The organism is Streptomyces sp. CA-179760 (assembly GCF_050937045.1).
GTDB lineage: Bacteria > Actinomycetota > Actinomycetes > Streptomycetales > Streptomycetaceae > Streptomyces.
The window spans coordinates 1,540,026-1,596,812 of the sequence record NZ_JBNJLZ010000001.1 but is presented as its reverse complement, the minus strand read 5'-3'; the positions used below and the strand labels follow the sequence as shown (position 1 = coordinate 1,596,812).

50 protein-coding genes and 3 pseudogenes (2 of these 53 running past the window's edge) are annotated in these 56,787 nt (G+C 72.4%); 12 read left to right on the top strand and 41 right to left on the bottom strand.

All coding sequences use genetic code 11. The features are described from left to right. From ACQEV8_RS06985 to ACQEV8_RS06970, 4 genes are all read right to left on the bottom strand, one after another. On the bottom strand, positions 1–1,180 hold the 5' portion of the coding sequence (locus ACQEV8_RS06985) for an alkaline phosphatase D family protein (protein ID WP_432958247.1). It extends 395 nt beyond the left edge of the window; only the first 1,180 of its 1,575 coding nucleotides appear in the window; its start codon is at positions 1,178–1,180; the stop codon falls past the left edge of the window. Between the two features lie 138 nt (positions 1,181–1,318). After that, on the bottom strand, positions 1,319–2,758 hold the full coding sequence (locus tag ACQEV8_RS06980) for a PLP-dependent aminotransferase family protein (RefSeq protein ID WP_432958246.1): 1,440 nt from the start codon (positions 2,756–2,758) through the stop codon (positions 1,319–1,321). Between the two features lie 48 nt (positions 2,759–2,806). Further along, positions 2,807–3,637 carry an alpha/beta fold hydrolase gene (locus ACQEV8_RS06975; RefSeq protein WP_432958244.1) on the bottom strand — a complete coding sequence of 277 codons (831 nt, stop codon included), beginning with the start codon at positions 3,635–3,637 and terminating at the stop codon, positions 2,807–2,809. 107 nt (positions 3,638–3,744) lie between these two features. Then, positions 3,745–4,398: an NADPH-dependent F420 reductase gene (locus tag ACQEV8_RS06970; protein WP_432958242.1), complete on the bottom strand. Its 654-nt coding sequence runs from the start codon at positions 4,396–4,398 to the stop codon at positions 3,745–3,747. Between the two features lie 110 nt (positions 4,399–4,508). Between ACQEV8_RS06970 and sigJ the strand changes: the two genes are divergently transcribed. Both sigJ and ACQEV8_RS06960 read left to right on the top strand, forming a co-directional pair. Beyond that, positions 4,509–5,396 carry an RNA polymerase sigma factor SigJ gene (gene sigJ / locus ACQEV8_RS06965; RefSeq protein WP_432958240.1) on the top strand — a complete coding sequence of 296 codons (888 nt, stop codon included), beginning with the start codon at positions 4,509–4,511 and terminating at the stop codon, positions 5,394–5,396. A 169-nt stretch (positions 5,397–5,565) separates the two neighbouring features. Then, positions 5,566–6,327 carry a GntR family transcriptional regulator gene (locus ACQEV8_RS06960; RefSeq protein ID WP_432958238.1) on the top strand — a complete coding sequence of 254 codons (762 nt, stop codon included), beginning with the start codon at positions 5,566–5,568 and terminating at the stop codon, positions 6,325–6,327. 100 nt (positions 6,328–6,427) lie between these two features. Here the strand turns inward: ACQEV8_RS06960 and ACQEV8_RS06955 are convergent. From ACQEV8_RS06955 to ACQEV8_RS06945, 3 genes and pseudogenes are all read right to left on the bottom strand, one after another. Beyond that, positions 6,428–7,578: pseudogene (locus tag ACQEV8_RS06955) on the bottom strand (ROK family transcriptional regulator). 88 nt (positions 7,579–7,666) lie between these two features. Then, entirely contained in the window at positions 7,667–8,329 is a 663-nt protein-coding gene (locus tag ACQEV8_RS06950) for a response regulator (protein ID WP_193482153.1), read from the bottom strand. Between the two features lie 14 nt (positions 8,330–8,343). After that, positions 8,344–9,513, bottom strand: a complete 1,170-nt coding sequence (locus ACQEV8_RS06945; protein WP_432972499.1) for a sensor histidine kinase — start codon at positions 9,511–9,513, stop codon at positions 8,344–8,346. A gap of 108 nt (positions 9,514–9,621) precedes the next feature. Between ACQEV8_RS06945 and ACQEV8_RS06940 the strand changes: the two genes are divergently transcribed. The 3 genes from ACQEV8_RS06940 to ACQEV8_RS06930 are packed head-to-tail and all read left to right on the top strand — an operon-like array spanning position 9,622 to position 11,758. Next, positions 9,622–10,542, top strand: coding sequence for an ABC transporter ATP-binding protein (locus ACQEV8_RS06940; protein WP_432958236.1), 921 nt, complete (start codon positions 9,622–9,624; stop codon positions 10,540–10,542). A 3-nt stretch (positions 10,543–10,545) separates the two neighbouring features. After that, positions 10,546–11,271 (top strand): ABC transporter permease, encoded by a 726-nt coding sequence (locus ACQEV8_RS06935; protein ID WP_432958235.1) that lies wholly within the window; start codon positions 10,546–10,548, stop codon positions 11,269–11,271. 55 nt (positions 11,272–11,326) lie between these two features. Further along, positions 11,327–11,758, top strand: coding sequence for a hypothetical protein (locus tag ACQEV8_RS06930; protein ID WP_432958233.1), 432 nt, complete (start codon positions 11,327–11,329; stop codon positions 11,756–11,758). A gap of 4 nt (positions 11,759–11,762) precedes the next feature. Here the strand turns inward: ACQEV8_RS06930 and mug are convergent, their stop codons facing one another. From mug to ACQEV8_RS06895, 7 genes are all read right to left on the bottom strand, one after another. Beyond that, on the bottom strand, positions 11,763–12,308 hold the full coding sequence (gene mug, locus ACQEV8_RS06925; RefSeq protein WP_432958231.1) for a G/U mismatch-specific DNA glycosylase: 546 nt from the start codon (positions 12,306–12,308) through the stop codon (positions 11,763–11,765). A gap of 8 nt (positions 12,309–12,316) precedes the next feature. Beyond that, complete coding sequence (gene purB, locus ACQEV8_RS06920) at positions 12,317–13,759, bottom strand: adenylosuccinate lyase (protein WP_432958229.1); 1,443 nt, start codon at positions 13,757–13,759, stop codon at positions 12,317–12,319. Between the two features lie 58 nt (positions 13,760–13,817). Continuing rightward, on the bottom strand, positions 13,818–14,192 hold the full coding sequence (locus ACQEV8_RS06915) for a DUF4326 domain-containing protein (protein ID WP_432958228.1): 375 nt from the start codon (positions 14,190–14,192) through the stop codon (positions 13,818–13,820). Between the two features lie 6 nt (positions 14,193–14,198). After that, complete coding sequence (locus ACQEV8_RS06910; RefSeq protein ID WP_432958226.1) at positions 14,199–14,972, bottom strand: SGNH/GDSL hydrolase family protein; 774 nt, start codon at positions 14,970–14,972, stop codon at positions 14,199–14,201. Positions 14,973–15,032: 60 nt separating this feature from the next. After that, complete coding sequence (locus tag ACQEV8_RS06905) at positions 15,033–16,046, bottom strand: hemolysin family protein (RefSeq protein ID WP_432958225.1); 1,014 nt, start codon at positions 16,044–16,046, stop codon at positions 15,033–15,035. Then, positions 16,043–17,392 carry a hemolysin family protein gene (locus tag ACQEV8_RS06900; protein WP_432958223.1) on the bottom strand — a complete coding sequence of 450 codons (1,350 nt, stop codon included), beginning with the start codon at positions 17,390–17,392 and terminating at the stop codon, positions 16,043–16,045. Before ACQEV8_RS06900 ends, ACQEV8_RS06905 begins: the two co-directional genes overlap by 4 nt. A gap of 156 nt (positions 17,393–17,548) precedes the next feature. Continuing rightward, positions 17,549–18,430 carry an MBL fold metallo-hydrolase gene (locus ACQEV8_RS06895; protein WP_432958221.1) on the bottom strand — a complete coding sequence of 294 codons (882 nt, stop codon included), beginning with the start codon at positions 18,428–18,430 and terminating at the stop codon, positions 17,549–17,551. Between the two features lie 104 nt (positions 18,431–18,534). Between ACQEV8_RS06895 and ACQEV8_RS06890 the strand changes: the two genes are divergently transcribed. Genes ACQEV8_RS06890 through ACQEV8_RS06880 form a run of 3 tightly spaced genes read left to right on the top strand, consistent with a single transcriptional unit; the run spans position 18,535 to position 20,738 of the window. Next, on the top strand, positions 18,535–18,744 hold the full coding sequence (locus tag ACQEV8_RS06890; RefSeq protein ID WP_432958220.1) for a hypothetical protein: 210 nt from the start codon (positions 18,535–18,537) through the stop codon (positions 18,742–18,744). Next, positions 18,731–20,122, top strand: coding sequence for an amidase (locus ACQEV8_RS06885; protein ID WP_432958219.1), 1,392 nt, complete (start codon positions 18,731–18,733; stop codon positions 20,120–20,122). The genes ACQEV8_RS06890 and ACQEV8_RS06885 overlap by 14 nt, the downstream gene beginning before the upstream one ends. A 58-nt stretch (positions 20,123–20,180) precedes the next feature. Next, positions 20,181–20,738, top strand: coding sequence for a TetR/AcrR family transcriptional regulator (locus ACQEV8_RS06880; protein WP_432972496.1), 558 nt, complete (start codon positions 20,181–20,183; stop codon positions 20,736–20,738). Here ACQEV8_RS06880 and ACQEV8_RS06875 read toward each other — a convergent pair. Next, positions 20,735–21,160: a GNAT family N-acetyltransferase gene (locus ACQEV8_RS06875; protein WP_432958217.1), complete on the bottom strand. Its 426-nt coding sequence runs from the start codon at positions 21,158–21,160 to the stop codon at positions 20,735–20,737. The genes ACQEV8_RS06880 and ACQEV8_RS06875 overlap by 4 nt on opposite strands. A gap of 159 nt (positions 21,161–21,319) precedes the next feature. Here ACQEV8_RS06875 and ACQEV8_RS06870 point away from each other — a divergent pair, with 159 nt between their 5' ends. Next, positions 21,320–21,982 (top strand): phosphatase PAP2 family protein, encoded by a 663-nt coding sequence (locus ACQEV8_RS06870; RefSeq protein WP_432958215.1) that lies wholly within the window; start codon positions 21,320–21,322, stop codon positions 21,980–21,982. Between the two features lie 13 nt (positions 21,983–21,995). On the opposite strand, the pseudogene ACQEV8_RS06865 reads toward ACQEV8_RS06870, so the two are convergent. From ACQEV8_RS06865 to ACQEV8_RS06765, 21 genes and pseudogenes are all read right to left on the bottom strand, one after another. Continuing rightward, a pseudogene (locus ACQEV8_RS06865) lies at positions 21,996–23,320 on the bottom strand (glutamate-1-semialdehyde 2,1-aminomutase). Positions 23,321–23,327: 7 nt separating this feature from the next. Then, positions 23,328–23,879, bottom strand: a complete 552-nt coding sequence (gene rfbC, locus ACQEV8_RS06860; protein ID WP_432958213.1) for a dTDP-4-dehydrorhamnose 3,5-epimerase — start codon at positions 23,877–23,879, stop codon at positions 23,328–23,330. Then, complete coding sequence (locus ACQEV8_RS06855; protein ID WP_432958211.1) at positions 23,876–25,087, bottom strand: polysaccharide pyruvyl transferase family protein; 1,212 nt, start codon at positions 25,085–25,087, stop codon at positions 23,876–23,878. Before ACQEV8_RS06855 ends, rfbC begins: the two co-directional genes overlap by 4 nt. Further along, positions 25,084–26,031 carry a glycosyltransferase family 2 protein gene (locus tag ACQEV8_RS06850; protein WP_432958209.1) on the bottom strand — a complete coding sequence of 316 codons (948 nt, stop codon included), beginning with the start codon at positions 26,029–26,031 and terminating at the stop codon, positions 25,084–25,086. Before ACQEV8_RS06850 ends, ACQEV8_RS06855 begins: the two co-directional genes overlap by 4 nt. Beyond that, entirely contained in the window at positions 26,028–27,329 is a 1,302-nt protein-coding gene (locus ACQEV8_RS06845; RefSeq protein WP_432972493.1) for a hypothetical protein, read from the bottom strand. The genes ACQEV8_RS06850 and ACQEV8_RS06845 overlap by 4 nt, the downstream gene beginning before the upstream one ends. 5 nt (positions 27,330–27,334) lie before the next feature. Continuing rightward, positions 27,335–28,618, bottom strand: a complete 1,284-nt coding sequence (locus tag ACQEV8_RS06840; RefSeq protein WP_432958207.1) for a DUF4910 domain-containing protein — start codon at positions 28,616–28,618, stop codon at positions 27,335–27,337. Next, the gene (locus tag ACQEV8_RS06835) at positions 28,606–29,631 is read right to left on the bottom strand and encodes an NAD-dependent epimerase/dehydratase family protein (RefSeq protein WP_432958206.1); all 1,026 of its coding nucleotides are present in this window, start codon (positions 29,629–29,631) and stop codon (positions 28,606–28,608) included. The genes ACQEV8_RS06840 and ACQEV8_RS06835 overlap by 13 nt, the downstream gene beginning before the upstream one ends. 5 nt (positions 29,632–29,636) lie before the next feature. Continuing rightward, complete coding sequence (locus tag ACQEV8_RS06830; protein WP_432958204.1) at positions 29,637–30,284, bottom strand: PIG-L deacetylase family protein; 648 nt, start codon at positions 30,282–30,284, stop codon at positions 29,637–29,639. Beyond that, the gene (locus ACQEV8_RS06825) at positions 30,281–31,075 is read right to left on the bottom strand and encodes a glucose-1-phosphate cytidylyltransferase (protein ID WP_432958202.1); all 795 of its coding nucleotides are present in this window, start codon (positions 31,073–31,075) and stop codon (positions 30,281–30,283) included. The genes ACQEV8_RS06830 and ACQEV8_RS06825 overlap by 4 nt, the downstream gene beginning before the upstream one ends. Continuing rightward, positions 31,072–32,340 (bottom strand): class I SAM-dependent methyltransferase, encoded by a 1,269-nt coding sequence (locus ACQEV8_RS06820; protein ID WP_432958201.1) that lies wholly within the window; start codon positions 32,338–32,340, stop codon positions 31,072–31,074. Before ACQEV8_RS06820 ends, ACQEV8_RS06825 begins: the two co-directional genes overlap by 4 nt. Further along, positions 32,337–33,569, bottom strand: coding sequence for a glycosyltransferase (locus ACQEV8_RS06815; protein WP_432958199.1), 1,233 nt, complete (start codon positions 33,567–33,569; stop codon positions 32,337–32,339). Before ACQEV8_RS06815 ends, ACQEV8_RS06820 begins: the two co-directional genes overlap by 4 nt. Positions 33,570–33,571: 2 nt before the next feature. Next, the gene (locus ACQEV8_RS06810; protein ID WP_432958197.1) at positions 33,572–34,804 is read right to left on the bottom strand and encodes an O-antigen ligase domain-containing protein; all 1,233 of its coding nucleotides are present in this window, start codon (positions 34,802–34,804) and stop codon (positions 33,572–33,574) included. A gap of 1 nt (position 34,805) precedes the next feature. Next, the gene (locus ACQEV8_RS06805; RefSeq protein WP_432958195.1) at positions 34,806–36,344 is read right to left on the bottom strand and encodes a right-handed parallel beta-helix repeat-containing protein; all 1,539 of its coding nucleotides are present in this window, start codon (positions 36,342–36,344) and stop codon (positions 34,806–34,808) included. A gap of 7 nt (positions 36,345–36,351) precedes the next feature. After that, positions 36,352–38,307 carry an alginate lyase family protein gene (locus tag ACQEV8_RS06800; RefSeq protein ID WP_432958193.1) on the bottom strand — a complete coding sequence of 652 codons (1,956 nt, stop codon included), beginning with the start codon at positions 38,305–38,307 and terminating at the stop codon, positions 36,352–36,354. After that, positions 38,304–40,475 (bottom strand): bi-domain-containing oxidoreductase, encoded by a 2,172-nt coding sequence (locus ACQEV8_RS06795; RefSeq protein ID WP_432958191.1) that lies wholly within the window; start codon positions 40,473–40,475, stop codon positions 38,304–38,306. The genes ACQEV8_RS06800 and ACQEV8_RS06795 overlap by 4 nt, the downstream gene beginning before the upstream one ends. Beyond that, a complete protein-coding gene (asnB, locus tag ACQEV8_RS06790; RefSeq protein ID WP_432958189.1) occupies positions 40,472–42,388 on the bottom strand; it encodes an asparagine synthase (glutamine-hydrolyzing) in 1,917 nt (638 codons plus the stop codon). Before asnB ends, ACQEV8_RS06795 begins: the two co-directional genes overlap by 4 nt. A 3-nt stretch (positions 42,389–42,391) precedes the next feature. Further along, positions 42,392–43,951, bottom strand: coding sequence for a Wzz/FepE/Etk N-terminal domain-containing protein (locus ACQEV8_RS06785; RefSeq protein WP_432958187.1), 1,560 nt, complete (start codon positions 43,949–43,951; stop codon positions 42,392–42,394). Next, positions 43,948–45,311: pseudogene (locus tag ACQEV8_RS06780) on the bottom strand (Wzz/FepE/Etk N-terminal domain-containing protein). The gene ACQEV8_RS06785 and the pseudogene ACQEV8_RS06780 overlap by 4 nt, the downstream one beginning before the upstream one ends. A gap of 10 nt (positions 45,312–45,321) precedes the next feature. Further along, a complete protein-coding gene (locus ACQEV8_RS06775; RefSeq protein ID WP_432958185.1) occupies positions 45,322–46,587 on the bottom strand; it encodes a glycosyltransferase family 4 protein in 1,266 nt (421 codons plus the stop codon). Next, positions 46,577–47,902 (bottom strand): nucleotide sugar dehydrogenase, encoded by a 1,326-nt coding sequence (locus tag ACQEV8_RS06770; protein WP_432958184.1) that lies wholly within the window; start codon positions 47,900–47,902, stop codon positions 46,577–46,579. Before ACQEV8_RS06770 ends, ACQEV8_RS06775 begins: the two co-directional genes overlap by 11 nt. Positions 47,903–47,975: 73 nt before the next feature. Next, positions 47,976–49,454, bottom strand: coding sequence for a sugar transferase (locus tag ACQEV8_RS06765; protein ID WP_432958182.1), 1,479 nt, complete (start codon positions 49,452–49,454; stop codon positions 47,976–47,978). Between the two features lie 375 nt (positions 49,455–49,829). Between ACQEV8_RS06765 and ACQEV8_RS06760 the strand changes: the two genes are divergently transcribed. Next, positions 49,830–50,390 carry a dihydrofolate reductase family protein gene (locus ACQEV8_RS06760; protein ID WP_432958180.1) on the top strand — a complete coding sequence of 187 codons (561 nt, stop codon included), beginning with the start codon at positions 49,830–49,832 and terminating at the stop codon, positions 50,388–50,390. Positions 50,391–50,419: 29 nt separating this feature from the next. Here ACQEV8_RS06760 and ACQEV8_RS06755 read toward each other — a convergent pair whose 3' ends face one another. The 3 genes from ACQEV8_RS06755 to ACQEV8_RS06745 are packed head-to-tail and all read right to left on the bottom strand — an operon-like array spanning position 50,420 to position 54,767. After that, entirely contained in the window at positions 50,420–51,310 is an 891-nt protein-coding gene (locus tag ACQEV8_RS06755; RefSeq protein ID WP_432958178.1) for an LLM class F420-dependent oxidoreductase, read from the bottom strand. 46 nt (positions 51,311–51,356) lie between these two features. Beyond that, positions 51,357–53,924 carry an ABC transporter permease gene (locus ACQEV8_RS06750; RefSeq protein WP_432958176.1) on the bottom strand — a complete coding sequence of 856 codons (2,568 nt, stop codon included), beginning with the start codon at positions 53,922–53,924 and terminating at the stop codon, positions 51,357–51,359. A 3-nt stretch (positions 53,925–53,927) separates the two neighbouring features. Then, entirely contained in the window at positions 53,928–54,767 is an 840-nt protein-coding gene (locus ACQEV8_RS06745) for an ABC transporter ATP-binding protein (protein ID WP_432958174.1), read from the bottom strand. A 136-nt stretch (positions 54,768–54,903) separates the two neighbouring features. Between ACQEV8_RS06745 and ACQEV8_RS06740 the strand changes: the two genes are divergently transcribed. Then, a complete protein-coding gene (locus ACQEV8_RS06740; protein ID WP_423569803.1) occupies positions 54,904–55,143 on the top strand; it encodes a toxin-antitoxin system HicB family antitoxin in 240 nt (79 codons plus the stop codon). A gap of 4 nt (positions 55,144–55,147) precedes the next feature. Further along, on the top strand, positions 55,148–55,522 hold the full coding sequence (locus ACQEV8_RS06735; RefSeq protein WP_382587725.1) for a fic family toxin-antitoxin system, toxin component: 375 nt from the start codon (positions 55,148–55,150) through the stop codon (positions 55,520–55,522). Between the two features lie 8 nt (positions 55,523–55,530). Here the strand turns inward: ACQEV8_RS06735 and ACQEV8_RS06730 are convergent, their stop codons facing one another. Next, positions 55,531–56,205, bottom strand: a complete 675-nt coding sequence (locus tag ACQEV8_RS06730) for a class I SAM-dependent methyltransferase (RefSeq protein WP_432958172.1) — start codon at positions 56,203–56,205, stop codon at positions 55,531–55,533. 266 nt (positions 56,206–56,471) lie between these two features. Then, a protein-coding gene (locus ACQEV8_RS06725; protein ID WP_432958170.1) for an endonuclease/exonuclease/phosphatase family protein crosses the window boundary here: on the bottom strand, positions 56,472–56,787 show its final stretch. It continues 614 nt past the right edge of the window; the window shows 316 of its 930 coding nt (coding positions 615–930); its start codon lies beyond the right edge, outside the window; its stop codon occupies positions 56,472–56,474.

Below are 56,787 nucleotides of genomic sequence, written 5' to 3'. Positions count from 1 at the left end.
CCAGCGGCTTGCCGGGGTCGCCCTGCGCGACCGCCTCGATGTTCGGCTTGCCGTCACCGGTGTCCGGGACGACCAGGCCGATCGGCATGTCCGAGGCGATCACCTTCCACACCGCGCGGGAGCGGGACAGCTCGCGTTTGAGCCACTCCAGCTGCTCGCGGCCGAGGATGCCCTGCGCGTCGGTGGGCTGGTCGTCCGGCGAGTTGGCGTTGCGATAGGTGCGCATGTCCAGGACGAAGACGTCCAGCAGCGGGCCGTGGTGCTGCACGCGGTGGACCCGGCCGCTCGGGCGGCGCAGTGTCGAGATCGGGAAGTACTCCGAGAACGCCTGGCGGGCACGGGAGGCGAGCACGTCCACGTTCTTCTCGGTGTACCGGGTGTCGCCGAGGATCTCACCCGGGTACCAGTTGTTGGTGACCTCGTGGTCGTCCCACTGGATGATGGACGGGACCCGGGCGTTGAAGGCGCGCAGGTTCTCGTCCAGGAGGTTGTAGCGGAAGTTGCCGCGGAACTCGGCCAGGGTCTCGGCGACCTTCGCCTTCTCCTCGGTGGTGATGTTCCGCCAGGTCCGCCCGTCGGGCAGGGCCACGGTCTCGGTGAGCGGGCCGTCGGCGTAGATGTTGTCGCCGCTGCAGAGGAAGAAGTCCGGGTCCAGGGCGCCCATCGCCTCGTAGATCCGGTAGCCGCCGAGTTCCGGGTTGATGCCCCAGCCCTGCCCGGCCAGGTCGCCGGACCAGACGAACCGCACACCGTCGCGGCGCTTGGCGGACGCGGTGCGGAAGCTGCCGGTGACCGGCTCGCCGGTGCGGCGCGGGTCGTCCGGGTCGGCGAGCAGCACCCGGTAGTGGATCTGCTCGCCGGACGGCAGTCCGCGCAGCGGGGTCGTGCCGGTGAAGTCCGTGCCCGGGCCCAGCAGCGGGCCGTGCCATCTGCGCGCATTGCGGAACGACTCGGTCACCGATGTCTCGACGATCATCCGGGCGGGCCGGTCGGACCGCACCCACACCAGCCCGGAGTCGCAGGTCACGTCTCCCGCCTGCACGCCCCACCCCGCCTTCGGGCGCCCGGACCGGGCGAAGGCCGGCGCCGCTCCGAGCGCGGTGGGCAGGGACAGGGCCGCCGACGCGGCGAGGGAGCCCCGCAGGACGCTACGGCGCCCGGGGAACGGACGGTGTGACATGGATACGCCTCCAGGGACGGGATCCGGCCAGTGTGCAGAGCCACAACTACTGGCACGCCGCAGCGCACACACGAACCCCAAGTGAACAACTGACCCCATGGGCGGGGGAACCGGCACGCACGGGCGAGCCCGGAGGAGTCACCCGGTGGCCGCCCGCGCCATCAGGCGTACGCCCTCGGCGATCCGGGCGGGCGGCACATGGGCGTAGCCCAGGACGAGCCGCACCTTCTTCGTCTCGGCGCCCCCGGTCCGCGGGTGGGTGCAGGACGACAGCGGGCGGACCGCCACCCCGGCCTCCGCCACGCGCGCGAGGAACCGCTCTTCGGGGCCGTACCGCTCCGGCAGCGTGGCGATCACATGCAGGCCCGCGGCGATCCCGGACACCTCCGAGCCGGGGAAGTGCTCCTCCAGGGCGGCGACCAGCGCGTCACGCCGCTCGCGGTAGGCGCGCTGGCAGCGGCGCAGCTGGCGGTCGTAGTCGCCGCGTTCCAGGAACCGGGCGAACAGGGCCTGGTCGAGGGCCGGGTGGCCGAGGTCCATGGTGCGCTTGCGTTCGACGATCTCCTCCGCCCAGGACTCGGGCACCAGCAGCCAGCCCAGCCGCAGCCCCGGCGCGAGGGACTTGCTGACGGAGCCCGTGTAGGCGACATGGTCCGGGTCCAGGCCCTGGAGCGCGCCGACGGGGGCGCGGTCGTAGCGGAAGTCGCCGTCGTAGTCGTCCTCCAGGACTATGCCGTCCACCTCGCGTGCCCAGTTCAGCAGCCCGGCGCGGCGGTCGGCCGAGTAGGCGATGCCGGTGGGGAACTGGTGGGCCGGAGTCGTCACCACGGCCCGTACGCCCGACGCCCGCAGCGGCTCCAGGACGATCCCGTCGCCGTCCACGGGCAGCGGCACGGCGGTGACCCCGGCCGAGGCGTACAGCGCGTCGTGCTGGGGACTGCCGGGGTCCTCCACTCCGACGGTGCGCACCCCGCGCGCGTGCAGCGCGAAGCCGAGCAGGGTCGTCGCCTGGGCGACCCCGGAGACCACCACGATCCGCTCCGGGTCGGCCACCACGCCCCGCCGCCGGGCGAGCAGTGCGGCCAGCGCGGTGCGCAGCCGGGGCAGCCCGCGCGGATCGGGGTACCCCAGGTCCTGGTGCGGCAGTTCCGCCAGGACGTCGCGCTGCGCGGCGGCCCACGCCGAGCGCGGGAACAGCGACAGGTCCGGCGTGCCGGGCACGAAGTCCGCGCGGGCACCCGGGGAGCGCGGGGCGAGGTCCTGCGCCCGCGGCCGGGCGGCCCGTACGGCCGCGCCCACCCAGGTCCCGGCTCCCCGGCCGCTGCGCAGATAGCCCTCGGCCGTCAGCTGCTCGTACGCCTCCGTGACCAGCCCTCGCGACACCCCCAGGTCCGCCGCGAGATCCCGGCTGGACGGCAGCCGCGTGCCCGGCGCGAGCCGGCCCGAGCGGACCGCCTCGCGCAGCGCCGCCTGGAGGGACCGGCCCCGCGTGCGTGCCGGTGCCGCGGCGGCGGGGAGCAGCAGCTCCCAGGCCGCGGACGCGGCACCGGTGCCCGGGGCGCTCTGCGGTGGCCTCATGAAGCGAGACCTTAGAGGCTCCTCGCCGCGCGCGAGCCTCGGTACGGGTCAGCGGCTGCCGTCGAGGACGACCCTGGCTACCAGGGCCGGGTCGTCGTTCATCGGGACGTGGCCGCAGCCCGGCAGCCGTACCAGCCGGGCCCCGGGGATGACACCCTTGGCCCGCACGCCCTGGCGGGGGATGAGGAGCCGGTCCCGGCTGCCCCAGGCCACGGTGACCGGCGTGCCCACGATGTCGTCGCTGAACTGCACCGTCCTGCCGGAGCGGAGCGTCTCGGAGAACCCCTGCGCCCGGGCCAGGGCCAGCGTCTCGGCGACCACGGCCTCGGGCGCACGGCGGCCCGGGCGGGCGTAGATGGTGCTCGTCAGCAGCGTGCGGCCGATCGCCGGGCGGGCCAGCCGTTCGACGAGGGGCAGGGGCATCCGCTGGGCGATCTGCCGCATCGTCATCAGCACGGCGAAGGCGTAGCGGCGCTCGGCCTCGTTCCAGAATCCGGCGGGGGACAGCGCGGTGACGGAGCGGACGAGCCGGGCCCGGGCCAGGTCCAGGGCCAGCAGACCGCCCAGCGAGTTGCCCGCCACATGCGGCCGTTCGATCTCCAGCGCCTCGCACAGCGCCACGAGGACGGTGTTCATCGTCGGCAGGTCGTGCGCCATACCGTCCGGCAGCGCCGGCGACTCGCCGCACCCGGGCAGGTCCACGGCGATCACATCGCGCTCGGCCGCCAGCGCGGGGATCACCGGGTCCCACACCTGCCGGTGGTGGCCGATGCCGTGCAGCAGGAGCAACGGGTCGCCGCTGCCCCGGCGCGTGTAGGACAGGGTGACGTTCTGCTCGCCGCGCGCGGAGGCGACTTTGAAGGAGACGGTGGCGGACATGGGGTGCTCCTCGGCTGTACTCGCTGACGGACGCTGTAGACAGCTTGTCAGCAATTGCTACCGGCGGGTAGCCCCGAGTCGTCGCCGCCTTCACGGCCCCGGGCCGCTCAACGGGCCCGGCGCAGCTCCAGGTTGAAGTCGGCGTGCCCGAACTTCTGCATCAGGCCGACCCACAGCGGCAGCCACATCTCCACGGCGCGCGCCGCCCGGATGCCACCGAGGTCGAGCACCCGCTCCCGCGGCCAGCCGAACTCCCCGAGCAGGGCCGTCACCTGCTCCTTGGCGCCCGCGTCGTCCCCGCAGACGAAGACGTTGTGTTCGCCCGGAACCAGCCCCGGTTCCACCATCACCCGGCAGTTGACGGTGTTGAGCGTCTTCACCACGCGCGCGTGCGGAAAGGCCCGCTGGATCTGCTCGCCCACGCTGTCCGACTCGGCGGGGGACAGCCGCAGCTCGCCCTCCTCGAACGCCAGCGGGTTGGAGACGTCCACGAGGACCTTCCCGCCGAGGTTCTCCGCCCCCGCCGCCTCCAGCGCGGCCAGGGCCACCCGCCCGCCCACCGCGTTCACCACGACCTCACCGAACGCCGCCGCCTCCGCGAACGTCCCCGCCGCCGCCCCGGCACCCGCGGCCGCGGCCCACTCCAGAGCCACCGGGTTGTCCCTCGTACGCGAGCCGAGCCGCACCTCGTGCCCCAGTTCCACCAGCCGGCCGCCGAGGGTGCGCCCGACGTCGCCCGTGCCCAGAACCGCGTACCGCATCGCCACCTCCGGGAACCCCGCCGGCGATCACCGGCGTCCTGTCGCCCATTCTGTCCGGGAAGGTGTGATTCCGCCTGGACAGGGCCGTACCGGTCGGCTGGGATGGAGCCGTGACCACCGAGACCGCGACCGACCTCTTCGAAGCGCACCGCCCCGTCCTGCTGGGCGTCGCCTACCGCATGCTGGGCCGCGTGGCCGACGCGGAGGACGTGGTCCAGGAGGCCTGGCTGCGGTGGTCGGGCAGCGACCGCGGTGACGTGCGCGAACCGCGCGGCTACCTCGTACGGATCACGACCCGCCTCGCCATCGACCGGCTGCGCCAGATCAAGTCGCGCGGGGAGACGTATGTGGGCCCATGGCTGCCCGAGCCGTACGTCACCGACTTCGGCGACACCGTGCCGGACACCGCCGAGCGTGCCGTGCTCGCCGACTCCGTCTCCCTCGCCGTCCTCGTCGTGCTGGAGTCGCTGTCGCCGCTGGAGCGCGCCGTGTTCGTGCTGCGCGAGGCCTTCGGCTTCCCGTACGCCGACATCGCCGCCATGCTCGACCGCGGCGAACCGGCGGTGCGCCAGCTGGCCGGACGGGCCCGCAAGCACGTCGAGGAGCGCCGGCCCCGCTACGAGGTCGACCCCGCCCAGCGCCGCGACCTCACCGAACGGTTCCTCGCCGCGGCGGCCGACGGCGACCTCGAAGGGCTGATGGCGCTGCTCGCCCCGGACGTCCGTCTCGTCGGCGACAGCGGCGGCAAGGCGCGGGCGCCGCTGCGGGTCCTCCGGACGGCGGACAAGGTGGGCCGCTTCCTCGTCGGCGCCGCGCGGAAGGGCGACGTCCCGGACTTCTCCGTGCGTTTCCTGGAGCTCAACGGCGGCCCGGCCATGCTGGTCCTGTCCGGCGACAAGCCCGACTCCGTCTTCCAGCTCGACGTCGCCGACGGGCGGGTCCAAGCGGTCTACATCGTGCGCAACCCCGACAAGCTCCGGTCGCTGGCCGCCGAGTAGCCGCCGCACCCGTGGCCCCCGCAGGCCTCGCGCGAACGCCCCGTGAACGTTCCCGGCCATTGGTCTTGACCAAGTATCAGGGCCGTCCTATGGTCGCAGAGAAGTGAAACAACCTTTAAAAAACAAGGGCGCTAAAACGCTGCCGACCACGGCGATCGCGGAGGACAGGGTGGGGACCACGCAGCTGGAATCGGTGCCGGAACCGAAGTACTGGCATCTCAAGACCGTGCTCAGTGAAGCGCTCGACTCGGAATTCTCGGTGGGGGAGATCCTGCCCAACGAGCGGGACCTCGCGGCCCGCTTCGGCGTCGCCCGCGCCACGCTCCGCCAGGCCTTGGAGCAGCTCGAACTGGAAGGCAGGCTGCAGCGCCGCCGAGGTGTCGGTACGACCGTGGCGCCGCCGCGCATGGGCGTCTCCCTCGGTACGGGCCCGCACACCTGGCCCGGTGGCTCCGAGGACGCCTGGCAGCCCGTCGACTGCGTGGCGGCGGTGCCGTCGGCGGCTGTCGCCGAGGCGCTGGGCACCGGGCGTGACGAGGCCGTCCATGTCGTGCGCCGCTCCCGTGTCTCGAACGGCCGGCCGGTGGCCGCCGAACTGCTCCACATTCCGCGGTCGTCGGTGCCCGAGCTCTCCGGTATCGACGCTCCGTCCGGAGCGGCGCGCGCGCGTGCGGTGCTGCGGGAGTTGCAGCGGCTGGAGCTGGGGCGGCAGGAGAACGCGGTGGAGCTCGGCTCTGCCGGCGCCGATGATGCGAAGGAGCTGGATCGGCTGCCGGGGGCGCCCGTCCTTGTCGTCACGACTCGTTTTGTGTCCGAGGGGCGTACGGCTGCGCTTTCGGTCGCGACGTATCGCGCTGACACGTGCCGGTTGACCTTCGGTGATTCGGGTGGGGTGGAGATTCATGACGGGCCTGAGCAGCGGGCGTCCTGAACCTTTGCGCCGTGGGGGTGTGGTGAGCCGGGGGCTGCGGGTTCGTTGTGGTTGCTCGCGCCCACGCGGCGAAGCCGCATATCGACACAGTCCCGCGCCCCTAAAAAAGCGGGCCTTGTTCCACCGCGAAAAGTTGTTCCTCCACATGGTCAAGGGCCAGGCGTAGCGCGCCGGTCGCCACTGCCGCGTCTCCGAGGCGGGAGAGGGTGACCTGAGGGGGGCGGAGGCAGTAGCGGGACAGTTCCTGGCGGAGGGGGTCCAGGACGCCGTCCAGGCCCGCTGCCCAGCCGCCGATGACGACCAGTTCCGGGTCCAGGGCGAGGACGAGGGCCGCCACGTCGTGGACCAGGCGCTGGATGAAGCGGTCGACGGCCGCGCGGGCCCGCTGGTCGCCCTCGCGGGCCTGCCCGAAGACCTCGGCGACCGCCTGCTCGTCGAGCGGGTGCAGGGGTTCGTCGGTGGTGGAGAGCAGGGTCTCCGGAGTGACCTCCCGGCCCAGCAGATGCAGTGCGCCGATCTCGCCGGCCGCCCCGCCGTAGCCCCGGTGCAGCCGCCCCCGATCAGCGAACCGGCGCCCGGGCTGAGCCCCGCGAGCACGAACACCACGTCGTCCGACTCGGTGGCCGCGCCCTTCCAGTGCTCGGCGACGGCAGCCGTGTTGGCGTCGTTCTCGACCAGGACCGGGCACTTGAAGGACCGGCTCAGCCGCTCGCCCAGCCGCAGCCCCGTCCACCCCGGCAGCGCGGTGCCCAGCCGCACCGTGCCGTCCGCCTCGACGATCCCGGGCGTCGCCACGCCCACGGCCCGCAGCGAGCCCCGTGCGACACCGGCCCGCCGCAGCAGCTCGGCGACCGCCCCGCGCAGCCGCTCCAGCCGCTCGTCGGCCCCCGCCGTCTCGGCCACGTCCTTGGCCTGGGAGCCGATCACCCGGCCGTCCAGATCGGCCAGCAGCGCGGCCACTCGGTGTGGTCCGATCTCCAGCCCCAGCAGATGCCCGGCCTCCGCCCGGAACCGGAACCGCCGCGCCGGGCGCCCCTGCCGCCGGGCGGCACCCTCCTCGGCCGCCTTCTCGACGACGAGCCCGGCCTCGATGAGCCCCTCGACGACGCCCTCGACGGTCGGCCGGGACAGCCCCGTCACCCGGGTGATCTCGGTCAGTGTCGCGCAGTCCGTGGCACGCAGCGCGTGCAGCACCACCGCGGAGTTGATCCTTCGCAGCAGCGAGGGATCCCCGCCGGTCAGCCGCCCCACCGTCCGTCCTCCCAGGTCGCGCGCGTGTTGGCCGGATCGTACTCGGCGTGGCGCGCTCCGGCGAGGGTCCGGCACCGGCCCTCACCGATCAGCCCGGCGCCACGAACCCCGACTCGTACGCGGCGATCACCGCCTGGGTCCGATCCCGCGCTCCCAGCTTGGCCAGCACCGCGCTGACGTGCGACTTCACGGTCTCCGTCCCGACGACCAGCCGGGCGGCGATCTCCGCGTTGGACAACCCCCGCGCCATCAGCCGCAGCACCTCGGCCTCGCGCTCGGTGAGCTGGGCCCGCTCCATCACGGCCCGCGCCGCGCGGTTCCCGCCGTCGTCGCCGTACTCGGCGGCGAGCCGGCGCACCGAGGCAGGGAAGAGCAGCGACTCGCCCTCGGCGATCAGCCTGACCGCGTGCACGATCTCGGCCGGCCTGGCCCGCTTGAGCAGAAAACCGTCGGCCCCGGCCCGCAGCGCCTCGTACACGTACTCGTCGTTCTCGAAGGTCGTCACCACCAGGATCCGCGGCGGTTCGTCGACCGTCCGCAACAGCGCCCGGGTGGCCTCGATACCGTCCAGCAGCGGCATCCGCACATCCATGGCGACCACGTCGGGCCGCAGCTGCCGCACGAGCGGGATCACCGCCGCCCCGTCCGCGGCCTCCCCGACGACCTCGATGTCGGGCTGTGCCTCCAGCACGGCCCGCAGTCCCGCGCGTACGAGGGGTTCGTCGTCGACGAGGAGAACGGTGACCGGCATCCGGTCAGCGTAGATCAACTCAACGGCAGTTCGACATGGACCTGCCAGTCGCCTTCGTCGGGGCCGGTCCTGGCCCGTCCGCCGAGCAGGGCGGCGCGCTCCCGTATGCCGCGCAGGCCGCTGCCGCGTCCGGGGCCGGGTACCGGCGCCGCCAGCGGGTTGCGTATCTCGAGGGCGAGGGTGTCGCCGGCGGCACGGACGCGGACCCGCACCGGCACCGCACCCGCGTGCCGCAGCACATTGGTCAGAGACTCCTGGAGGATCCGGTAGCCCTCCCGGGACACCGGCCCGGGCACGGTGTCCACGGGGCCGGTCACTTCGGCGTCGACCTTCGCGCCGGAGGCGCGCGCGGACTCCAGCAGACGGTCGGCGTCCACGAGGGTCGGCCTGCCGTTCACCGGCTTCCCCGATGCGCGCAGGATCCCGAGCACGCGCTCCAGGTCCTCCAGGGCGGCCCGGCCTGCCTCCTCGATGGCGCCCAGGGCCCGGTCGGTGAAGGCGGGATCGCCCGCCGCGCGCGCGGCCCCCGCCTGCACGACGGCGACCGTCAGCGCGTGTCCGATGGAGTCGTGCAACTCGCGGGCGATACGCGTGCGTTCCAGGAGCTGTTCGGTGCGTTCCTCGAGCGCGGTGAGCCGCTCGGCGGGTGAAGGGCCGAGGAGCCGCACGGCGAGCACGGTGACGAGGTGGCCCGACCACACCACGATCACGCCGAGCAGGAGCACCGGCACGGGTGCGAGCAGGGCGTGCCACCAGGAGTGGCCCTCGACGGCTATGAACCCGTCAGTGGCGGGCCCGTGACGGAGCCCCGTCGTCAGCAGGTCGACGCCGAGGAGGGGCAACTGGACGGAGGCCTGGGCCATGATCCAGCCGAGGCACAGCCGCGCCTCCAGCCACACCACCGTCCGCCCGCGGTCGGCCCACGTGACCGACGGGGTGGTCACGATCTCCGCGCGCTCGCCGTCCTGCCCATGGCCGGTCAGCAGCAGTCTGGCCTGGAACCCCTCCACGACCCGCGTGACGGGCACGAGGCCCGCGAGCCCGAGCAGGGCCGCGGCCGTGGCCTGGGTCCACCACGCCTCCGCGATGAACAGCCACATCGACGGCCACACGATGGTCATCACCATGTGCAGCCAACGCGTGTACGTCACCGCCCGTGTGAACGGGCGCAGCATGCGGACCATTGCGTCATCGTGCCAGCCGCCACTGACGACGAACCTCCCCCGCACGGGGGAGACGATCTCCACCACCGGGGGAGGCCCGCGCCCCGGACGAAGAGTCACGCTGCTGCCATGACCAGCATCGACGTCCAGAACCTCACCAAGGAGTTCGGCACCCGGCGTGCCGTGGACGACCTCACGTTCCGCGTGCTGCCCGGCCGTGTCACCGGCTTCCTCGGTCCCAACGGCGCGGGCAAGTCCACCACCATGCGGCTGGTGCTCGGCCTCGACCGGCCCACCGCCGGTTCGGCGGCCATCGGCGGCCGTGCCTACCCGGCCCTGCGCGAACCCCTGCGCCACGTGGGCGCCCTGCTCGACGCGCACGCCGCGCACGGCTCCCGTACCGCCCGCGACCATCTCCGTGTCCTTGCGGCGAGCAACCGCATACCGGACCGGCGCGTCGACGAGGTACTGGAGGAGACCGGCCTGGCGTCGGTGGCCCGGCGCCGGGTACGGACGTACTCCCTGGGCATGCGGCAGCGACTCGGCATCGCCGCCGCCCTGCTGGGAGACCCCGAGGTGGTCATGCTCGACGAGCCGTCCAACGGTCTCGATCCCGAAGGCATCGTGTGGATCAGGCAGTTGCTGCGCCGGCTCGCGGGGGAGGGCCGCACGGTCCTCGTCTCCAGCCATCTCATGAACGAGACCGCGTCCTTCGCCGACCACCTCGTCGTCCTCGGCCGGGGCCGGCTGCTGGCCGACACCCCGATGCGGGACTTCATCCACGCACGCGTGCAGCCGTGCGTCCGGATCCGCACGAGCGATCCCGCCGCCCTGCGGAGCGCCCTGGCCCGGCACGGTCACGAGGCCGAGGAGCACGCGGACGGCCACTGGACCGTGCACCACGCACACGTGGACGACATCGGTCGCATCGCCTCCGCCGCGGGTGTACCGGTCCTGGAACTCGCGGCCGAGGAGGGCACCTTGGAGCAGGCCTACTTCGACCTCACGTCCGCCGAGACCGAGTTCACCGCACAGCCCCAGGAGGCCTGAACCATGGAACTCACACCCGTACTCCGCTCCGAATGGCTGAAGATCCGCACGCTCCGCTCGCTGCCGGGAGCCCTGCTGGCGCTCTTCGCCGCGACCACGGCGTTCTCCGCGATCGCCGGTGTCTCCGATACGTCGGACCCCGGGTTCGACCCGTTGTTCACGGCCTTGTCAGGTGTCGTACCGGGCCAGATCGCGGCCATCGCCTTCGGCGCCATGGCCGTGTCGGCGGAGTTCCACCCGGGGGCGCTCCGGCTCTCGCTGGCCGCGGTTCCCCAGCGCGGCCGGTGGTTCGCGGCCAAGGCGGCCGTCATCGCCGTACCGGCCCTGCTGGTGGGGCTGGTGGCGGCTCTCGCCGCTCTCCTCGTGGCGCGGGCGGGGCTCGGGCCGGCAGCCGACGGTCTCGGGGCCGGCGAGCAGGTGCGCGCCGTCGTGGGCTGCGGCGTCTATCTCATGCTGATGGCCCTGTTCGCCGCCGGGCTGGCCGCCCTGCTGCGCAGTGGTGTGGCCACCCTGTCGCTGTTGATCCCGTTCATCCTCGTCGTGGGGTTCGTGATCAGCGACGCGACGGGCACCGTCGCCGACTTCCTGCCCGACAAGGCGGGGCAGGTGGTCCTGAGGGAGACCTACGACGGCGCCCTCGGTCCGTGGTCGGGGCTCGCGGTGACCGCCCTCTGGACGGCCGCCGTGCTGCTGGCGGGAGCGTGGAGCGTGCGCCGCCGGGACGCCTGACCGGCAAGGGGTTGATGCCGCGCCAAGTGTCAGTGGGTGCGGGTTTACTGGACCCATGAACATCGCACGGCACATCGCCCTCGTCGACGAGCTGTGCTACCGCCCCTTTCCGGCGGAGCACGGCCCGTCGGACGTCGGCACGTCAGGGCCCGGCTACCACGTCGCGGTGTTAGAGAGCGGGCCCTACGGCGATCCGGCGACCCGGGCGGTGACGGTCGACCAGTTCGAGAAGGACCGGGACGCCGTCTACGAGCTTCTCGCCTCGCGCTGGGGGGACACGCCTGCGTACAACCTGCAGACCGTCCTGCTGCGAACCGAGCACGAGGAAATACCCCGGCCGTGGGCCGACCTCGGCGCATGCGCCGGTGTGGCCTACCTCTGGGAGGTGGAGGGCTCCGGCCGCTGGGTCGCCGTCGCGGTCGCCGACCGCGACGGCGCACAGGAAGCGCACCTGCTGGCCCTGGTCACGGAGGCGGACCCGCCGTAGGGGGTCAGCTCCCGGCGGCTTCCCGCAGCCGTGCGAACTCCTCCGCCATGGTCTCGGCCGTCCAGTGCGCGTTCAGCCCGCTCGGGTTGGGCAGCACCCACACGCGCGTGTTCCCGAACGTCCGCGACTGCGGCCCGACCTGAGCCTTCCGGTCGTCGAACGCGGCGCGGTACGCGGTCACACCCACCACCGCCAGCCAGCCCGGCCGCAGCCGCTGCGCCTTCAGGGTGAGCAGCCGCCCGCCCTCCCGGTACTCCTCGGCGCTCAGCTCGTCGGCCCGGGCGGTCGGCCGCTCCACTACGTTGGTGATGCCGAGCCCGTACGACAGCAACTCCCGCTGTTCGGAAGGCTTCAGCTGCCGGGGCGTGAAGCCCGACCGGTGCATTACCGGCCAGAAGCGGTTGCCCGGGCGGGCGAAGTGATGGCCCGTCGCGGCCGTCATCAGACCGGGGTTGATCCCGCAGAACAGCACCCGCAGACCGTCCGCGACCACGTCGGGCACGACACGGTCGCGGGCGGCCTCCAGCTCCTCGGGCGTGAAGCGCGCCATGCGGCGCGTCAGAGAATCGCGCCGGGCGTGTAGCCCGCGGCCCGGGGGTGCTGCTTCACGATCTCCTCGACCCGGGCGACCACGGTGGCGACCTGGTCGCCCGCGGCACCCGTGAAGGACAGCTTGTCGGCCATCAGCGCGTCGAGCTGGGCGCGGTCGAGCGGAATGCGCGCGTCGGCGGCGAGCTTGTCGAGCAGCTCGTTGCGCTCGGCGCCCTGCTCGCGCATCGCCAGCGCGGAGGCGACGGCGTTCTCCTTGATCGCCTCGTGCGCGAGCTCCCGGCCCACGCCCGCGCGCACGGCGCCCATCAGCACCTTGGTGGTGGCGAGGAACGGCAGGTACCGGTCCAGCTCCCGGGCCACGACCGCCGGGAACGCGCCGAACTCGTCGAGCACCGTCAGGAACGTCTCCAGCAGACCGTCCAGCGCGAAGAACGCGTCCGGCAGCGCGACCCGGCGCACCACCGAGCAGGACACGTCGCCCTCGTTCCACTGGTCGCCCGCCAGCTCGCCTGTCATCGAGGCGTAGCCGCGCAGGATCACCATCAGGCCGTTGACACGCTCGCAGGAGCGGGTGTTCATCTTGTGCGGCATCGCCGAGGAGCCGACCTGGCCCGGCTTGAAGCCCTCGGTGACCAACTCGTGCCCGGCCATCAGCCGGACCGTCTTCGCCAGCGACGACGGCGCCGCCGCCAGCTGCACCAGCGTCGTGACGACCTCGTAGTCCAGGGAGCGCGGATAGACCTGGCCGACCGACGTGAACGCCTGCGAGAAGCCCAGGTGGGTGGCGATCCGCTGTTCCAGCTCCGCGAGCTTCGCGGCGTCCCCGCCCAGCAGGTCCAGCATGTCCTGCGCGGTGCCGACCGGGCCCTTGATGCCGCGCAGCGGGTAGCGGCCCAGCAGCTCCTCGACGCGGCCGTAGGCCACGAGCAGTTCGTCGGTGGCGGTCGCGAAGCGCTTGCCGAGGGTGGTGGCCTGCGCCGCGACGTTGTGCGAGCGGCCGGCCATGACCAGCTCGCCGTACTCGCCGGCCAGCTTGCCCAGACGCGCCAGGACGGCGACCGTGCGGTCGCGCATCAGCTCCAGCGAGAGCCGGACCTGCAGCTGCTCGACGTTCTCGGTGAGGTCACGGGAGGTCATGCCCTTGTGCACGTGCTCGTGCCCGGCGAGGTCGTTGAACTCCTCGATCCGCGCCTTCACGTCGTGCCGTGTGACCTTCTCGCGTTCGGCGATGGAGGCCAGGTCGACGGTGTCGAGGACACGCTCGTAGTCGGCGAGCGCCGCGTCCGGCACCTCGATCCCGAGGTCCTTCTGGGCGCGCAGCACGGCGAGCCAGAGCTGCCGCTCCAGCTTCACCTTGTGCTCGGGGGACCAGAGCGTGGCGAGCTCGGCGGAGGCGTACCGTCCGGCGAGGACGTTCGGGATGCGGGGCTTGGCGGGAGCGGAAGTCACGTGGACGGATTCTACTGGCGATTCGTGCAGGCCAGCGCACCGGCCCTTTCGTCGGAACCTACGAGAACCTACGAGAACCTGCGAGAACCTGCCTACGAGAGGCGCTCGGCGGCCTCGGCCGGCACTCCGCGTGGCACCGCTCCGGCGCACACCAGCAGGCCGGCGTCCTGCCGCGCAGCTCGGGCACCAGTACGAGCAGATCCGGCCGCTCCCGCGGGTACGCCCGGTATTCCGCCATGACCTCGGCGCGCGTGCCGTCCCGCTTCCTCGTCGGGGTGTCGCAGGCGAAGGGGTTGTACAGCGGGTGCCGGGGCACGTCCCAGCCTCCGAGGGTCCAGCGGCGGCCGACGTAGACCACGTCCGCGGGCGCGTACTCCAGCCGGGGGCCGAAGTCGTGCAGCCGGCCCTTCAGGTTGATCACCCGCGTGTCCATGAGCGCCTACAGCTCGTAGGGCAGCAGCTCCGGGCGCTTGGGCGGGAGGCCGTCGCCCGAGGAGCGGCCCGTCAGACGGCGGCCTATCCAGGGCAGCAGGTACTGCCGGGCGAACCGCACGTCCGCCGAGCGGCGCATGACCCAGCCCGGGGGCAGCGTCGTCGGCATCGGCGTGCGCCACTCGGTGTCCTCGGGCTCGTAGCCGAGCGTCTGCCACACGGCCTCGGCGACCCGGCGGTGGCCCTCGGCCGTCAGGTGCAGCCGGTCCACGTCCCACAGCCGGGGGTCACCGAGCGAGGGGGCGCCGTAGAGGTCGACGACGAGCGCGCCGTGCCGGACGGCGAGCTCGTCGACGCAGGCGAACAACTCCTCCATGCGCGGCCGGAACCGCTCCAGGACGGGACCACGGCGGCCCGGGCTGCGCATCAGCACGAGCTGCTTGCACGCCGGGGCCAGCCGCTCCACGGCCTCCTCCAGGAGGGCGCGCACCCGGCCCATGTCGCACTTGGGCCGCAGTGTGTCGTTGAGCCCGCCGACCAGGGTGATCACATCGGGCTCCATGGCCGCCGCCACGGCCACCTGCTCGTCGACGATCTGCTGGATCAGCTTGCCGCGCACCGCGAGATTGGCGTAGCGGAAGCCGGGTGTGCCGGCCGCCATCCGTGCGGCGAGCAGGTCGGCCCAGCCGCGGTAGGTACCGTCGGGCAGCAGGTCCGACATGCCCTCGGTGAAGGAGTCGCCGACCGCGACGAGGCTGCTGTGGGTGGGATTCGTGTGCATGGCGACGGAAATGATATCCCGTGCACATACCCAGCAGTCGGTCGGCCGGTGAGAGCCCCCTCACGTGCGCTGGCCGAACAGCTCCCGCAGTACGTCTTCCATGGTCACGAGGCCGGCCAGCCGCCCGTCCTCACCGAGGACCGCCGCGAGATGCGTACGGCTGCCGCGCATCGCGGTGAGGACGTCGTCCAGCGGTGTGTGCTCCCGCACGCGTGCGATGGGCCGCATGTCCCGCAGCCGGAACGGCACCTCGCGCCCGACGGCGTCCAGGGCGTCCTTCACATGCAGATAGCCGACGATCCGCCGTCCCTCGTCCACCACCGGGAAGCGGGAGAAACCGGATTCCGCCGTCAGCTGCTCCAGCTCGTCCGGGGTGACGCCCACGCTCGCGTACACCACCCTCTCCAGCGGCAGCACCACGTCGCGCACCGGGCGGCGGCCCAGTTCCAGTGCGTCGTGCAGCCGCTCCTGGGCGCGGTCGTCGATGAGGCCGGCCTCGCTGGAGTCCTTCACGATCTGCGCTATCTGGGCGTCCGAGTAGGAGGCGGCGACTTCCTCCCGGGCCTCTACGCGCAGCAGCTTCAGGAGGGTGTTGGCGAAGGCGTTGATCGTGAAGATCACCGGGCGCAGTGCCCGGGACAGCGCCACCAGGGGCGGGCCGAGCGCCAGCGCGCTGCGCACCGGCTCGGCGAGCGCGATGTTCTTCGGCACCATCTCGCCGAGCAGCATGTGCAGATACGTGGCCAGGGACAGCGCGATCACGAAGGACACCGCGTGCCCCGCGCCCTCGGGCAGGCCCACCGCGTGGAACACCGGCTCCAGCAGGTGCGCGATCGCCGGCTCGGCCACCACACCCAGCACCAGCGTGCACAGCGTGATGCCGAGCTGCGCGGCCGCCATCAGCGCCGACACGTGCTCCAGGCCCCACAGCACGCTCTTGGCGCGCCGGTCGCCCCGGTCGGCGTGGGGCTCGATCTGGCTGCGGCGCACCGAGATCAGCGCGAACTCGGCGCCGACGAAGAAGGCGTTGACGACGAGCGTCGCCAGACCGATGAGCAGTTGTACCGCGGTCACAGCTCCGCTCCTTTCTCGTCCTTCTCGTCGGGCTTCTCGTCGTCGAGCGGCGCCCGCAGCCGGACGCGCGCCGCCCGGCGGCCCGCCGCGTCCAGGACCTCCATCCGCCAGCCGGCGACCTCGAGGGTGTCACCGACGGCCGGTATCCGGCCCAGCACCGTCGCCACCAGACCGGCGAGTGTCTCGTACGGCCCCTCCGGCGCCCGCAGTCCGATCCGCTCCAGGTGGTCCACGCGCGCGGAGCCGTCGGCCGAGTACAGGGCGTGGCCGGCCTCGTCCGTGCCGGCCGCGGCGAGGTCCGGCAGCTCGTGCGGGTCGTGCTCGTCGCGTACCTCGCCGACGACCTCCTCGACGATGTCCTCCAGGGTGGCCACGCCCGCCGTGCCGCCGTACTCGTCGATCACGACGGCCATCGTGCGCTTGCCGGAGAGCCGGTCCAGGAGCCGGTCGACGGTGAGGGTCTCCGGGACCAGCAGCGGTTCGCGCATCAGCTCGGAGACGTAGATCCGGGTCCGGCGCTCGGCCGGTACCGCCAGTACGTCCTTGACGTGCGCGGTCCCGACGACCGAGTCGAGGGTGCCGCGGTAGACGGGGAACCGCGACAGCCCGGTCGCCCGGGTCGCGTTCGCCACGTCCTCCAGGGTCGCCTGCACCTCCAGGGCGACGACCTGCACCCGGGGCGTCATCACGTTCTCCGCGGTCAGGTCGGCGAGGTTCAGCGTCCGCACGAACAGCTCGGCGGTGTCGGCCTCCAGCGCGCCTTCCTTGGCCGAGTGACGGGCCAGCGCCGCCAGCTCCTGCGGCCCGCGCGCCGAGGCCAGCTCCTCGGCCGGCTCCACTCCGATCCGGCGCACCACCCGGTTCGCCGTGTTGTTGAGGTGGGTGATGAAGGGCCGGAACGCGGCGCTGAACCAGCGCTGGGCGTTGCCCACGGTCTTGGCGACGGTCAGCGGCGAGGAGATCGCCCAGTTCTTCGGCACCAGCTCGCCGACGACCATCAGGAACACCGTGGAAGCGGCCGTGCCGAGCACCAGCGCGAGGCTGTGCGACGCCGACCGCGAGACACCGGCGTCCTCCAGCGGCCCGGCGATCAGCGCGGCGATCGACGGCTCGGCGAGCATGCCGACGACCAGGTTGGTGACGGTGATGCCGAGCTGCGCCCCGGACAGCTGGAACGTCAGGCTCCGTACGGCCTTCAGCGCGCCCTGCGCGCCCCGCTCGCCGCGCTCCACCGCCCGCTCCAGCTCGGCGCGCTCCACCGTGGTGAGGGAGAACTCGGCTGCCACGAAGGCGCCGCAGGCGAGCGAGAGCAGGATCGCCGCCAGGAGGAGGAGCACTTCGGTCATCGGTTCACCCCCGTTCCATGGTTCTCCAGGACGGGGCGGAACGCGCGGTGTCGCGCACTGGGAGGCACGCCCATGGGCGGACGCTCACAACCTTTCATGCAGAACCGAGTGGCCATCCAAGGGTAAAGGATGGGCAAAGTCCTTCCGCCGGAGTGCTCAGGGCGAGTCGGCGGGGACGGGTGCGAGCCGGTAGGCCCCCTCGTGGGCGACGACGTTACCGGCGGTCGGTGGCGCGAAGTGGGTGCCCAGGAGAAGGGTGTCCGTGCCGGCGAGCGAGTCGAGCAGCCCGCGGCGCGTGGCCTCGGACTGTCCCGGGTCGATGTCGACGCAGGCGCCGACGCCCGGGTGGGCGAGCTGGACGGGGTGGTGGACGCAGTCGCCGGTGATCAGTGCCGTCCGTCCGCGACTGGTCAGTTCGACGGCGAGGTGGCCGGGGGTGTGTCCCGGGGTCGGGATCAGGCGCAGGCCCGGGACGGCTTCGACGCCCTCGGCGGGGACGTCGACGAGGTCGAGCCGTCCCGCCTCCTCCACCGGGATCACGGAGTCGCGGAACATCTGCGCGCGTGCCTCGTCCATGGCGTACCCGGCCCAGAACTCCCGCTCCACACGGGAGGTCAGATAGCGGGCGTGGGGGAAGGTGGGTACCCATGCGCCGTTCACCTCCCGGGTGTTCCAGCCGACGTGGTCGGCGTGCAGGTGGGTGAGGATCACCAAGTCCACCGAGTCCGGGGGGAAACCGGCGGCGGTGAGGCGCCGCAGGTAGTCGGTGTCGAGGTCGTGCCAGGCGGGATCGGCCCGCTGCTTGCCGTTGCCGATGCCGGTGTCCACCAGGACGCGCAGCCCGCCTGCGGTGAACGCGAAGCTGTGGCTGTCCAGGCGCAGGACGCCCTCGCCGTCCGCGAAGTGGGGGCGCAGCCAGTCCTGTCCCGCGACGACGTCCGGAGTGGCGTCGGGCAGCAGCCACGGTCCGGTGGCGGGAGGCAGCAGGACCTCGTCGATGCGGTGGACGGTGAGGTCGCCCACGGTCCAGGTGGCCATCGGTCTCTCCTAGGGATGACTAAAGCAATCTGTTTGCGTTAGTGGACTGTAGGTCCTACAGTCCACTAACGCAAACGGTTAGCCTTTGTTGCGAAAGGGAGTCCATGGCCCGCACCGAACTCACACCCCCGGAAGCGGCCCGCTGGGCCCACCGCGCCGGGCTCGTCCTGCCGGCCGACCGCCACGCCGCCGTCGCGGCCACCGCCGACCACATCCACTCCGTCGTCGCCGTCCTCCGCGAGCTGGACTTCGGCGACACCCCGCCCGCTGCCGCCTACCGTGCGGCACAGGAGGCCCACGATGCAGCCGTGTGAACTGACCCTCAGCGCCGCCGCCGACGCGATCCGGGCGCGGAAGCTGTCCCCCGTCGAGCTGGCGGACTCCGTGCTGGAGCGCGTCGAAGAGGTCGAGCCGCGGCTCGGGGCCTATGTCACCGTCATCGCCGAGCATGCCCGCCGGGCCGCGCGCCAGGCCGAGAAGGACATCGCCGCCGGCCGGCACCGCGGTCCGCTGCACGGCATCCCGATGGGCCTGAAGGACCTGATCGACGCCGCCGGAACGGCGACGTCGGCCAGCTCCCGGGTCCGGGCCGGCCATCGCGCGCACGCCGACAGCACCGTCGCCGCACGCCTGTCGGCGGCCGGAGCCGTCCTGGTCGGCAAGACCCACACCCACGAGTTCGCCTACGGGCTGACCACCCCGCAGACCAGCAACGCCTGGGACCGCGAGCGGGTCGCCGGCGGCTCCAGCGGCGGATCGGCGGTCGCCGTCGCCGCGGGCGCCGCCACCTTCGCCCTGGGTACCGACACCGGCGGATCCATCCGGGTGCCCGCCGCGCTCAACGGGGTCGTCGGCCTCAAGCCGACCTACGGCCTCGTCCCGCGCCACGGCGTCACCTCGCTGTCCTGGTCCCTGGATCACGTCGGCCCGATCACCCGCACCGTCGAGGACGCGGGCCTGGTCCTCGACGCCCTGGCCGGTCACGACCCCCGCGACCCCGCCTCCCTGGCCACACCCCCGGTGGAGCACCGGCCGGCCGAGGGCACCGACCTGACCGGACTGCGGATCGGCGTGCCGCGGACCTGGTACTTCGACCACGTCGACCCGGAGGTGGAAGCCGCCGTCCGGAGCGCGATCGACCGGCTCCAGAGCCTCGGTGCCCGGCTCGTCGGCGTCGAGATCCCCATGACCCGCTACATCCAGGCCACCCAGTGGGGGCTGATGGTGCCCGAGGCCACCGCCTACCACGAGAGCACCCTGCGCACGGTCCCCGAGCTGTACCAGGCCGACGTCCGCATCCTCCTGGAGGCCGGCGAACTGATGCCCGCCGGGGACTACTTGCGGGCCCAGCGCTCCCGCACCCTCATGCGGCAGGAGTGGGCGAGCATGCTGCGCGAGGTCGACCTGATCGCCGCCCCCACCCTCCCCGCGACCGCGGTCCGGGCCGGCCAGGAGACGATCACCTGGTCCGACGGCACCGTCGAGGGTGTCTCGGACGCCTATGTGCGGCTCTCCGCCCCCGCCAACATCACCGGCGTGCCGTCCCTGTCCGTACCGGTCGGCCACGACACCGAGGGCCTGCCGATCGGCATGCAGCTCCTCGGCCGGCCGCTGGGGGAGCGGCAGCTCCTGCGGGTCGGCCACGCCTACGAACAGACCCGGCCCGCCCGCGAGCTCGCGTCGGCGGCCTGAATGAGCACCACCCCAGACGCAAAGGGTTCGCTTTAAGGTGGGGGCCGTGAGCAGACAGATGGTGCGCCCCGGCGGCCGCAGCGCCCGGGTCCAGGCATCGGTGCACGCCGCCGTGCGCGAACTCGCCGCGGAGATGGGCCGGGATGCCCTGACGGTGCCGCTGGTCGCCCAGCGCGCGGGCGTGACACCGTCGACGATCTACCGCCGCTGGGGCGACCTCCAGGAACTGCTGTCGGACGTGGCGGTCGAGCGGCTGCGGCCCGACACCACGCCCGGCGACCACGGTGCCCTGCCGGCCGACCTGACGGCCTGGGTCGAGCAGTTCCTGGACGAGATGGCCTCACCCGCCGGCCGCGCCTATATCCGCGACGCCCTGCTCGGCGACCCGGACGGCGGCAACGCCGGCCAGTGTTCGGCCTACGCCGCCGAGCAGATCGGCCTCGTCCTCACCCGCGCGGCCGGGCGCGGGGAGCGGACACCCGACGTCGAGACCGTGATCGACCAGGTCGTCGCGCCCATCATGTACCGCATCCTCTTCCGCCCGGACGGCCTCGACGCCGCCTACGCCCGGCGGCTCGTGGCCGGGGTTCTCGCGGCGGCAGGAGACACTCCCTAGCCGATGAGGGGCTTGACCCAGCGCCGCCAGTGGTCCTCGCGGTGGTAGCCGGCCGCGGCCCAGGTGTGGTGGGCCTGTTCGTTGACTTCCAGGACCATGGCGTCGACGCGTCGCCCGCCCAGGGCCGCGAAGCGCTGTTCGGCGGCTTCGAGCAGGGCGGTGGCGATGCCTTGCCGACGGTGACCGGGGTGTACGGCCAGCCGGTAGGCGGAGCAGCGCCATCCGTCGAAGCCGGCTATGACGGTGCCTGTGAGGCGACCGTCGCGCTCGGCGAGGATCAGGGCCTCGGGATCCCGCGTGATGAGGCGGGCCACTCCGTCGTGGTCGTCGCTGATGCTGGTGCCTTCCGCGGCTTCGCGCCAGAACCGCAGCACGGTGTCGATGTCCGAGAGGGCCGCGCAGCGGATGTGAAGATCGCTCATGGGGCGAGCCAAGCAGACGGCCGGCCTGTCTGGCGAACCGGTTTCCGTACCGGGGAACCGCATGTTGGTTAGGGTGACAGCCGGAGACCGACGGCGCTCGCGCGGGCCGGGTCGGACACGACGGGGGGCTCGTTCGTGGGGAGTTGGCGCCCAGAGGTCATGGCTGCCCACCGGTCGGCGCCCGCGGTGCTGCCCCCGGCACCGCGCGGGTGGCTCGGGCTGATCGCGGTCCTCGCCGCGCTGGTGGTCGCGGCGCTCGGGGTCCTGTACGCCGGGCACGGCGAACCCGGCACGGTGGACGGGTGGATCCAGCCGGCGGTGGACGGTGTGCGGCCGCCGTGGCGCTACCTCGCTCTGGCCACGGACTTCCTGGGGGAGCCCCTGGGAGCGGCGGCGCTGGTCGTGGCCTCCGCGACGGGCTGCCTGCTGCTTCGGCATCCGCGCGCGGCGGTGCTCGTCGTCGCCGGCGCCGGTCTGACCGTGGGGACGACGAAGCTGCTCAAGCCCCTGGTGGGACGCACCATTCACGGCGCCGACAACCTGTCCTACCCGAGCGGGCACACCGCCTTCCTCACCGCGCTCGCCCTCGCGGTGGCGCTGCTCGCGACCGGCCGGCTCGGCCTCGGCAGGACGGCCGGCACGGTGCTCGTGCTCGGCTCGGGGCTCGTCGCCGGTGCCGCCATGGGCTGGGCGCAGGTGGCCCTCGGCGCCCACTACCCGACCGACGTACTCGGCGGCCTGTGCACCGCGCTTTCCGTGGTGCCGGCGACCGCGTGGCTGGTCGACCGGGTGGCCGGCGCCGGTCGCCGGGACCGTCTTTGACCGCGCGTCAGGTTCAAACCGAGCGGCGGAACACCGGCTTCACCGGCCGCCCGGCCAGCCATGGGGCGGGGTCCCCGGCGTCCAGTGCCTTCCGGTACACCGCGCATGCCTGGGCCACCACGTCGACGGTGCGATCGATGTCGGCGTCGTCGAGCGCGCTGCTCACCACGAACGACGGGGCCAGCACCCCGCCCGCGAGGAGCCGCCGCAGGAACAACGTGCGGTACTCCTGCGACGGCTGCCCGACCTCGTCGAGGGTGGCGAAGACCAGGTTGCTGGCCCGGCCCCGGACGACGACGTGGTCACTGACACCCATGCTTGCCGCGGCGTCGCGGACACCGGCGGCCAGCCGCTCGCCGAGGGAGTGCAGTCGCGCGGTGACGCCCTCCTCGACATAGGTGGTCTGCACGGCCATCGCGGCGGCCAGCGAGTGCGTTTCCGCACCGTGTGTGGTGGACAGCAGGAACACCCGGTCGCCGGAGTGCCGCAGCCCGCCCCGCTCCATCAGCTCGCGCCGCCCGGCCAGCGCGGAAACGGCGAACCCGTTGCCCAGCGCCTTGCCGAACGTGGAGAGGTCGGGGACGACGCCGTACAGGCCCTGGGCGCCCGCCTCGGACCAGCGCAAGCCGGTGATCATCTCGTCGAAGATCAGGACGCAGCCGTGCCGGTCGGCCAGCTCGCGCAGTCCGGCGAGGTAGCCGGGCGGCGGCTCGGCGTGGGTGGCGGGTTCGAGGATCAGGCAGGCGACCTCGTCCCGGTACCGGCTGAGCAGTTCTTCCGTGGCCTCCAGGTCCCCGTAAGGGAACGCCACGGTGAGGTCGGTGGTCGCCGCGGGAATGCCCGCGGCCATCGGCGTGGTGCCGATGAACCAGTCGTCGACGGAGAAGAACGGATGGTCGGCGCAGAGGGCCACCCGGGCACGACCGGTGGCGGCGCGGGCGAGGCGCACCGCGGCGGTGGTGGCGTCGGAGCCGTTCTTCGCGAACTTCACCATTTCGGCCGTCGGCACCGTGGCCAGGAAGCGTTCCGCGGCCTCGACCTCCACGATGGACGGCCGCACGAAGTTGCTGCCCCGGTCGATCTCCCGCCGCACCGCCTCGGTCACGCGTGGGTGGGCGTGGCCGAGGCTGACCGACCGCAGGCCGGACCCGTACTCGATGTAGCGGTTGCCGTCGACGTCCCACACGTGGGCGCCGCGGCCGTGACTGATGACCGGGGCCAGGTTCTCGGGGTACTGGTCGTCGCCCTTGGCGTAGGTGTGCGCGCCCCGGGGACCATGGCGTGCAGCCGCTCGTTCGCCAGCCGCGACCGGGGGAGGAGGAACTCTTCGGTGTCCACGCGAACTTCACCCTTCTTCCTGCTTCAGGACCTCGGCGAGGCTCGGTGCCTCCCGGTCCCGCTGGGACATCGAGGTGGCCGGCAGCGGCCAGGGTATGGCGAGTTCCGGGTCGTCGAAGGCGATCGTCACGTCCTCGGCCGGATCGTGCGGGCGGTCGATCCGGTACGAGGTGTCGGCGGTCTCGGTCAGCGCCTGGAAGCCGTGCGCGCATCCCGCCGGGATGTACAGGGTCACCTGCGTCTCGCCGGACAGGTCGAAGGAGGCCACGTTGCGGTAGGTCGGGGAGTCGGGCCGCAGGTCGACGACGACGTCGAAGATCCTCCCGTACGAGCACCGCACGAGCTTGGCCTCGCCGGCGCCGGAGCGCAGGTGCAGACCGCGCAGCACGCCCCGGACCGAGCGGGACACGCTGTCCTGGATGAAGGCGTCCGGGTCGAGTCCCACCGAGCGGACCACGTCGGCGTCGAAGGTGCGGCAGAAAAAGCCGCGTTCGTCGGCGTACGGGGTCGGCTCGAACAGGTACGCGCCGGCGATCTCCGGGACTGGGGTCGCTCTCATGAAGTCTCCTGCCGGGCGTGGGCGGCTGCCGGGGACAAGACCGCGGTCAGGGCGGTGAATTGGTGCTCGAGCTGCCGGGCGATGATCCGGTTCCGCTCGGCGAGGGTCCGGCGCAGTTCCGCCGAGCGCTTCTCCAACTCCCGGAACTGGTCGAGCAGCCGGTCGGCGTCGACCTCGCGGGCCGGGTGGCAGTACGCGGCGAGGCCCATCCGGTCCATGAGCGCGTCGCTCTTCGCCGCGTAGCTGAGTGCGAGCGTCGGCGTGCCGGACTTCAGCGCGCAGATCAGATTGTGGTACCGGGTCGCCACCACGGTGTCGGCGGCCGCCGTCTCCTTCGTCAGGTCCGCCAGCGAGGCCGCCTCGGCGGCGGTGACCAGCGGCGAGTCCACCGCGTCGAGGATCGCGGAGACCACCGGCGCGTCGCACGCGTCGCCGGTGAGCAGCCGGACCGTCCTGCCGTCCTCGACCAGCGCGCGGACGAAGCGGGTCGTCCCGTCGAGGTAGCGCCGGTGGATCTCCTCGGCCCGGGCGCGGTCGTCGTTGCCGCCGTGGAAGTCCATGACGCCGACGCAGACCAGGCCCGGCGGGCCCGACGGCCCGCTCGCCGGCGGCGGCAGGGCGAAGGCGAGGTCCGGGTAGACCTCGTCGCGCGCGGTGTCCACGCCCATCTCCCGCATCGCGTCACGGGACGGGGCGTCCCGGTACGACCGGTACGCGGCCAGCCGCGCCGACCAGCGCACCAGGGCCCGGGTCGGACGATCGCCGATCGGGGCGGCGCCGACGCCGACCAGCGCGACCCGGGTGCCGAGCAGCCGGCCGGTCGCGCAGAGCAGGAACAGGGAGTAAGGAAAGCCCCAGGGCCGCAGCGGCAGCGTGGCCTCCAGGACACCCATGCCCGGCACGATCACCACGTCGTGCCGGCGTACCCAGGCGGCGGTGCGGACCACGTCGACGAGCTTGCCCAGCCCCTTCCCCGCGATCGAGCCCGCACGGGACGCGGTCCGGTACTCCCCGCGGTACCAGTGCAGCCGCGTCGCGGGGACCCCGTACCGAGCCGTGACGACCTCGGGCCCGCCGCAGAGCGCGTCCACAACCGCCTTCGGATGCTCGGCGCGGAGGTACCCGAGTACGGCTTCCAGCGACCCGTCGTTGCCGAGGTTGCCTGAGCCGAGCAGGCCGAACACCCCGACACGTACGGGAGTTCTCATGTCCGCCGCCCCTCGCGCCCCGCGACGAGGTCGTCGACGGAGACGGTGAGCCCGGCCGGGCCGACCGGGGCGCGGTCCTCGACCCGCTCACCGGCGCCCGGCCGCACCCGGCTGGTCGTCCACGCGGCCAGGTGGCGGTAACAGGCGCGCCGGTCGGCCGCGGAGAGCGGCGCCCGCTGAATCGCCGAGACGAAGCCCAGGACGTACTCGGCCAGCAGCCGGGGCGTCGGGTGCAGCGGGCCCGCCCGGCGCGGGTCCAGGTTGACGCACCGGGAACGCTTGGAAGGGTTCGCCCGCTCGGCGCGGGTGGGGTGGTCGCGGCGGAAGTACAGCAGCTCCGGCACCTGATGGAAGGGCCCCTGCAGGACGATCTGGGCGACGAACGTCCGGTCCGCGTGGTGATAGCTGTCGTGGGGTTTCACCCGGCGCAGCATGTCGGCACGCATCACCCCGTAGAAGTCGTCACCGCCGGGCTCGAACAGGAAGCTGCGGAAGCGCTCCGGCGCGTGCGGGGAGGCGGTGGCGAGCCCGTACTCGTACGGGACCTTCACCTGCCCCTCGCCGTCGATGACCGCCTGGTCGGAGTGCGCGAGGACCACGTCCGGCCGCGCGTCCAGCGCCTCCACACAGCGCCGCAGCAGGTCCCGGGCGTAGAGGTCGTCGTGCGAGGCCCACTTGAACAACTCGCCGCGGCACTCGGTGAACACGTAGTTGTGGTTCGGCGCGGCCCCGATGTTCCGGCGCAGCCGGAGGTAGCGGACGCGTGAGTCCTGCGCGGCGTACTTGCGGCAGATGTCCTCGGTCCCGTCGGTCGAGGCGTTGTCGGAGACGACCAGCTCGAAGTCCTCGTAGGTCTGGCCGAGCAAAGCGTCGAGCGATTCGGCGAGGTACTGCTCGCCGTTGTACACGGGCAGGCCGATGCTCAGCCGGGGATGGGCGGTCATGACGTCCTCACTTCCGGGATGGGATGGTGCTGGTGCTCGCGGAGGGCGGACCGCAGATGCAGCCACCACATGGCCGACGCGCAGACGGTCGCGGCGGCGACGCCCCAGGCCGAGCCGACCGTGCCGCCCAGGACCGCGCCGCCGAGCCCGCCGGCGACGTAGCAGGCGGAGGCGAACAGCTGGCAGCGCAGGCTGCGCCGGGCCGCGGCGAGCGCACGCAGCCCGGCGGCAGCGCCGGTGCCGAGGCCGGCGCCCGCGACGCCGAGGGTGACCGGCACGATGAGCTCCGCGGCGGAGTGCCAGACGCCGCCGAGCACGAACTCGCCGAGCCGGTCCGGCATCAGGAGCAGTGCCCCGCCCCAGAGCAGCGCGGCGGCGGCCTGCCCGCCCCCCAGCAGGAGGCAGAACCTGCCGAGTCGGTGGGGGGCCCGTCGCAGCACCCGTGCCGCCTCCGAGACGGTGACCAGCGAAAGCCCCATCAGCACGGCGAGGAACGGGCCGAGCAGGAGCTCGGCGCCCCGGACCGCGCCCACCGCGCCGACCCCCACGATCGCGCCCAGCCCGTACGCACGCAGCTGGCTCGCGCCGCTGAGGCTGACGTTCTCGACCAGGTACCGGTAGCCGAGGTCGCGTTGCTCGCGAAGCCACGCGCGTGCGCGCGTCACCCGGGGCAGGATGCCGCACTGCACGTATCCGTACCCCGCGGCCACCGTGGCGGAAGCTCCCCAGGCGAGCACGAAGGCGGCCACGCTGCCCGCGCGGGCCGCCACGACCAGGGCGGGGACGAGCGCGACGCCCCACACGAGGTCGTTGACGAACGCCTTCCGTCCGGTGCCCGCGGCGAAGAACGCGTACCGCCAGGCGTCCTGGAGCAGCAGCCCCGGCAACATGACGCCGAGACAGGCGAACGCGGGCCCCACGCTGCCACCGGCAGCGAGTCCGACCGCCAGACACGCCGCACCGATGGCGGCACCGACGCCGAGCGCGGTGCCCGACGACCGGGCCACCGCCCCGCGCCAGGACGCGTCCGGCACTCCGCTGAAGCGGACCACGAGCGGATCGGTGGCGAGGCCGCGCGAGACGTTGAGCACCACGCCGTACGTCACCCAGGCGAGGCTGAACACGCCGAACGCGCTCACCCCCAGCGAGCGCGCCACGTAGATGCCCACCGCGAAGTTGCTGATGCTGGAGGCCGCCTGGTCGGCCAGTCCCCAGGACAGCCGGCCGACGAAGGCCCGCCGCCCGGATCCGGCGGGTGCCGTCGGCGCTGTCCCGGGATTCTCCTCCTCGGTGGTCATCGGCGTCATGCCTTGATCAGCCCGGCGCCGTGCAGGGCATCGGCCGCGGCGGCGACGGTGTCGAACGGCAGCCCGGACCGCTCGGCGACGTCCAGCAGACCGTGCTCGCCGTCGGAGAGGCTGAGCACCCAGAGCATGGCCATCTGGGCCTGCTTCGCGTCGCTGCGGCCGCCGAGCGAGTCGTACAGACCGCGCCTGCCGAGCTGTGGTTCGCCGTGGGGGCTGAGGTTGACGTACCGCCGGTTGCGGTCCAGCACGGAGAACGCCTCGCGGCAGACGGCGAGGGTGTCCGCCATCGCCTCAGGGGAGACGAAGTCCGGGTCGTCCGCCGAGGTGTGGTACTCGGGGTATCCGGCGTACGGGGTCCGGCTGAGCGAGCCCACGCCGAGATCGAACCCGGGCGAGCAGTACTGCCGCTCGTCGTAGCCGTACGGAGTGAACTCGGTGATGCCGTGCGGGCGTTCTGAGACGGCCAGCACATGCGCCATCACCCGGTCGATCTCCGCGTCGCCGCGCCTGCTCTGCTTGTACGTCAGTTGCCCCGGGTCCCCGGCGCAGGCCAGTACGAGGCCGTGCTTGACCCGGTCGATCCGCTCCGCGTTGCGGGCCAGCCAGGTGATCGCCCCGATGGTGCCGGGCGCGAAGACGAACCGGTAGGTGTGGTACGGCTTCTCCTCCGCCAGCGCCCGGGCCAGGAACGTCGCCACCGCGATGCCGGCCAGGTTGTCGTTGGCCAGCGACGGGTGGCAGACGTGGCAGGAGACGATCACCTCGTCGGCGACCTGCCCGGGCACCACGTGCTCGGCGTAGGTGAGGTGGCCGTCCGCGAGGGTGGAGTCGACGCAGACCTCGTAGTCGCCGTCCGGCAGCGCGTCCAGGGTCTCCTGGGCCAGACAGAACCCCCATTCCGGCTTGTAGTAGCTGGTGCGGTACGGCACCCAACCGGGATGGTCAGGCAGGGTGTGCAGGTGTTCGCGCAGCTCGGACAGCGGCATGGTCCGAGACACCGGCACGCTGTAGCCGAGCACGTGCAGACTGGACGCGGCGAAGTCGACGACCCGGTTGCCGGAGGCGTCGGCGATGTACGCGTCCCGGATGTTCCACTCCCGCGGCACCGTCCAGTCGAGCACCTGCGTCCCGGTCGGCACCTCGTGCACCCGCAGCGGGACGTACTCGCCGACGATCTCCAGGGTGGCGCGCACCCCGTCGCCGGTGATGCTCCGGCAGAGCGGGTAGAGCCGCTCCACCAGGGCGTGCATCTCCTCGCCGGCAGCGGTCATCGGCGCCACCGCAGGGTGGCGTCCACGGCACCGGCGTCGGACGCCGCGCGCAGCACGGCGAGCCGGGTGAACCGCCGGTCGAAGTCCTCCTTCGTGAGGCCGTGTTCGCGGTAGGCGTCGGCGAGCTCGAGCGCGCCCCGCTTCACCGTCCACTCGCAGTCGAAGCCGGGGACAGCGGAGCGGAACCGGGAGAAGTCCACCCGGTACGACCGCGGATCGGCGCCGTTCTCCCCGGTGATCACCACCTTCGAGCCGGACACCGCCTCGGCGACCTGCTCGGCGATCTCGGCGACCGTGACGTTGTTGGTCTCGCTGCCGATGTTGAACGCCCGGTCGTGCACCGCCTCCCGCGGCGCGGTCAGCGCGGCCGTGAAGGCACGGGCGATGTCGGCGGCGTGCACCAGCGGCCGCCAGGGCGTGCCGTCGGAGAGCACGAGCACCTCACCGGACAGCAGCGCGTGGCCCACCAGGTTGTTCAGCACGATGTCGGCGCGCAGCCTGGGGGAGTAGCCGAAGGCGGTGGCGTTGCGCATGAACACCGGGGTGAAGTCGCCGTCGGCCAGCGCGTGCAGGTCGTCCTCCACCCGCACCTTGGACTCTGCGTACGGCGTCACCGGGCGCAGCGGGGCCTCCTCGCCCACCAGGTCGTCACCGCCTGCCGCGCCGTAGACCGAGCAGGTGGACGCGTACAGGAAGCGCCGCACCCCGGCGTCGCGGGCCAGCCGGGCCAGCCTTACGGAGGCGTGGTGGTTGATGTCGTAGGTGAGCTCCGGCGCCAGCGATCCCAGCGGGTCGTTGGACAGCGCGGCGAGGTGGATCACGGCGTCCACCCCGGCCACGTGGTCGGCCGTGACGTCGCGCAGGTCGACGCGGTGCCCCGACGGGTCCGTGGGCGACGGGCCCAGCACGCAGTCGGCGAACAGGCCGGCGTCAAGCCCGACGACCTCGTGCCCGGCGGCGGTGAGGACCGGGGCCATCACGGTGCCCAGGTAGCCCTGATGTCCGGTCAGCAGTACGCGCATATGGTTCATCCCCCCAGATGGAGCGTGAGTTTGGTGACGTCGAACGCCTCGGCGTAGCGCTCGTGGCATTCGATGCCGCGGATCCGCGCGAGACCGAGGAAGGCCTCCCGGTCGTACCAGGGCCGGTGCCGCTGCGAGGGGTAGTGTTCCTGCAGCAGCCGCACCTTCCGTTCGGCGGTCTCCGGGGACAGCGGCTGGTACGCCGTGGGGCGGCCGAGGTCGCCGTCCCACTTGACGATCTCGTAGCCCAGTACGAGGTGGTCGCGGAACGCGGTGGGCAGCAACCGCGCCAGGCCGCGGTGGTCCTGGTGCGCGTCCTCGGTACGCGGGGCGAGGATCAGGTCCGGCTCGGTCCGCTCGCGCAGCTCCTCGACCGCGGCCTTGGCCTCCTCCCAGTGCGCGGGCAGCCGGCCGTCCGGCAGCTTGAGCACGGTCAGCCGCAGGTCGGCGCCAGGGCAGAAGGCGGCGAGCGCGGCCCGCTCCTCCTGCTCCCGCTCGCCGCCCCCGCCCGAGAGCACCAGCGCGTCGACGCGGACACCCGGCCGCGCGAGGCACAGCGTCAGCAGCGTGCCGCCGGCGCCGATGGCGATGTCGTCGCAGTGCGCGCCCACCGCGACGATCCGGTCCAGGGGCCCTGCCCCGAGCCGGATCACGCCCCGGCTCCGACGCTGTCCCGCTCCCACACGGCCCACGGGCGGTCGCCGCGGGCATACGCCTCGTCGAGCGCGGCCCGTTCCTTCACGGTGTCGGTCGGCTTCCAGAAGCCGCGGTGCTGATGCGCCACCAGCCGCCCCTGTTTGGCCAGCCGGGCGCATCCGTCCGCGACCAGGTCCCCGTTCTCCGGGATGTGGTCGAAGACCTCCTGACGGAGCACGAAGTAGCCGCCGTTCTCCCACAGCGGCATGTCGCTCACCGCGGTGATGCCTCCCACCAGGCCGTCCTCGCCCAGGTCCACACAGTGGAACGAGGACTGCGGCGGCACCACCATCATCGACGCACCGGCGTCACGCCGGGCGAACCGGTCGATCATCTGCGGCAGCGGGGCATCGGTGAGCACGTCGGCGTAGTTGGCGAGGAACATCTCGTCGCCGTCGAGGTGGTGCCGCACCCGGCGCAGCCGCTCCCCGATCGGCGACTCGATGCCGGTCTGGGCGAACGTGATCGTCCAGTCGGCGATGTCGGTGGACAGCAGCTCGGTGCGCCCGTCCCGCAGCACGAAGTCGTTGGAGGTCGTCTCCTCGTAGTTGAGGAAGAAGTCCTTGATGTGATGGGCCCCGTACCCGAGGCACAGGATGAACTCCTTGTGCCCGAAGTGGGCGTAGTAGCGCATGACGTGCCAGATCAGCGGCCTGGGGCCGACCATCGCCATCGGCTTGGGCACGTCGTCCGCGGCACCGCTCCGCATCCGCATCCCGTAACCGCCGCAGAACAGAACGACCTTCATGCCTTGACCTCGACAATGCTCGGTTCGACGATGCTCAGTTCCGGGATGGGGAAGACCAGCCGGCCGCCCCAGTCGTGCACGAAGGACAGCTGCTCGACCAGCTCGGCCCGCAGGTTCCAGGGGAGGACGAGCACGTAGTCCGGCTTGTCGGCGGCTATCCGCTCGGGCGGCAGGATCGGGATGCGGGTGCCGGGGGTGAACCTGCCGTGCTTGTACGGGTTCCGGTCGACCGTGTACGCGAGCAGGTCGGGCCGGATGCCGCAGTGGTTGAGCAGGGTGTTGCCCTTGCCCGGGGCGCCGTAGCCGACGACCGTCTCGCCGCGCTCGGCCGCGTCGATGAGGAACCGCAGCAGGTCCCGGCGCACCTTGGCCACCCGGGCGGAGAACTCGCTGTACCCGGACAGCTCCTGCAGCCCGGCGGCCTTCTCCCGGGCCAGCACATCGGCTACCCGCCGGGTTGGCTCACCGGCCACCTCGGCGGGCCGGGCCCACAGCCGGATCGAGCCGCCATGGGTGGGCAGCAACTCGACGTCCACGAGCGTGAGTCCGCCGCCGGCGAGGGCGCGGATCGCGGAGGCGACCGTGTAGTACTGGAAGTGCTCGTGGTAGATCGTGTCGTACTGGTTCTCCTCGATCAGGGTCAGCAGGTGCTGCACCTCGATGGAGACCCAGCCGTCGTCGGCGACCAGGGCGCGCAGCCCCTGGGTGAACCCGACCACGTCGGGGATGTGCGCGTACACGTTGTTCGCCACGACCAGGTCCGCCGGGCCGTGCTCGGCGCGGACGGCCGAGCCGGTGTCCGGGCTCAGGAACTCCGAGAGCGTGGGCACACCCGCGTCCCGCGCCGCGGCGCCGACGTTCACCGACGGCTCGATGCCCAGGCAGCGGATCCCCCGGTCCACCACGTGCTTCAGCAAGTACCCGTCGTTGCTCGCGACCTCGACCACGAAGGCCTCGGAGACGTCGGGGCCGTCGGTGCCGAGACCCACCCGCCGTACGGCGTCGGCGACGAACGTGCGCGCGTGCTCCACCCAGGACGTCGAGTACGAGGAGAAGTACGCGTACTCCTTGAACGTCTCCTCCGGCGTGATCAGCGGCGGGATCTGCGCGAGCCAGCAGTCGGTGCAGACCCGCAGGTGCAGCGGGTACGCCGGTTCCGGCTGGTCCAGTCGGTCCGCGGCGAGAAAGCTCTCGCAGGGCGGTGTCGCCCCGAGATCGACGACGCTCGACAGCGCCGCCGAGCCGCAGAGTCTGCATCGTGTCATTTACTGCCCCCCATTGATTCGGTCCCCCTTGATTCCGTCCGACCCGCGATCGCGGAGCGGTACCCCTCCACCAGGCGCTCCAGCCCGACGGCCGGGCTGAAGCCCTGCTCGTACCGCCGCCGGGCCGCCCGGCCCATCTCCTGATTGCGGGCTTGCCCTGCCGTGATCCGGCGCAGGCTCTCCGCGAGCGAGGCGGTGTCGCCCGGCCGGTGCAGCAGCCCGGTCACCCCGTCCTCGACGAGTTCGACGAAGGCGCCGTGACCGGCGGCGACGACCGGGACCCCCGCGGCCATCGCCTCGACGACGACCAGGCCGAATGCCTCCAGCCACGTCGAGGGAGCCACCACGGCGACGGCACCCGCGATGGCCCTCTGGCACTCCGCCGTGTCGTACAGGCCGACGTACCGCACGTCGTCCCGGCCCGCCGCCCAGGCGGTCACCTCCGGCTCCAGCGGCCCCGAGCCGGCGATCACCAGCGGCACGCCCACACCGCCGCTCGCCGCGACCTCGTCCCACGCGGCCATGAGCAGCCGCACGCCCTTGGCCTCCGCGAGCCGGCCGAGACAGAGCAGATGCTCGCCGGCGCCCTCGCGGCAGGTGCCCGGTTCGGGCACGAAGTTGTGCTTCACCGCCAGCCGCTCGGGCGGCATGCCGGCCCGCACCAGGACGTCGCGTTGCGCCGCGGAGATGCAGAAGAACCGCTCCACGCCGGACCACCACCGCCGCCGGTTGACCGACAGGCTGACCGCGAGCGGCACCGTCGCCAGCCGCGAGTTCCGGTAGCAGCCGTGCCGGACGGCGGGCAGCGGCGTCGACCCGACGCACGCCGTGCACGGCCGGCCGTCCCGTTGCAGCGTGCCCGGCGGACAGACCTGGGTGTAGTTGTGCAGCGTGGCGACGGCGGGCACGCCGGCGTCGGCGCAGGCGGCCAGCACCGCGGGCGACAGCAGCGGGAAGACGTTGTGGATGTGCACCACGTCCGGCCGCTCGGTGCGGAGCCGGGCGGCGAGCTCCGAGCGGACCTTGGGGTTCCACGGCACCAGCAGCGGTATCGCGGCCTTGCCCGGCAGGGAGCGGGCGGCGATGTCGTCGCTGCGCCGCTCGAACACCCCGACCCGGTGGCCGGCTCCCCGCAGCAGCGCCACCTCCTGGTCGACGACCTTGTTCTCCCCGCTCGGCTGCGCCGAGGCGTAGCGGTTGTGCAGTACGAGCACATGAAGGCCGTGCATGCTCAGGTCACCTCCGATGTCCGGGCCCATCGCGGGACACGTCGTTCGGGGACTTCGGGCGTCGAGAGGGCAGGGGCCTCGGCAGGTGCCGCCAGCAGCGAGGCCGCCACCGCCAGATGCAGCAGATACGGCGAGGCGTCGCCCAGCCCGGCCTCGGTGTACGACGCGATCGCGCAGTAGCTGATCAGGAAGATCGCGCAGGCCCTCTGCAGCGACGGAGGCCGCAGCAACGCGACGCCGCCCAGCACGACGATGACCGCCGCCACCAGGACGACGCCGGTCAGGCCCTGCTCGTGGTAGACGGCCAGCCAGCTGTTGTCGATCGGCAGCCCGCCGAACGACTTGTCGCCCAGGCCCGCGCCGAACAGCTGCTCCGAGGTCGTCCGGGGCGCCGCCAGCAGGGCGTTCCAGACCTTGGCCCGGCCGGTGAGGCTGGTGAAGTTCTCCTGGCTCTGCCCGCGCAGGAACCACGCCTGCAGCGCGGAGCTGAACCCCACCGCGGCCACGGCGGCGCACACCACCGCCCAGGCGAAGAACCGGCGGGCGGCGGCGCTGGTCAGGACCAGCGAGCCGATCGCCAGCGCCAGCCCGGTGAACAGGCCGAGCGTGGCCGTCCGGGTATGGGTCAGGGCGAGCAGGACGAGGGCCGGCACGATGACGAGCGCCGCACTGCCCCTGTCGGTCCGGCGGCCCAGCACGAGCAGCACGGTGAGCCCGATGATCACCGCGGCGTACTGTCCGATCTGCGGCGGGGTGAGCGGCCACAACGCGCCGACCAGCCGCCCGCCGTAGAGCTCGGGCATGGCGGCGCCCGGTGAGATGACCAGGCCGGCGGCCACCGACCCGAGGACCGCGAAGTACATCCGGATGTGGTGCCGGACGAACGTCAGGCCGCCGTCCCACCAGCGGCTGAGCAGCCACAGCGTGGTGACGAAGAGGGCCAGCCGGGCGCAGCGGAACAGCGCGCCGAACCCGGACTCCAGGCTCGCGCTGGAGATCACGCTCACCACCAGCAGCAGGGTGAGCAGGAACACGAAGGCACTGGCCCGGATACGCAGCCGGACATTGACGGCGAGCGCCAGCGCGAACGCGGCGACCAGCGCGCCCATGGTGACCATCTGGATGAGCGAGCGCGGCAGCGGGACGATGGTCTTCGCCCCGGCCGAGCCGAGCGTGTTGAGGACCAGCAGCCCCCAGGCCGTACCGACGATCTTCGGCATTTGGGACGTGGCCATCTCAATCACCGTCCCGCGCGCGGAAGGTGCTGCCCGCGTCCTGCCGGTACGGCGTGTTCCGCCACTGCCCGAAGTCGAGCACCCGGCTCGGGTCGTGGGCGACGAACTTCCACGGCCCGACGTAGACGTTGTCGTGCCAGCGGTTGTGCTGCTCGCGGGTGATCGCCTCCGCCACCCGCTCGCCCTGGTAGGGCGACCAGTCCGGATAGGTGCCGTAGTTGGCCAGCACTGCCATGCGGTCGCACTTCACCGTGCACCCGACGACGGACGTGTCCAGCACGAAGCGGTTGTGGTGGATGTCCACCCGCTGGGTCTTCCACCGGCAGTCGGCGTAGAGCGGTGCCCTGGCGATCCCCGGCCGCGCGCAGCGGTCGGTGTCCTTCACCAGCAGCGTGCAGTCACCGGACGAGGTGTTGGCCGGGCTGTTGCAGAACCGGTCTGCGTTCTCCCACAGGGTGATCCCGGACCAGTTGTTCTCCAGCACGTTCCGGTAGATCTCGATCTTGTCCGTGCGGGCTCGGATCCGGGGTTCGCCGCCGGACTCGGACAGGTAGACGGTCGCGAACGGGAAGGTGTCGCCGCGGTCGGCGGACCTGCGGCCCTCGACCCGGTTGTTCCGCCGGATCGTGTTCTCCCGGATGACCGCGTTGTAGCTGGTCTCGTAGATCAGCGCGGCACCGTCGTTGCCCTCCAGCACGTTGTCCTCGACGCGGAAGTCGTTGTTGTTGGTGTCCGCCCACAACCCGGCTCCCCGGTTGTCGTGCACCCAGTTGCCGCGCACGTCGGCGCCGTCGACGGCCCAGAACTTGATGCCTCCGGTGCAGCCGCAGCCCTCCCGCCGCCGCTCCCAGTCGTCGGTGTTGTTGCCCACGATCTCGTTGCCCTCGACCACCAGGCCGCTGATACGGCCCTTGGCCTTGTACGCGTTCATGCCGTACTGCCCGTTGTCGCGCAGACAGCTGGCGCGGACCCGCTGGCGGGCACCGGCCATCAGCCCGGCGCCGGAGTTGTTCCGGATCGTCGCGTGTTCGATCACCCACCCGTCGGCCGAGTCATGGTTGACCACGCCCTCGTTGTGCGGCGCGACGAAGCCCTGCACGGTCAGGTGGCGGACGGTGACGTCGCGGGCCGTGCCGCCGAACGCGTACTGGTTGGTCTTCCGGCCGTCGAGCACCGCGCCCGGCGCGCCGAGGTAGCGGTTCCCCTTCTTGGGGATGACCTGGGCGTAGCGGTCCGGCTCGAGCCTGTGCTTGCCCGGTCGAAGCCAGAACGTGGTGTTCGGAGGGTTGCTCTTCGTCTTCGCGGCCAGGTCGCCGGTCACCGCGGGGTCGACCGTCACCGCGCCCGCCGGTGCCTTCGCCGGCCCGGCCGCGGGCTCGGCGCACACCCGGGCCACGGAACGGGCCGTGGCCGAGGACGTGGACGGCGCGGTGGCCGGCTCCGGCCGTGCGCCCGGCGTGCTCTCACAGCCGGTCGCCGTCAGCAGGGCCAGCGCCAGCGGTACCGCCGGTAACACCCGGTGCCGCCACTTGATCCCCACGCTCCCCCTAGCCGTGGAACGTGAGGACGGTGGTGAACCCCTGCCCGCCGTCGGCGAAGCCGGTGCCGACCAGCGTGGTGGAAGGCTCCTTGCGCCCGAAGCCGGGGGAGTACCAGCCCAGCGGCGGGTCGCTCTCGCCGCGATGCGCCCGCCAGGACAGCTGCCCGGGCAGATCGAGCGTCGCGGAGCGGTCCTCGCCGTCCCGGGTCCAGGAGAGCAGTGCACGGTTCCCCGCCAGGTCCGCCGTGATCGCCGGCCCGAGGTGGAACGCCAGACGCACGCCCCGGCGCGGGCCGCGCACCTCGTCTACCACCCTCAACTCCTGGCTCACGGGGGTCAGTTCCACCCGGCGACGGTGCACAGACCCCTGGTAGCCGTCGTGCTCGGCGCTCCAGCGGGCCATGCCGTCATCGGCCGTGTCCGCGAACAGGACGCGGCTACGGGCCTGCCGCGTCCACAGGAACGGGCCGCCGGAGACGGACTGGTCACCGCCGTCCAGCTCCAGGGTGTTGTGGCCGAGGGTCGACCGGAAGTACTGCCGCCACTCGGGCTGCCCGTGGTAGCAGTACGTCCCCGGGTCGGCGAGCACGTCGACCCCGTCGTGCCGGACCTCCACGGACAGCGCGTCCGCGTGGGCGTGCGCGGCGATGGACAGGAACCCGTGCGGGCCACCGTCGCAGCGGCACCAGATCTCCCCGGGACCGCGCAGGATGGTCATGCCCGCGTCGGCGAAATGGGCCGGCCGGCTCACCGGGCGTGCGGTCGCCTTCGTCGCGTACGGCTTGATGAGCGCGGCAAGGAGCGGGGTGCGCACATCGGTGCCGGTCACCGCCGGCCACCAGGCGAGCCGCCCGAACACGGCGTCTCCGGTGGCCAGCAGCGAGCCCCAGCGATCGGTGCCCGCCCCGTCCACGACCAGTCCGTACCCGTCGTCCGCGTCCCCTTGGCGCGGCGGCCGCAACCGGCTGTCCACGACGGCCGCCAGCGCGTCGGTCATCCGCAGCAGCACCAGCCGGATCGACGCGGGGACCGGCACGGCGGCGGCATCCGCCTCGGCCACCGCCGCCAGGCCGAGCTCCAGTACCAGCCCGTGATACTCGGTGGCCAGCTCGCGGTTGAGGCCGGAGCCGAAGGTGTTGCCGCGCAGCTGCCGCTCCAGCGACCGCAGCGCGTCGGCTCGCCAGCGCGCCGAGGAGGGGAACCACCCGAACGCGCAGGCCGCTGCGAACTGCCCGGCCGTCTCGGCGATGACGTGGTTGTTCGCCGAGGACCCACGGCTGGGGAAGGCGGCCAGCCATCGCTGGTGGTGCCAGATCTGGTTCAGCGCCACCGGATTGCCCTCGAACAGCGCGGCCGCGCCCGGCCAGCCGTCGAGCAGCCGGCGGATCCACACCCAGGACAGCAGCCGGATCCCCAGCTCGATGCCGCTGATCCAGTGCACGCCCCGCAGCGGCGGGTTGGCCGTCCACCACGACCGCAGATGCGCGGCCACGCGCTCGGCGTACCGCTCGTCCCCGGTGAGCGCGTAGGCGGCGGCGAGCACGGTGAGGTACTGATGCCGGGACGGCTCCCAGATCTGCTTGATGTCCCCGACCGCGTCCTCGCTCCGGTACGGCACATCGAAGGCGTAGCCCTCCGGTGCCCGGCGCCCGGTCTTCGGGTCGTAGCACCAGTCCGGGTCGGCCAGGTCGTCGCGGTCCACCCCGAAGTACGTGGCGTGCCCGGCCATCAGCCGGTCCGCCTCGGCGACGAGTCGCTTCGCGGCGTCCGGCGGCACCGCGGCGATCGTCCCGGCGGGCAGTACCGCGGTGAACCGGGCGCCGGTCACGCCCGGGCAGTCCGGCCGCGCCGACCGCCACAACCGCCTGCGCACCACGTCGCCCGCCCGGCCGCCGACCTCCCGCGGCCCCATCCGGGACAGCCGCCGTAAGTACCAGCCCGGACTCCCCGAGATCACGGTCATCGCGTCCTCGCCAACGTCACCGGCGCGCCGCCGGCCAGACCGGCCCGCACGGCGAGGGTGGCCGACGTGGTGGCGACCAGCGACTCCAGCGGCACCGGCATCGGACCGCCGGTCCGCACGGCCTTGACGAACGCGGCCAGCTCGGCGTTCTGCCCCTTGTCCCGGGCCTTGGGCAGCCGCGAACTGACCCACCGCTTGCGGCCGTGGACCGTGGCACGGACGAAGTCGTCGAGCCGCAGCACCTTGCCGTCCGCGACGAGGTCCAGCGTCTCCTTCGGGAAGCCGGGCGCGCCGGTGGTGACGTAGCTGATGGTGGCGGTGGACTCGTCCGGATAGCGCAGAACGACCTGCAGATCGTCGTTGCCGGACGTGGCGACCGCGTACACCGAGACCGGGTCGGCCTCGAGCAGCCAGCTCGCCGTGTCGATGAAGTGCCCGCCCTCGCCGGCGAAGCGCGAGCCCTCCGTGCCCTGTCGGAGATACCAGCTGCCGTGCTGCAGCCGGCCGGCGTTGACAAGGTAGCGCAGGCTCGCCGGCCCGGTCCGGGCGCCGAAACGCGTCCTCGCCTCCCGCAGCAGCGGCGCGAACCGGCGGTTGAAGCCCACCTGCAGCCGGTCGTTGCCGGACTCCTCCACCGCGGCGAGCACACTCGCCAGCTCGTCCTCGGTGAGGGCCAGGGGCTTCTCCACGAACACGGCCTTGCCGGCCAGCAGCGCCCTCCGGGTCAGCTCGGCGTGCGAGCTGTGCCGGGTGACCACGAACACCGCGTCGACGGACTTGTCGCCGAGCACTGCGTCGAGATCGGTGGTCGCCTCGGCGAAGCCGAACTTCCGCTGCGCGTTGGCCCCGGACAGCGCCGTCGTGGTGACGACCGTGGACAACTCCACGCCGTCGCGCCCGGCCAGGTGCGGCAGCAGCATCGATGTCGCGTAGTTCCCCGCGCCGACGAACGCCAGGCGCACCGGCGTCCCGGCCGCACGGGCCGGACTCCGCTGCACGTTCACCGGGGGAACGGCCAGGGCCGGAGCCTCGGCCTCCACTGCCTGTTCGGGGTACCTGAACAGCACGGCCACGGCCTTCAACTCGCCGTCCTTCAGGCGCTGGTACGTCTCGACGGCGTCGTCGAAGCCGGCGATGTGAGAGACCAGGGGCTCCACGTCGACTCTGCCGCGGGCGGCGAGATCGAGGAAGCACGCCAGGTTGCGGCGCTCGGTCCAGCGCACATAGCCGATCGGGTAGTCCCGGCCCTCCAGCTCGTACTCCGGGTCGTAGCGCCCGGGGCCGTAACTGCGGGAGAACCGGACGTCGAGCTCCTTCTCGTAGTACGCGTTCCACGGCAGGTCCAGACGGCACTTGCCGATGTCGACGACCCGGCCGCGGTCCCGGCAGAGCCGCGCGGCCAGCTCGACGGGCTGGTTGCTGCCGCCGCCGGCGGCCAGATACACCTGGTCCACGCCGTGACCGTCGGTGAGTTCGGCGACGGCGGCTTCCACGGCCGCAGACTCGGGGTCGCCGCAGGCAGCCGCGCCCATGCGCTCGGCGAGCTCGCAGCGCACCGGGTCGGGGTCGACGCCGACGACGCGCACTCCCGAGGCGGTGAGGAGCTGCACCACCAGCTGCCCGATCAGCCCGAGGCCGATGACCAGAGCCACCTCGCCGAGCCCTGGCTCGCCCTGGCGGACGCCCTGCATCGCGATCGACCCGACGGTGCCGAAGGCCGCGTGCCGCGGTTCGAGGCCGTCCGGCACCGGGACGTAGAGGTTCTTCGGCACCCAGTTCAGTTCGGCGTGCAGCGCGTGCTCGTTGCCGGCGCAGGCGACGAGGTCGCCGGCCTTCACATCGTCGACCCCGGCGCCGACCTGCTCGACCACCCCGCACAGCGAGTAGCCGAGCGGCGTGTAGGAGTCCAGCTTGCCCATCACCTTGCGGTAGGTGGCGGGCACCCCGTTGGTGGCCACGCTCTGCATGACCTTGGCCACCTGGTCCGGCCGGGAACGCGCCTTGCCCAGCATCGACATGCCGGCCTCGGACACCTTCATCAGCTCGGTCCCGGTGGAGATCAGCGAGTAGGAGGTGCGGACCAGCACACCTCCCGGCTTGCACCCCGGCACCGGCACGTCCAGCACCGCCAGCTCGCCGCTCTTGTAGTTCTGTACGACCTGCTTCACTCGATCTCCCCAGAAGTCGCGCTGCGGTACCAGTACTCGAGGGTCAGCACATGCCATAGGTGCTTGGAGAAGTCCTGCTGCCCGGCGGCGTCCTCGGCGACCATCCGCCGCAGCGCGTCCCGGCGCAGGAACCCGGAGCGGACGAGCTCGCCGTCGTTGATCACCTCGCGCACCAGCGGCGCGAGATCCCGGCTCATCCAGGCCCGCAGCGGGGCGCTGAACAGGCCCTTGGGCCGGTAGACGATCTCCTTGGGCAGGATCGAGGTGGCCGCCTCCTTCAACACGGCCTTGCCCTGCCGGCCGACGATCTTGCGATCGCCGGGGAAGGCGAAGGCGGCCTTGACCACCTCGACGTCCACATACGGCACCCGCACCTCGGTCGACGCGGCCATGCTGGAGCGGTCCGTGTACGTGAGGTTCAGGCCCGGCAGGAACATCCGGGCGTCACCCAGGCACATGCGGTTCACGAAGTCGTCGAGGTGGTTGTCCTCGTAGACGTCCCGGTGCTCGGTGAGCACGTCGTCGACCGTGCCGGCCAGATCCGGGTTGATCAGGCCGAGCAGCTCGTCCTGGTCGTACATGGTGTAGCTGCGCCGGAACGCGGTCTCCTCCGGCAGATCGGCGAAGGAGAGGAACCGCTTCGCGAACCGCACAGAACGCAGCCCCCGGCGGCTGGTGGCGACCGGCAGCCGGTCCACGGCCGCGTACACCCCGCGCCGCACCGGCCGCGGAACCCGCTGATAGCGCAGCGCGATCAGGTTGGCCAGGTGCTTGCGGTACCCGGCGAACAGTTCGTCGGCGCCCATCCCCGAGAGCATCACCTTGACCCCGGCTTCCCGGGCGGCCTGGCAGATCAGGAAGGTGTTGATCGCGGCGGGGTCGCCGATCGGCTCGTCCAGGTGGTACGTCATCCGCGGCAGCAGGTCGAGCACGTCCGGGGCGATCTCGATCTCGCGCAGGTCGACGCCGAACCGCTCGGCCACCTGCCGGGCGTAACGCAGGTCGTCGGGCATCGCCTCGAACTTGGCGTCCTCGGCGCGGAATCCGATGGTGTACGCGGAGATCCCGGGCTGTTCGCGGGCCGCCAGAGCGGTCAGGTAGCTGGAGTCGAGCCCGCCGGAGAGGAAGGCCGCCACGGGCACGTCCGAGAGCATGTGCCGCCGGGTCGACTCCTCGACGATGGCGGCCAGGTCCGGCTGCTCGCCGCTCCGGGCCCGCTCCCGGCCCTCGGCGGCCACGTCCTTCAGCTGCCAGTACCGGCCGCGCTCCACCCGGCCGTCGGGCCGGTATCGGAGCCAGCTCCCCGGCGGCAGTTTCTCCGCTTCGCGGAACGCGCACCGTGAGTCCGGCACCCAGTAGTAGAGGAGCGAGGCCACCAGCGCCGCATGGTCCACCTCCAGTGTCCCGCCGGTGGCGGCGGCGAGCGCCTTGAGCTCGGAGGCGAACACCAGGCCCTCACCACGCCGGAGCAGGAACAGCGGCTTGATGCCCAACTGGTCGCGGGCGAGGACCAGTTCACCGGTCCGCTCGTCGAAGATCCCGAACGCGAACATGCCGCGCAGCCGGGGCAGGCAGTCCGTGCCCCAGCGCCGCCAGGCCTCCAGCAGCACCTCGGTGTCGGAGGTCCCGCGGAAGCGCACCCCGGCGGCCGCCAGTTCGGCACGCAGCTCGGGCGCGTTGTACAGCTCGCCGTTGTACGTCAGGGCGAGGCCGTCCGAGACCATCGGCTGGGCGCCGGTCTCGGACAGGTCGATGATGGACAGCCGGCGGTGCCCGAGCTGCACTTCGCCGTCACCGACGGGGTGGCCGTAGCGGCCCGCCCCGTCCGGCCCGCGGTGGGCGAGGGTGTCGGTGAGCCGGTCGGTCACGATCTTCCCGTCCGGCCATCGGTACGTGCCCGCGATGCCACACATGTCCTACCGTCCCTCCTGGTCGCTGTCCGGGACTCCCGCCGCCCGGATCGGGAGTCGCTCCGTCGGCCGCCGTCCCTCCCCCACTGCCTGAACGGCGTGCGAGGTACCCCCGCCGTTCAGCCGGGCCGGCCGCTGGCTGGGGCCGCGCGGCGCCGTGTGCGGGCCGTCCCACAGGGTGCCGTCGGTCCGGTCGCGCGGATCGGGGTCGATCAGCACCACGCCGAGCACCGAGATGCGCTGGTCCGCGAGCTGTCGTGCCACGGTGTGCAGCCACGCCGCGCTGCCGTGCCCGGCACGGACGACGAGCACGGTCCGGGTGCCCAGGTACCGGAGGTCGGTCCACGCCGTGCCGGGCGTCACCGAGCCGACGCCGAGCCGTAGTTCCCGCTGCGGCACGGCCGCGGCCTCATCGCCGTTGACCACGGCCGGGTCTCCCGGCTTCGGGCGGCGGCCCGCGAGCTGCCGGCCGGGCAGACCGTCGACGACGGCCACCGGCCCCTGTGCCGCCAGTGCCCCGGCGAGGTCCAGGGCGATCGCGCTCGTGCCGCGCGCGCAGCCCAGTTCCAGCAGCGACACCGGTTCCGCGGAGCCTTGTACGGTGCGGGACAGGGTCGTGGTGAGCCGTTCGCGTGTCGCCCTGGTCCGTCGGCGCTGCCACATCCTGGCCCGCGCCGTACGGGGCAGCTCCGCGATGACCGAGGCGCCGAGGTTCGCCGCGATGTCCCGGCGCAGCACCGGGCGGTCCGCCACCACCGTGCCGACCGCGGCCACCGCGAGCCCGAGGACCAGCCCGAGGACGAGTCCGATCGCGGCGTTGGTGGCGGCGGTCCTGGGCAGGGAGTGCCGCACCGCGTGCGGGGCGTCCACGATCTGTGTGCCGGCGACGAGCTGGGGCGTGCCGATGCGTGCCTCCGCGGCGCGCTGGCCGAAGTCGGTGATCCGCGAGGTGAGTTCGGCCCGGCGGGCGAAGAGCGACTCCATGTCCGCCGACGCCTTCGGGTCGCTCTGCGGCGGTCCGTCTCCGATCGTCTTGTTGACCTGGGCGAGTTCGTCCCGCATCCGGTCACGCTGGTCGAGCAGGGTCTTGGCCTCGGCGTTCGCGGCTTCCCGTATCCGCTTCACATGGTCCGCGACGAACGCGTCGGCCAGCGCCTCGGCGCGGGCCACCGCTTCCGCGTCGCTGTCACCTGTCGCGTCGATCTGCAGCAGGTTGTTGGTCAGGCCGGTCCCCGCGTAGTCCCGCATGAAGTCCTCCGGTTTCTCCGGGGACCCGAGGGACCGCAGGGCCTGGCCGGCGATCCGCGTGGTCTGCAGCAGTTCGACGTCGGTGCGGATCAGCGTTCCGGGGTCGTTCGGCTGGTCCTCCTGATGCGCGACCAGCACTTTGGTCACCGCGGTCGGTGGCGGCGGCAGCAGGATCGCCACCGCCGCGCCGACGAGCAGCCCGAGCAGCGCCATGGAGCTCCAGAGACGGCGCCGCCTGCGCACCGCCACCACCAGTGCCTGCAGGTCCAGCAGCGGGGCGGCGGCCGACGACTCCGACGTCGTACTCGTCGTCGTCACACCGAACCTCCTGCCGCGTTGTCGCCGACCGGGAGCGCGGGCGCGGCATCCCGGGGACGGCCGGCGGACCGCGCGGGACGGGCCCGGACCGTACCGGCGACGACGATGCCCACGACCTCGTGCCGGGCGTCCGCGCACGCCTCGGCGATGCCCGACAGCTCCCCTGCGGTGCGGCTGCCCGCGCTGAGCAGGACCAGGGCGCCGGATTCGTGGCCACGGTCGGGCACGATCGGCTGGGACGCCGACGCCCTCACCACCCGCAGCTGTGGATCGCCCTCGGCCTCGGCGACGAGCTGCCCGGCGGCCCGGTGGGCGATCTCGTCGCCGTCCGGGACAATGACCAACAGCCGTCGGGGGAGGGAACTTGCTCCCGGATGCGGGCGCACACCCGCCGGTAGCGGAGCTGCCTCCCGGCCTCGTCGCCGGACGTCCGCGGACTCGGCAGGTCCCACCGGACGTCGACGCCCAGCAGCCGGCGGATCCGGGCCCGCGGGCCATCGTCTTCCGGCCGGTGCGCGGGCAGTTCAGCGGGAACGTCGACGGTCCCCAGTGGCGTCGATCCCAGCGCCGCGGCGATCTCCGGTTCGCCGCGCAGCCGGCGACTCGTCCGCGCGGCGGTGAGATGACCGATGACAGCGAGCAGGAAGAACAGCAGCGCTCCGCCGCCGACGAGCTGCGTCCTCGTCGGCGGTGCCTCGCCGTCCGGCCGGGCCGCCGGCCCCATGACGACCATATTGGCCTTGCCGGCAGCCGGGTCGGCCTCGTCCAGTTTCTTCATGGCCTCCTGCAGCGTGGTGCGCAGCTTCGCCAGCTCGGTGCGGGTCTGCACGCTCTCCACGGTCTGTCCCGGATCGGCCGCGTCGGCCAGCTCGGTGATGCGGCGGCTGGTCCGCACCACCATCTGCCGCAGTGCCTCGGGCCGCGCCGCCGCCTCGGAGTCGGTGTCCTCGCCCGCGATCCGCGCGGCGAAGGCGACGAACTGCCGGGCCACCTGGTCGGAGAGCCGCTGCGCGCGCTCCGGGGTGTCGCCCGTGCCCGAGATCTTGATGATGTTCCCGTCGGCGGCCTCGGCGCTCACGCGGTCCCGCAGCTCGCCGCCACTCACCCCGGCCCAGTCGAGCGTGGCGGCCGCGCGGTCGACCACCACCGAACTGCTCGCGATCTGTGCCTGAGTCAGCAGCTCGCGCTCCTCCCACGCGCCCGGCAGCAGTACCGAGGCCGACGTCGTATAGCGCGGGGGGAACAGCAAGGAGGTGCCGTAGCCGACGAGCGCGCCCAGCACGGCGAGGAAGAGGAGAAGCCGCCCGCGCCGACGGATAATCCGCCCGATCGTGACCAGGCGTATCGTTTCATCGTTCAACTGTGCTGCCTCATCCCTGCCTGTTACGGGTCGTCCGCGACACCGGAGCGTGGTCACGGCAGGCAGCGGCGTAGGCGGCGAGCAGCGACGCCTGCGAGTTCCGCCAGGAGAGCGGCCCGCTGATCCGCTCCTGGCCGATCTTGCCCATCCGGGCCCGCTGCTCCGGGTCGTCCAGCAGCAGCGCGATGAGCCCGGCGAACTTCGCCTCGTCGTTCGCGGGCGCGTAGACGGCGGCGTCACCGGCGGAGACGCGCGCCTCCCGGAGGTCGAACGAGACGATGGGCCGGCTCATCGCCATGTACTCCAGGACCTTGTTCATGGTCGACACGTCGTTGAGCGGATTACGCGGGTCGGGGGAGAGGCACACGTCCGCGGTGGACAGGTAGCGCACCAGATCGGCGTCCGGAATGCGCCCGGTGAACTGCACCTGCTCCGAGAGCCCGAGCCGCCGGGACAGCTCCACCATCGCGTCGAAGGCGTCGCCGGCGCCGACGAACACCGCGTGCCAGTCGGTCCGCCCGAGCTCGTCGCGCAGCTTCGCCAGGGCCCGCAAGGCGTAGTCCACGCCGTCCTGAGGGCCCATGACGCCCAGGTAGCAGAGCAGATGAGACTTGCCGCGCTTCAACTCCGGTTCGGGCGGCACCGGTCGGAAACGGTCCGTCTCGGGCGCGCTGCGCACCACGAACACGTCCTCCGGCCGCCGGCCGCCCCGGCGCACCGCGACGTCCCGGTAGCTCTCGTTCGTGGCGAGCACGATGTCCGCGGCCCGGTACGTCAGCCGTTCCAGCGCGCACACGCCGCGGTAGAGCAGGTCCTCGCCGCGGTCGAACCGGGAGAGGTACAGCTCGGGTACCAGGTCGTGCTGGTCGAAGACGAACCGCGCGCCGCGCCTCTTCATCCACAGTGCCGGCAGGAACAGCAGGTCGGGCGGATTGCAGGCGTGGACCACGTCGACCGGGCCGACCTTCCGGGCCAGCCGGAGGGTGTGCCACAAGGCCGATCCGTACTCCCGCAGGTAGCCGGCCGGGCCTCCGGTGGCCGCGCGCAACGGGTAGCGGTGGATCCGCACCCCGTCGATCACCGCCTCCGGCTCCGTGTCCCGCTTGCTTCCCCGGGGGCAGATGACGTGCACCTCCCAGCCCGCGTCGCGCAGCGTCGTGCACTCCTGCCACACCCGCCGGTCGAACGGCACGGACAGGTTCTCCACCAGGATCAGCGCGCGCCGGTTCGTCCCGTCGCCGACGGTGGTCTCACTGAACGACGTGTCACCAGGCAAGGCCCACGTACCCCGTTTCGGCCCGGCGCGCCTCGGCGTCGGGAAGGCGGATGAGGTCGACGATCACCGGGCCGTCACCATGGGGCAGTGCCGAGATCACGGCCGGATCGCTGCTCCCGACGAGGCAGACCTCGGCGTGCTCCAGCACCTCGTCGACCGAGTCCGCGAGCAGCTGCGCGAGGTGCGGCAGCCGGGTCTCGATGTACTCGCGGTTCGCGCCGATCAGCCGGGACAGGCTCACGTTGGCGTCGTAGATCTTCAGGTCGTACCCCTTGCCGAAGAGCCTCTCCGCCAGCTCGACGAGCGGGCTCTCGCGGAGGTCGTCGGTGCCGGGTTTGAAGGACAGGCCGAACAGGCCCACCCGGCGTTTGCCGGTGCGCTCCACCAGGTCCACCGCGCGCTGCAGATGGTCGGAGTTGGAGGGCAGTACGTGGGCGAGGATGGGAACCGAGACGTCGGCCCGCTGCGCCGCGTGGACCAGGCTGCGCAGGTCCTTGGGCAGGCAGGAGCCTCCGAAGGCGAAGCCGGGCCGCAGATAGGCGGGGCTGATGTTCAGCTTGCGGTCGGCCAGGAACACGTCCATCACCTGGTGCGAGTCCACCCCGAGCGCCTGGCACACCGCGCCCAGCTCGTTCGCGAAGCCGATCTTGAGGCCGTGGAACGCGTTGTCCGCGTACTTGATCGCCTCGGCCGCCGGGACCGGAACCCGGAACACCTCGCCGGGCAGGCCCTCGTACAGCGCCGTCACGGCGTCGCCGCTCGCCGGGTCCAGCTCGCCGATGACGGTCTTCGGCGGGTCGAAGAAGTCCCGCACGCTGGTGCCCTCGCGCAGGAACTCCGGGTTGACCGCGACCCCGATGTCCACCCCGGCCGTGCCGCCGACGGACTTCTCCAGGATCGGCACCAGCAGGTTCAGGCAGGTGCCCGGGAGCATGGTGCTGCGGAACACGACGGTGTGCCGGCTTCCCTGCTCGGGCCCCTCGGCCAGCGCGGCGCCGATCTCCTCGGTGACCCGCTCCAAGTACGTGGTGCACAGGCTGCCGTTGGGCTCCGACGGGGTGCCCACACAGACCAGCGACACCTCACTGCTCATGATCGCTTCGCGGACGTCGCCGGTGGCGCGTAACGCCCCGGTCCGCACGACCTCGGCGATCAGCTCGCCGATCCGTTCCTCGACCACCGGGGCCTTGCCGTCGTTGACCAGGTCGACCTTCACCTGGTTCACGTCCACCCCGATGACCTCGTGGCCCATGCTGGCCAGACACGCGGCCGACACACAGCCCACGTAGCCGAGCCCGAAAACGCTGACTCTCATGACTCGTTCCTCCCCCCAGGCAGGCCCTGACGGCCTGCGATCCGCGCGCCGGCCCTACGGCGACGCCCGCGCATCAGTAAGCCCCCTGGCCGTGCAGCACCGCACGCAGCGTCTTCCACAAGATCACTGTGTCCAGGGCGAGCGACCAGTCCTCCACGTAGCGCAGGTCCAGCCGGACCGCCTCCTCCCACGACAGGTCGCTGCGTCCGCTGATCTGCCACAGGCCGGTGAGCCCGGGCTTGACCAGCAGCCGCCGCCGGATGTCCGGGCCGTACGCCGCGGACTCCTCAGGTAACGGAGGCCGCGGCCCGACGAGCGACATCGACCCGGTGAGCACGTTGAAAAGCTGCGGGAGCTCGTCGAGCGAGTACCGGCGCAGCACCGCTCCCACCCGGGTCACCCGCGGATCCCGGCGGACCTTGAAGAGCAGGCCGGCGCCCTCGTTGCGGTCGGCCAGCCCGGCACGTGCCCCGTGCGCCCCGGCGACCATGGTGCGGAACTTGAGAATGGTGAACTCGCGGCCGTCCTTGCCCACCCTGCGCTGGCGGTAGAACGCCCCGCCCCGGCTGTCCACCAGCACGAGCAGCGCGACGCACACCATCAGCGGCGCGAACAACATCAGCAGAAACGTTGCGCCTATCCGGTCGACGACCCCTTTGACCGCCCGGCGGCCCCCGGTGAAGGCTGGCATGCTGACCCGCAGCAACGGGATCCCGAGCACCGCGTCGATGTGCAGCCGCGGTCCGGCCACCTCCATCAGCACGGGGGCCACGACCATCTCGGCGTCGCTGCCTTCGAGGTTCCAGGCCAGCCGCTGCAGCCGGTCCGGTGACCAGTGCGGGTCCGGTGTGATCGCGACGACCCGGTAGCCGTCGCGGCGGACATGGCCCGCGACGTCCGCCAGCCGGCCGACGACCGGCACCCCGTCCAGCTGGTCACCGTCGGGCCCGAGCCCGTCCGTCGTGCAGACCGCGTCCACCCGCCAGCCGAGGTGCGGGAACTTGCGGGTCCGGGTGATCAGGTCGTGCACGGTGGCCGGGCTCCCGGCGGCGAGCACCGGTCTCAGACACCGGCCTTCCTTGCGCTGTTTGTGCAGCCAGAGGCGCAGCAGATACCGCGCGATCATGGTGACGAGCGCGATCGCGGGGATCGCGACGAAGATCCAGAGCTTGATGTTGCGCGAGGTGAGGGCGATGCCGCCGAGTGCGAGTACGACGGTCGCCGCGAACAGCGAGCGTCCGAGCCGGCGGAATTCCTCAGCGCCCTGGCCCAGTACGGCCGGCGCCCACGCCCGGCCCACCGCGAGCGCCCCCAGTACCAGCAGCTCGGTGCCGAATGCGAGGATTCCCCACTTCTCGTGCCAGTTGGCCGCGTCCCGCGCCCCGAAGAAGTTGCCGATCGCCGCCACCACGAAGGCGGTGGCCACGGTATCGGTGGTGATCACGGTACGGCGGTACCGCTGCTCCCAGTCGATCGCGGGCTGATCGATCGCCCCGTCCGCCAGCTGCCCGCGTGCTGACGGATACGGGCTGGCTAATCCCCCTTGCCGCACAGAACCCCCCAGGTCCCCAGTGGCTCGACGTGCTCGCCCGACACTGTTCCTCCCCTCCGGGAGGCCCCCGCCCCCGCGCCGTTCTCCCCCGGGGAGGCCCCCGCCCCCCTCGTCGTGCGCATGACATTCCAGCGCTCGCAGGGCTGCCTGAACAACCCACCCCGGCGGCAGTGGACTCGCCCGTCCCACCGGCTTTACGCAGCGCTGGACCTATTGATCATTAAGGGTCGCCTCGTGCCCGAACAGCTGAAGCACGGTCAATCTAGACCATCGGGGCCAGTATGGAGAGAGGGTGTGCAAATTGTGTTCAAGCTTTGAGGGCGGATGCATCGATCGGCGACCGCCGGTCGAACCCGGTACCGAGGAGGACTTCTGATGCGCAGCGTGACCTACTCGATGAGCGTGTCACTCGACGGCTACATCGTCGGACCGGACGGCGGCTTCGACTGGGGGCTCGACGAGGAGGTCTTTCGCTTCTGGATCGACGAGATCCGAGAGGTCGGCGTCCACCTGATGGGACGACGGCTGTACGAGACGATGCTGTACTGGGAGACCGCCGACCAGGACCCCTCGCTCGACGCCGCAGGGCACGAATGGGCCGCGCTCTGGAATCCGCTCCCCAAGGTGGTGTTCTCCACCACGCTGTCGACGGTGCGGGGCCACGCCCGCCTGGCCTCAGGCGGCGTGGCGGAGGAGATCGAGCGGCTGCGGGCCGAGCCGGGGGAGGGCGAGATCGCGATCGGCGGCGCGACTCTCGCCGCCGAGGCGGCCGGAGCGGGCCTGATCGACGAGTACCGGACCATGGTCTATCCGGTGCTGGTCGGCGGTGGCATCCCGTACTTTCCCCGGCACGAGCGCCGGGTGGATCTCGAACTCGTCGAGACCCGCAGCTTCGCTTCGAGAGTCGTCTACCTCCGCCACCGCGTGACGCGCTAGCCGGCCCGGCCGGCGCCAGGACGCGGCCGTCAGGCCCCGCGCAACCGCGCGATGACCGGCGCGAACACCTCCATGTACGGTTCCAGGACGGTCAGATACGTGAAGCCGTAGCGCTCGCGCCGGGCCAGGACCTGGGCGGTGATCTCATCCAGCGTGCCGACCAGGGTCACGGGAAGGTCCAGTACCTCATCCGCCGTCAGGCCCGGTACGCGGTCCAGCAACGGCTGGATGGCGGCCTCGCGGTCCTCGGTGCCGATCACCACCTGCACGAGCAGGTTCAGCTCGGCCGGTTCCGCGCGGCCCTCCGCGAACTTCAGATACCGCGCCACGCGCTCTTCGAGGTCGTCCGGGCTGATCGGCGTCAACTGCCCGGTGGTGCTGCCCGGCGCCGTGCGCGCACCGGTGAACGCCGCTATGTCGGCGTGCTCGGCGGCCAGCCGCAGCATCCGGTCGCCGTTCCCGCCGACCAGCAGCGGCACCCGCGGCCGCTGCGCCGCGCGCGGCTGGTGCTCCTCGGAGGCCAGCAGGCGCTCCAACTCCTCCACGGTGCGCCGCAGATGGTCCACCCGCTCGCCCGGCGAGCCGAACGGCAGCCCGGCCGACTCGTGCTCGTCCCGTGCGTAGCCGGTGCCGATCCCGAGTTCCAGGCGCCCGCCCGTCAGCGCGTCCGTCGTCGCCACCTCACGGGCCAGCAGCGCCGGGTTCCAGAAACCGGCGTTGAGCGTGAAGGTGCCGAGCCTCGGCCGCTCGGTCGCCTCGGCCGCCGCCACCAGCGCCGGGAAGGGCGCGGGCATGCCCAGATGGTCGGGGACGAGGATCACGTCGAAGCCGAGTTCCTCGGCCCGGCGGCACTTGGCGCGCCACTCCTCGCCAGGGGCGGCCGTGAGCATGTTGATTCCGAAACGGAACGGGCGCGGCATGAACTCTCCTCACCGAGCAGGGACTTGAGTGACTGCCGCGATTCCATCATTCGTGCGCGATGGCCGCCAGTACATTCATGCGGGATGCACGCAACGCCGGCAGCAGCGCCGCCACCACGCCCACCACCGCCGAGCCGATGACCACCGCGACGATCGTGCCCCACGGGATCGCGAGGGCCGTCATGCCCTGGAGCGCCAGCACCTGCTGCGTGCACACGCCCCACACCAGCCCCAGCGCCAGTCCCAGGACCGCGCCGAACACCGCGATGACCACCGACTCCAGCCGGATCATCCGCCGCAGCTGACGCCGGGCCAGCCCGATCGCCCGCAGCAGCCCGATCTCCCGGGTGCGTTCGACGACCGACAGGGCGAGGGTGTTGACCACGCCGAGCACCGCGATGATGATCGCCAGACCCAGCAGCGCGTACACCAGATACAGCAGGACGGCGATCTGGTCGTGCACCAGCTGCTTGTAGTCGGCCAGGTCCCGCACCTGCACCTGCGGATACGGATCCAGGGTCCGCTCCAGGTTCGCGCGCAGGTCGTCGTCGCTCGTGCCGGGGGCGGCGTTGACGTACAGCGCGGAGTCCTGCCCGCCCGGCGCGTACCGCTCCAGCGTGGCGAGGCCGAAGTAGAGCCCGCCCTGCGTGCCGAACCCCTCGGCGGAGTCCTGGTCGGTGAGGGCCCCGACCTTCAGCTCGGCCCTGCGGCCGCCCTGGAACTCCACCGGGACGGTGCTGCCCACCCGTACACCGTGGTCGCGCGCGAAGTCCCGGTCCATGGCCAGGCGCCCGGCCGCCAGCGCCGCCGCGGAGTCCCCCTGCGCGTACGTGATGTCGGCGACCTCGTCGAGCCGCGGATCGTAGCCCGCCGCGGTCGTCTCCACCCGGTCGCCGTCCGGCAGCCGCACCGCGACCGGCGTGAACCGCCCCCGCACGACCAGGCCCGCCCCCTCGGTGCCGCGCACCTCGTCGGTGACCTCCTGCGGGAACGGCAGGAAGTTGGTGTTCTGGATCACGAAGTCGGCGCCCAGCGTCTTGTCGATCTGCTGGTCGAACGACCTGGTCATCGAGGCGCTCGCCACCGACATCCCGCCCACCAGGGCGAGACCCACCATCAGGGCCGCCGCCGTGGCACCCGTACGGCGCGGATTGCGCAGGGCGTTGCGCTGGCTCATCCGGCCGATCGACCCGAACAGCGCGGGGAAGGCCGCACCGAGCACCCGGATCACCGGGCGCACCAGCAGCGGACCCGCGATCACGGTCGCGATGAGGGTCAGTACGACACCCAGCCCCAGCAGGGACGCCGCCGACGAGGTCTGCTCGGACGCCGCGCAGCCCGCCAGCGCCGCCGCCCCGGCCGCCCCGACCACCGCGCCCGCCACCGCGCGCACCCGCAGGGGCCTGCCCACCCCGGCGACCTCCGCGTCCGAGAGCGCGGCCATCGGCGAGACCCCCGCGGCCCGCCGCGCCGGAAGGTACGCGGCGACGAAGGTTACCCCGAGTCCGACGACGTACGCAGTCACGGGCGTCACCCAGCCGATGACCATCTCGCCGGCGTCGATGTTCATGCCGAGCAGGCCCATCAGCTCGATGAGCCCGGCCGCCAGCCCGATCCCGGCCGCGAGCCCCAGCGTGGAGCCGACCAGGCCGAGCAGGAGGGCCTCGACGAGGACCGAGCGGCGGACCTGGCGCCGGTCGGCGCCGAGCGCGCGCAGCAGCCCCAGCTCGCGGGTGCGCTGGGCGATGAGCATGGAGAAGGTGTTGACGATCAGGAACACCCCCACCAGCACGGCGATCCCGGCGAACCCGACCATCACGTACTTGATGACGTCGAGGAAGCCGCCCAACTGCTCGACGTCCGACTCGGCCTGCTCGCCGGCCGTCCGGAAGTCGTAGGTGTGCGCGCCCAGCGCGGCGGCCACCCGCTGCTTGAGCTGCGCGTCGCTGACGCCCTTCGCCGCGTCGACCGAGATGCTGGTGGCGCCCCCCGGGCTGCCCAGCAGCTTCGTCTGCGCGGTCCGGGTGTCGAAGAAGACCAGGGCGGCGCCGGGGTTGGTGGTGGTGAAGGTGACGATGCCGACGACCCGGACCTTGAACGAACCGGGCGGCGCGATCACGGTGAGGGTGTCACCGATGTGCACGTCCTTGCGGCCCGCGGTCTCCGAGTCGAGCAGCGCCTGGGCGGGGCCGCGGGGGGCGTGACCTGAGGTCAGCTCCACCGGGCTGCGCTCGGTCGGGTTCCAGGCGGTGCCGAGCGTGGGAGCCCCCGTGGTCGGGCCCACCGGCTCGTTCTTGTCGTCGGCGACCGTGAGGCCGTCCACGTCCACCTCGGCCCGCGCCGCCGCGACCCCGTCGACCTGCCGCACGCGTGCGGCCAGCGCGGCCGGCAGGGTGGCCGTCCGGCCGGAGGGCACGGCCTCGTCGAGGTCCTCCTTGGGGCTGACCGTGACATCGGCCGCGGTGGAGGCGAACAGCCGGTCGAACGTACGGCTGACCGTGTCCGAGAAGATCAGGCTGCCCGCGACGAACGCGACGGACAGCAGGACGGCGAGCGCGGAGAGCAGCAGCCGCCCCTTGTGTGCCAGGAAGCTTCTCAGGGTCGCCTTGAGCACGGGTCAGTTCTCCTCGGTGGATGGGGAGCCGTCGGGCCCCGCCGCGGGCGGGGTGTCCTCGAACCGGGTGCGGATCGTGTCGAACCGCTTCAGACGCTCCAGTACGGCCTCCGCCGTCGGCCGCGCCATCTCGTCCACGATCCGTCCGTCCCCGAGGAAGAGCACCAGGTCCGAGTGGGCGGCGGCGCCCGGGTCGTGGGTGACCATGACGACCGTCTGGCCCAGCTGGTCCACCGCCTCGCGCAGAAAGCCGAGCACCTCCAGACCGGCGCGCGAGTCGAGGTTGCCGGTCGGCTCGTCCGCGAAGATCAGCTCGGGCCGCGAGGCCAGGGCCCGCGCACAGGCCACGCGCTGCTGCTGGCCCCCGGAGAGCTGCGACGGCCGGTGCCTGAGCCGGTCCCGCAGGCCCAGGGTGTCGATGACCTGGTCCAGCCACTTCTCGTCGGGCTTCCTGCCCGCGATGTCCATGGGCAGGGTGATGTTCTCCAGCGCGTTCAGGGTCGGGATGAGGTTGAACGACTGGAACATGAACCCGATCCGGTCCCGGCGCAGCCGCGTCAGCTCGCGCTCCTTCAGCCCCGTGATCTCCGTGTCGCCGAGCCACACCTGGCCGGCCGAGACGGTGTCGAGCCCCGCCAGGCAGTGCATCAGCGTGGACTTCCCGGAGCCCGACGGCCCCATCACCGCGGTGAACCTGCCGCGCGCGACATCCACGTCCACCGAGTCCAGCGCGAGCACGGCCGTCTCGCCGGAGCCGTACGCCTTGGTCAGACCGCGGGCGCGGGCCGCGATCCCGTCGGCCGACGCGAGGCCGGGCGTGTGCTCCGCAGCAGGTGTGGACAAGGCCGCCTCCTCGGTGTGGATGTCCGGACTTCGTCGTCTTGCCCGAGGGTAATGTGACGCGGCCCACACTCGGTATCCTCCGCGAGTCGGAGTCCCGGCCTTGCCGGTGCTAGCACCCTCGCGCTAGCGTCGAGGTATGGCGAAGACCCAGCTGAACGTGCGAGTGGACGAGGGCACCGCCCGAGCCGCCCGCGAACGCGCCCTGGCCCGCGGCATGAGCGTCAACCGCTACATCGAAGAGCTGGTCAGACAGGACACCGGCGAGGTGGGCCACACCTTCGTGGAGGCCGCCGCCGACTTCATGAAGCAGTACGAGTCCGTCTTCGCCGATGAATTCGGCGTCGACCGTGAGGGCGCGCGCGAAGGTCGTCACTGATCCCTTGAACAACCTCGAGATCGATCTCGCCTGGCTGCTGATGCTCGCCGAGCACAAGACCCCCGGAGACCCCCAGGTCACCGACTGGGGAGCCCTCGTCGCCGCCGTCGCACGCCACCAGGCCGCCATATTCGACGTCCCCGTCTACGACAGCCCGCACGCCCGCGCCGCCGCGCTGCTCCAGCTGCTGATCCACGTCCCCGCGCTGGAGCGCTCCAACGCGCTGTTCGCCTCCGCCGTCGCCTACGCGTACCTCGTGGCCAGCGGCGCCAAGGTCGTCACCTCGCCCGAGCAGGTCCGCGACCTCGCCAAGCTGGTCAAGGGCGGCGAGGCATCAGTGCGGGACATCGAGCAGGAGCTGCGGCAGTGGAGCCTGTGACGGTGTGACTAGCCGCCGAGCGGGCGGAACGCGGTGCCCAGCACGCAGTACGAGGCGGGCAGCGTCGGCCCCTGCTCCGGCATCAGCACCTGCCGGTAGGGGCCTAGTTCGAAACCGGCGTCGCGCAGCGCCCGCACCGGCTCCCGCGACAGATGACAGCCGCCGTTCAGCGCCGGCCACACCGTCCGGTCCAGCGCGCGCTGGCTGAAGGTCATCACCCGGCCACCGCCCCGGCCGTGCTCGAAGAACCGCACCTCACCGCCCGGCCGCAGTACCCGCCGGAGCTCCCCGAGCGCCCGGGGCACGTCCCGCACGCTGCACAGCACCAGCGACACCACCGCCGCGTCGAAGCCCTCGCTCTTGACCGGCAGCGCCTCGGCCGCACCCGGCACCACGTCCACCGGCACCTCGGCGCGCAGGGCGGCCTCCACGGCCAGCTTCCGCAGCCGCCGCTCCGATTCGATGGCCACGACCTCCGAGACGGTGCCCGGGTAGTGCGCGAAGTTCAGCCCGTTGCCCGCGCCGATCTCGAGCACCCGCCCGGACAGCCCGTCGAGAAGTCTCCCGCGCACCCGGCCCATGCCCATCCGGGTTTCGGCGGCGACGCTGATCCGGGCGTAGTAGCGGGCGAACAGCGGATGGTGCACGGCATCCCGCGGCACCTTGCCGGAGCGGAGCGGCATGGGGGACCTCCCTGCTAGGCGGACCTACCGGGATTGTCCCCCGCGAGGTCCCGCCGCACCCCTGCCCCGGACAACGCGACCAGGGCCTGTCGTTCGGATCACGCCGCAGACGCGGGGTCCGGCACGCGCATCTGCCGCGTTGTCGTCGGTTGCCGATGCTCCGCATCGCCGCCCTCCTCCGCCTTGCAACCGCACGCACCAGACCCCGCTCACCGGCGATTACGAGGAACCGTCAGTTTCCTGCGACCTGATCCAAACGACAGGCCCTAGCCCAGACGGACCCGGCCGAGCACCGGAAGGTGGTCACTTGCGGTCGCGTCCAGGGCGGACACCTCCGTCACCTCGGCTCCTCTCCCCAGCACCTGGTCGATCCGCGCCACCGGAAAGGAAGCCGGCCAGCTGAACGCGAACCCCGAGGCAGGGGCGTCCAGTTGAGAGGTGAGCGGTCCTAGTCCTCGGTCCCGCACCGTGCCGTTGAGGTCGCCCACCAGCAGGAGCCGGCCGGCCGGGTCGTCCGCGATCCGGGCCCCGAGCAGTGCCGCGCTCTCGTCACGGGCCGCAGAGTCCAGACCCGTCGGGCCC

Coding starts and splice junctions, on each gene's coding strand:
- ACQEV8_RS06980 (WP_432958246.1), bottom strand. CDS start 2,758: ATGAGGCCACCGCAGAGCGCCCCGGGCACCGGTGCCGCGTCCGCGGCC.
- ACQEV8_RS06800 (WP_432958193.1), bottom strand. CDS start 38,307: ATGACCGTGATCTCGGGGAGTCCGGGCTGGTACTTACGGCGGCTGTCC.
- asnB (WP_432958189.1), bottom strand. CDS start 42,388: ATGTGTGGCATCGCGGGCACGTACCGATGGCCGGACGGGAAGATCGTG.
- ACQEV8_RS06855 (WP_432958211.1), bottom strand. CDS start 25,087: ATGAGAACTCCCGTACGTGTCGGGGTGTTCGGCCTGCTCGGCTCAGGC.
- ACQEV8_RS06890 (WP_432958220.1), top strand. CDS start 18,535: ATGGCCCGCACCGAACTCACACCCCCGGAAGCGGCCCGCTGGGCCCAC.
- ACQEV8_RS06755 (WP_432958178.1), bottom strand. CDS start 51,310: ATGCCGCGCCCGTTCCGTTTCGGAATCAACATGCTCACGGCCGCCCCT.
- ACQEV8_RS06945 (WP_432972499.1), bottom strand. CDS start 9,513: ATGGTCCGCATGCTGCGCCCGTTCACACGGGCGGTGACGTACACGCGT.
- ACQEV8_RS06915 (WP_432958228.1), bottom strand. CDS start 14,192: ATGGACACGCGGGTGATCAACCTGAAGGGCCGGCTGCACGACTTCGGC.
- mug (WP_432958231.1), bottom strand. CDS start 12,308: ATGGCGCGCTTCACGCCCGAGGAGCTGGAGGCCGCCCGCGACCGTGTC.
- ACQEV8_RS06820 (WP_432958201.1), bottom strand. CDS start 32,340: ATGACACGATGCAGACTCTGCGGCTCGGCGGCGCTGTCGAGCGTCGTC.
- ACQEV8_RS06815 (WP_432958199.1), bottom strand. CDS start 33,569: ATGCACGGCCTTCATGTGCTCGTACTGCACAACCGCTACGCCTCGGCG.
- ACQEV8_RS06730 (WP_432958172.1), bottom strand. CDS start 56,205: ATGCCGCTCCGCTCCGGCAAGGTGCCGCGGGATGCCGTGCACCATCCG.
- ACQEV8_RS06740 (WP_423569803.1), top strand. CDS start 54,904: ATGGCGAAGACCCAGCTGAACGTGCGAGTGGACGAGGGCACCGCCCGA.
- ACQEV8_RS06895 (WP_432958221.1), bottom strand. CDS start 18,430: ATGGCCACCTGGACCGTGGGCGACCTCACCGTCCACCGCATCGACGAG.
- rfbC (WP_432958213.1), bottom strand. CDS start 23,879: ATGAGAGCGACCCCAGTCCCGGAGATCGCCGGCGCGTACCTGTTCGAG.
- ACQEV8_RS06770 (WP_432958184.1), bottom strand. CDS start 47,902: ATGAGAGTCAGCGTTTTCGGGCTCGGCTACGTGGGCTGTGTGTCGGCC.
- ACQEV8_RS06760 (WP_432958180.1), top strand. CDS start 49,830: ATGCGCAGCGTGACCTACTCGATGAGCGTGTCACTCGACGGCTACATC.
- ACQEV8_RS06825 (WP_432958202.1), bottom strand. CDS start 31,075: ATGAAGGTCGTTCTGTTCTGCGGCGGTTACGGGATGCGGATGCGGAGC.
- ACQEV8_RS06910 (WP_432958226.1), bottom strand. CDS start 14,972: ATGCACACGAATCCCACCCACAGCAGCCTCGTCGCGGTCGGCGACTCC.
- ACQEV8_RS06950 (WP_193482153.1), bottom strand. CDS start 8,329: ATGCCGGTCACCGTTCTCCTCGTCGACGACGAACCCCTCGTACGCGCG.
- ACQEV8_RS06970 (WP_432958242.1), bottom strand. CDS start 4,398: ATGCGGTACGCGGTTCTGGGCACGGGCGACGTCGGGCGCACCCTCGGC.
- ACQEV8_RS06880 (WP_432972496.1), top strand. CDS start 20,181: ATGGTGCGCCCCGGCGGCCGCAGCGCCCGGGTCCAGGCATCGGTGCAC.
- ACQEV8_RS06845 (WP_432972493.1), bottom strand. CDS start 27,329: ATGACCACCGAGGAGGAGAATCCCGGGACAGCGCCGACGGCACCCGCC.
- ACQEV8_RS06870 (WP_432958215.1), top strand. CDS start 21,320: ATGGCTGCCCACCGGTCGGCGCCCGCGGTGCTGCCCCCGGCACCGCGC.
- ACQEV8_RS06875 (WP_432958217.1), bottom strand. CDS start 21,160: ATGAGCGATCTTCACATCCGCTGCGCGGCCCTCTCGGACATCGACACC.
- ACQEV8_RS06885 (WP_432958219.1), top strand. CDS start 18,731: ATGCAGCCGTGTGAACTGACCCTCAGCGCCGCCGCCGACGCGATCCGG.
- ACQEV8_RS06835 (WP_432958206.1), bottom strand. CDS start 29,631: ATGCGCGTACTGCTGACCGGACATCAGGGCTACCTGGGCACCGTGATG.
- ACQEV8_RS06940 (WP_432958236.1), top strand. CDS start 9,622: ATGACCAGCATCGACGTCCAGAACCTCACCAAGGAGTTCGGCACCCGG.
- ACQEV8_RS06975 (WP_432958244.1), bottom strand. CDS start 3,637: ATGTCCGCCACCGTCTCCTTCAAAGTCGCCTCCGCGCGCGGCGAGCAG.
- ACQEV8_RS06935 (WP_432958235.1), top strand. CDS start 10,546: ATGGAACTCACACCCGTACTCCGCTCCGAATGGCTGAAGATCCGCACG.
- ACQEV8_RS06850 (WP_432958209.1), bottom strand. CDS start 26,031: ATGACCGCCCATCCCCGGCTGAGCATCGGCCTGCCCGTGTACAACGGC.
- ACQEV8_RS06810 (WP_432958197.1), bottom strand. CDS start 34,804: ATGGCCACGTCCCAAATGCCGAAGATCGTCGGTACGGCCTGGGGGCTG.
- ACQEV8_RS06900 (WP_432958223.1), bottom strand. CDS start 17,392: ATGACCGAAGTGCTCCTCCTCCTGGCGGCGATCCTGCTCTCGCTCGCC.
- ACQEV8_RS06930 (WP_432958233.1), top strand. CDS start 11,327: ATGAACATCGCACGGCACATCGCCCTCGTCGACGAGCTGTGCTACCGC.